At 41.0% G+C, this 57,671-nt stretch carries 45 protein-coding genes, 1 rRNA gene and 1 other annotated feature (1 of these 47 only partly in view); of the genes, 6 read left to right on the top strand and 40 right to left on the bottom strand.

The window, feature by feature from the left end:
• The 16 genes from CPS94_RS00545 to CPS94_RS00470 all read right to left on the bottom strand — a co-directional run.
• Window positions 1-220: ribosomal RNA gene (locus CPS94_RS00545) — 16S ribosomal RNA — on the bottom strand; it reaches 1,344 nt to the left of the window's first position.
• A 521-nt stretch (window positions 221-741) separates the two neighbouring features.
• Window positions 742-1,998, bottom strand: coding sequence for a tyrosine--tRNA ligase (gene tyrS / locus CPS94_RS00540; RefSeq protein ID WP_056960279.1), 1,257 nt, complete (start codon window positions 1,996-1,998; stop codon window positions 742-744).
• Between the two features lie 43 nt (window positions 1,999-2,041).
• Window positions 2,042-2,233: a binding site (T-box leader), on the bottom strand.
• A 52-nt stretch (window positions 2,234-2,285) separates the two neighbouring features.
• Entirely contained in the window at window positions 2,286-2,732 is a 447-nt protein-coding gene (locus tag CPS94_RS00535) for a Fur family transcriptional regulator (protein ID WP_112195836.1), read from the bottom strand.
• Window positions 2,733-2,848: 116 nt separating this feature from the next.
• Window positions 2,849-3,436, bottom strand: a complete 588-nt coding sequence (locus tag CPS94_RS00530; protein WP_112195838.1) for a metal-dependent hydrolase — start codon at window positions 3,434-3,436, stop codon at window positions 2,849-2,851.
• A gap of 19 nt (window positions 3,437-3,455) precedes the next feature.
• Entirely contained in the window at window positions 3,456-6,551 is a 3,096-nt protein-coding gene (locus CPS94_RS00525; protein ID WP_112195840.1) for an SbcC/MukB-like Walker B domain-containing protein, read from the bottom strand.
• A 2-nt stretch (window positions 6,552-6,553) separates the two neighbouring features.
• A complete protein-coding gene (locus tag CPS94_RS00520) occupies window positions 6,554-7,666 on the bottom strand; it encodes an exonuclease SbcCD subunit D (RefSeq protein WP_112195842.1) in 1,113 nt (370 codons plus the stop codon).
• Window positions 7,667-7,788: 122 nt separating this feature from the next.
• The gene (locus tag CPS94_RS00515) at window positions 7,789-8,430 is read right to left on the bottom strand and encodes a sugar O-acetyltransferase (protein ID WP_112195844.1); all 642 of its coding nucleotides are present in this window, start codon (window positions 8,428-8,430) and stop codon (window positions 7,789-7,791) included.
• Window positions 8,431-8,531: 101 nt separating this feature from the next.
• Window positions 8,532-8,948, bottom strand: a complete 417-nt coding sequence (locus tag CPS94_RS00510) for a type II toxin-antitoxin system PemK/MazF family toxin (RefSeq protein WP_112286310.1) — start codon at window positions 8,946-8,948, stop codon at window positions 8,532-8,534.
• A gap of 25 nt (window positions 8,949-8,973) precedes the next feature.
• Complete coding sequence (locus tag CPS94_RS00505) at window positions 8,974-9,225, bottom strand: hypothetical protein (protein ID WP_112195846.1); 252 nt, start codon at window positions 9,223-9,225, stop codon at window positions 8,974-8,976.
• A gap of 62 nt (window positions 9,226-9,287) precedes the next feature.
• The gene (alr, locus tag CPS94_RS00500) at window positions 9,288-10,403 is read right to left on the bottom strand and encodes an alanine racemase (protein WP_112195848.1); all 1,116 of its coding nucleotides are present in this window, start codon (window positions 10,401-10,403) and stop codon (window positions 9,288-9,290) included.
• 17 nt (window positions 10,404-10,420) lie between these two features.
• The gene (gene acpS / locus CPS94_RS00495; protein ID WP_056960261.1) at window positions 10,421-10,786 is read right to left on the bottom strand and encodes a holo-ACP synthase; all 366 of its coding nucleotides are present in this window, start codon (window positions 10,784-10,786) and stop codon (window positions 10,421-10,423) included.
• Between the two features lie 141 nt (window positions 10,787-10,927).
• Entirely contained in the window at window positions 10,928-11,659 is a 732-nt protein-coding gene (locus CPS94_RS00490; protein WP_112195850.1) for a LutC/YkgG family protein, read from the bottom strand.
• Complete coding sequence (locus CPS94_RS00485; protein WP_112195852.1) at window positions 11,652-13,142, bottom strand: LutB/LldF family L-lactate oxidation iron-sulfur protein; 1,491 nt, start codon at window positions 13,140-13,142, stop codon at window positions 11,652-11,654. The genes CPS94_RS00490 and CPS94_RS00485 overlap by 8 nt, the downstream gene beginning before the upstream one ends.
• On the bottom strand, window positions 13,143-13,940 hold the full coding sequence (locus CPS94_RS00480) for a (Fe-S)-binding protein (RefSeq protein ID WP_164978890.1): 798 nt from the start codon (window positions 13,938-13,940) through the stop codon (window positions 13,143-13,145). It lies immediately after the preceding gene.
• 204 nt (window positions 13,941-14,144) lie between these two features.
• The gene (locus CPS94_RS00475; protein WP_112195854.1) at window positions 14,145-15,353 is read right to left on the bottom strand and encodes an NAD(P)/FAD-dependent oxidoreductase; all 1,209 of its coding nucleotides are present in this window, start codon (window positions 15,351-15,353) and stop codon (window positions 14,145-14,147) included.
• Window positions 15,354-15,368: 15 nt separating this feature from the next.
• Window positions 15,369-16,283: a prenyltransferase gene (locus tag CPS94_RS00470; RefSeq protein WP_112195856.1), complete on the bottom strand. Its 915-nt coding sequence runs from the start codon at window positions 16,281-16,283 to the stop codon at window positions 15,369-15,371.
• A gap of 87 nt (window positions 16,284-16,370) precedes the next feature.
• Here CPS94_RS00470 and CPS94_RS00465 point away from each other — a divergent pair, with 87 nt between their 5' ends.
• Entirely contained in the window at window positions 16,371-17,348 is a 978-nt protein-coding gene (locus CPS94_RS00465; protein ID WP_056960249.1) for a polyprenyl synthetase family protein, read from the top strand.
• On the opposite strand, the gene cydC is transcribed toward CPS94_RS00465, so the two are convergent.
• From cydC to CPS94_RS00395, 14 genes are all read right to left on the bottom strand, one after another.
• On the bottom strand, window positions 17,349-19,091 hold the full coding sequence (gene cydC / locus CPS94_RS00460) for a thiol reductant ABC exporter subunit CydC (protein WP_112195858.1): 1,743 nt from the start codon (window positions 19,089-19,091) through the stop codon (window positions 17,349-17,351).
• Window positions 19,081-20,805: a thiol reductant ABC exporter subunit CydD gene (gene cydD / locus CPS94_RS00455; protein WP_112195860.1), complete on the bottom strand. Its 1,725-nt coding sequence runs from the start codon at window positions 20,803-20,805 to the stop codon at window positions 19,081-19,083. The genes cydC and cydD overlap by 11 nt, the downstream gene beginning before the upstream one ends.
• Window positions 20,805-21,830, bottom strand: a complete 1,026-nt coding sequence (cydB, locus tag CPS94_RS00450) for a cytochrome d ubiquinol oxidase subunit II (RefSeq protein ID WP_004051125.1) — start codon at window positions 21,828-21,830, stop codon at window positions 20,805-20,807. The genes cydD and cydB overlap by 1 nt, the downstream gene beginning before the upstream one ends.
• On the bottom strand, window positions 21,831-23,261 hold the full coding sequence (locus CPS94_RS00445; protein ID WP_089135682.1) for a cytochrome ubiquinol oxidase subunit I: 1,431 nt from the start codon (window positions 23,259-23,261) through the stop codon (window positions 21,831-21,833). It lies immediately after the preceding gene.
• Window positions 23,262-23,516: 255 nt separating this feature from the next.
• Window positions 23,517-32,168 carry a Rib/alpha-like domain-containing protein gene (locus CPS94_RS00440; protein ID WP_112286309.1) on the bottom strand — a complete coding sequence of 2,884 codons (8,652 nt, stop codon included), beginning with the start codon at window positions 32,166-32,168 and terminating at the stop codon, window positions 23,517-23,519.
• Window positions 32,169-32,199: 31 nt separating this feature from the next.
• Window positions 32,200-33,075 carry an IS3 family transposase gene (locus CPS94_RS00435; RefSeq protein WP_331250499.1) on the bottom strand — a complete coding sequence of 292 codons (876 nt, stop codon included), beginning with the start codon at window positions 33,073-33,075 and terminating at the stop codon, window positions 32,200-32,202.
• A complete protein-coding gene (locus tag CPS94_RS00430; RefSeq protein ID WP_112194688.1) occupies window positions 33,060-33,587 on the bottom strand; it encodes a helix-turn-helix domain-containing protein in 528 nt (175 codons plus the stop codon). Before CPS94_RS00430 ends, CPS94_RS00435 begins: the two co-directional genes overlap by 16 nt.
• A 49-nt stretch (window positions 33,588-33,636) precedes the next feature.
• Entirely contained in the window at window positions 33,637-35,949 is a 2,313-nt protein-coding gene (locus CPS94_RS00425; RefSeq protein ID WP_162626385.1) for a YSIRK-type signal peptide-containing protein, read from the bottom strand.
• Window positions 35,950-36,185: 236 nt separating this feature from the next.
• Window positions 36,186-36,377 carry a hypothetical protein gene (locus CPS94_RS00420; RefSeq protein WP_191981815.1) on the bottom strand — a complete coding sequence of 64 codons (192 nt, stop codon included), beginning with the start codon at window positions 36,375-36,377 and terminating at the stop codon, window positions 36,186-36,188.
• A gap of 104 nt (window positions 36,378-36,481) precedes the next feature.
• Window positions 36,482-37,978, bottom strand: a complete 1,497-nt coding sequence (locus CPS94_RS00415) for a DEAD/DEAH box helicase (protein ID WP_112195866.1) — start codon at window positions 37,976-37,978, stop codon at window positions 36,482-36,484.
• 142 nt (window positions 37,979-38,120) lie between these two features.
• On the bottom strand, window positions 38,121-39,497 hold the full coding sequence (locus CPS94_RS00410; RefSeq protein ID WP_112195868.1) for a UDP-N-acetylmuramoyl-tripeptide--D-alanyl-D-alanine ligase: 1,377 nt from the start codon (window positions 39,495-39,497) through the stop codon (window positions 38,121-38,123).
• A gap of 126 nt (window positions 39,498-39,623) precedes the next feature.
• A complete protein-coding gene (htpX, locus tag CPS94_RS00405; RefSeq protein WP_004051136.1) occupies window positions 39,624-40,520 on the bottom strand; it encodes a zinc metalloprotease HtpX in 897 nt (298 codons plus the stop codon).
• Window positions 40,521-40,531: 11 nt separating this feature from the next.
• Window positions 40,532-41,089: a LemA family protein gene (locus CPS94_RS00400; protein ID WP_112195871.1), complete on the bottom strand. Its 558-nt coding sequence runs from the start codon at window positions 41,087-41,089 to the stop codon at window positions 40,532-40,534.
• Between the two features lie 269 nt (window positions 41,090-41,358).
• Window positions 41,359-41,793: a GNAT family N-acetyltransferase gene (locus CPS94_RS00395; RefSeq protein WP_004051143.1), complete on the bottom strand. Its 435-nt coding sequence runs from the start codon at window positions 41,791-41,793 to the stop codon at window positions 41,359-41,361.
• A 159-nt stretch (window positions 41,794-41,952) separates the two neighbouring features.
• On the opposite strand from CPS94_RS00395, the gene CPS94_RS11405 reads away from it, so the two are divergent.
• The 4 genes from CPS94_RS11405 to CPS94_RS00380 all read left to right on the top strand — a co-directional run bounded on the left by CPS94_RS11405 (window position 41,953) and on the right by CPS94_RS00380 (window position 45,325).
• Window positions 41,953-42,090: a hypothetical protein gene (locus tag CPS94_RS11405; RefSeq protein WP_004051144.1), complete on the top strand. Its 138-nt coding sequence runs from the start codon at window positions 41,953-41,955 to the stop codon at window positions 42,088-42,090.
• Between the two features lie 291 nt (window positions 42,091-42,381).
• A complete protein-coding gene (locus CPS94_RS00390; protein WP_004051145.1) occupies window positions 42,382-43,575 on the top strand; it encodes a quaternary amine ABC transporter ATP-binding protein in 1,194 nt (397 codons plus the stop codon).
• Window positions 43,575-44,426, top strand: coding sequence for an ABC transporter permease (locus CPS94_RS00385; protein WP_004051146.1), 852 nt, complete (start codon window positions 43,575-43,577; stop codon window positions 44,424-44,426). The genes CPS94_RS00390 and CPS94_RS00385 overlap by 1 nt, the downstream gene beginning before the upstream one ends.
• On the top strand, window positions 44,423-45,325 hold the full coding sequence (locus CPS94_RS00380) for a glycine betaine ABC transporter substrate-binding protein (RefSeq protein ID WP_004051147.1): 903 nt from the start codon (window positions 44,423-44,425) through the stop codon (window positions 45,323-45,325). Before CPS94_RS00385 ends, CPS94_RS00380 begins: the two co-directional genes overlap by 4 nt.
• A 189-nt stretch (window positions 45,326-45,514) precedes the next feature.
• On the opposite strand, the gene CPS94_RS00375 is transcribed toward CPS94_RS00380, so the two are convergent.
• From CPS94_RS00375 to CPS94_RS00330, 10 genes are all read right to left on the bottom strand, one after another.
• Window positions 45,515-47,356: an ABC transporter ATP-binding protein gene (locus CPS94_RS00375; protein WP_004051150.1), complete on the bottom strand. Its 1,842-nt coding sequence runs from the start codon at window positions 47,354-47,356 to the stop codon at window positions 45,515-45,517.
• Window positions 47,356-49,089 carry an ABC transporter ATP-binding protein gene (locus tag CPS94_RS00370; protein ID WP_004051152.1) on the bottom strand — a complete coding sequence of 578 codons (1,734 nt, stop codon included), beginning with the start codon at window positions 49,087-49,089 and terminating at the stop codon, window positions 47,356-47,358. The genes CPS94_RS00375 and CPS94_RS00370 overlap by 1 nt, the downstream gene beginning before the upstream one ends.
• 236 nt (window positions 49,090-49,325) lie before the next feature.
• A complete protein-coding gene (locus tag CPS94_RS00365; RefSeq protein WP_004051159.1) occupies window positions 49,326-50,099 on the bottom strand; it encodes a TIGR02452 family protein in 774 nt (257 codons plus the stop codon).
• Between the two features lie 22 nt (window positions 50,100-50,121).
• A complete protein-coding gene (locus CPS94_RS00360; protein WP_004051161.1) occupies window positions 50,122-50,646 on the bottom strand; it encodes a dihydrofolate reductase family protein in 525 nt (174 codons plus the stop codon).
• Complete coding sequence (locus CPS94_RS00355) at window positions 50,612-52,351, bottom strand: hypothetical protein (protein ID WP_191992468.1); 1,740 nt, start codon at window positions 52,349-52,351, stop codon at window positions 50,612-50,614. Before CPS94_RS00355 ends, CPS94_RS00360 begins: the two co-directional genes overlap by 35 nt.
• Before the next feature lie 156 nt (window positions 52,352-52,507).
• Complete coding sequence (locus tag CPS94_RS00350) at window positions 52,508-53,899, bottom strand: flavocytochrome c (RefSeq protein WP_004051165.1); 1,392 nt, start codon at window positions 53,897-53,899, stop codon at window positions 52,508-52,510.
• A gap of 257 nt (window positions 53,900-54,156) precedes the next feature.
• A complete protein-coding gene (locus tag CPS94_RS00345) occupies window positions 54,157-54,600 on the bottom strand; it encodes a MarR family winged helix-turn-helix transcriptional regulator (protein ID WP_004051167.1) in 444 nt (147 codons plus the stop codon).
• Window positions 54,601-54,816: 216 nt separating this feature from the next.
• A complete protein-coding gene (locus CPS94_RS00340; protein WP_112195879.1) occupies window positions 54,817-55,341 on the bottom strand; it encodes a TetR/AcrR family transcriptional regulator in 525 nt (174 codons plus the stop codon).
• A 169-nt stretch (window positions 55,342-55,510) separates the two neighbouring features.
• Complete coding sequence (locus tag CPS94_RS00335) at window positions 55,511-55,954, bottom strand: universal stress protein (RefSeq protein ID WP_004051170.1); 444 nt, start codon at window positions 55,952-55,954, stop codon at window positions 55,511-55,513.
• A 98-nt stretch (window positions 55,955-56,052) separates the two neighbouring features.
• Window positions 56,053-56,499 (bottom strand): CopY/TcrY family copper transport repressor, encoded by a 447-nt coding sequence (locus tag CPS94_RS00330; RefSeq protein ID WP_004051171.1) that lies wholly within the window; start codon window positions 56,497-56,499, stop codon window positions 56,053-56,055.
• A 164-nt stretch (window positions 56,500-56,663) separates the two neighbouring features.
• Between CPS94_RS00330 and CPS94_RS00325 the strand changes: the two genes are divergently transcribed.
• Window positions 56,664-57,512 carry an undecaprenyl-diphosphate phosphatase gene (locus CPS94_RS00325; RefSeq protein ID WP_004051173.1) on the top strand — a complete coding sequence of 283 codons (849 nt, stop codon included), beginning with the start codon at window positions 56,664-56,666 and terminating at the stop codon, window positions 57,510-57,512.
• Window positions 57,513-57,671: the final 159 nt, after the last annotated feature.

Here is a 57,671-nt window from a genome sequence, read left to right as displayed (position 1 = left end):
ATAGTTACCATGCGGTAACTATGGTTATGCGGTATTAGCACCTGTTTCCAAGTGTTATCCCCCTCTTTTGGGCAGGTTGCCCACGTGTTACTCACCCGTTCGCCACTCAACTCTTTATCGGTGAGTGCAAGCACTCGGTGATAAAGAAGTTTCGTTCGACTTGCATGTATTAGGCACGCCGCCAGCGTTCATCCTGAGCCAGGATCAAACTCTCAATTTAAAGTTTGTGACTCTTTATTTTTACTAGCGAATTGACTTCGCAAAATGTTTATTGCTCTTATCACTTAGATAAGAGACCCTGCACATTTGCTTATCGAAACTTTGTTCAGTTTTCAAAGATCTACTCAATTTTTATTCATTATCTTGAATAAAAATTCATTATCATGTCTCATCGACTTAATTATTATATCCAAACTTGCATCTCAATGTCAACAAGTTTTTTGAATTAATTTTTAAGCGATTTGAAATGTTTGATCACATCTCAATGACAAGAACTACTATACTCACTTTTAGCTTAAACGTCAACCCTACTTTTAAATTTTTTTGCATAAAATTTCACTTCCCCCTATTTAAAAAACGAACATAAATCACACTTAAATATTATCGTTCGTTTTTTACTCGATAAATCAGCGTCTCTTTGACCAAAAAACAGCTTTTTACTCAGTAAAACACTTACATTTCCCGCAGAAAATTTTTTTCAAAAAAAATCTGCAGACACAAAATCTGCAGATTTTTTAAAAATTATTTAGTTACACGGGCTAAGAAATAACGCTTCTTACCACGACGGGCGATCACAAATTTTCCATCAAAGTTTGCTGCTGGATCGATCATTGCATCCAGATCTTGAATTCGATCACCATTGATATAGATCGCTCCATTAGTTACATCTTCACGAGCTTGCCGTTTAGATTTTTCGATCCCTGTGTTAACGAGCCATTCAACGATGTTTTCCGGTTCAGAACTGATCTCAACTGTCGGCATATTCTTAAAGCCTTGCTCGATCTCAGCAGCAGTTAAAGCTTTCACTTCACCTGAGAAGAGTGCCTTAGAAATGTGTTCAGCTTGCACGACCGCTTCTTTTCCGTGAACAAATTCGGTCACTTCTTTTGCTAAGCATCTTTGAGCTTCACGCAATTCTGGATGTTCTTCAAGTTTCTTTTCTAATTCGGCGATCTGAGCTTCATCCAAGAAAGTAAAGTACTTCAAGTATTTAACAACATCGCGATCGTCTTGATTCAACCAGAATTGGTAGAATTCATACGGTGTTGTTTTTTCTGCGTCAAGCCACACTGCACCACCGGCTGTTTTACCAAATTTTGTCCCGTCAGCTTTCAACATCAATGGGATCGTCAAGGCAAATGCTTGCGTATCTGAACCTTCCATTTTGTGGATCAGATCGATCCCAGCTGTGATATTGCCCCATTGATCAGCCCCACCGATCTGAAGTTGCACATCTTTTGTCTTTAGCAAATGATGAAAATCGATCGCTTGCAAGATCTGGTACGTAAATTCAGTATAAGAGATCCCTACTTCTAAACGGCTAGCAACAACTTCTTTATTCAACATCGTATTAACGTTGAACAATTTACCATAATCGCGCAAGAAATCTAATAAACTGATCTCTTTTAACCAATCATAGTTATTAACGATCGTGATATTATCTTTGCCAAAGAGAGCCTTCATTTGTCCTGTCAAAGCTTCTTCATTGTGACGAACTTGTTCCATTGTTTGCAAAGTCCGTTCTGACTTCTTACCCGATGGATCACCGATCGAACCAGTACCACCACCGATCAAGATATGCGCACGATGGCCAGCCATTTGGAATCGTTTCAACATCATAAATGGGATCAAGTGTCCAATATGCAAACTATCACCAGTTGGATCGACGCCACAGTAAACACCGATCGATTTTTTAGCCAATAACTCTTCTAAACCAGCTTCATCTGAAACTTGGTTGACAGCGCCCCGCCATTTTAATTCTTCTAAAATATTTTCCATTTAAGATCCTCCTTTTAATAAAAAAAATCCCCGATGAAAAATCATCAGGGACGAATTAATTTCCGCGTTACCACCCAGATTGCTACATAAATGTAACCAACTCTGTCATCGATATCGGAATGACCCGTTGTTGCTCCATAGTGTACTTCGCAAAAAACATATATGCCACCTTCCAGCACTAGTGGCTCTCTGTGATAGGGATGAGCTCTGCTACTTTCTACTTCATCGCAAATGATAAAATATCTTGATTGATTATAGCACAAAACCGGCTACTTACTCCAGAAAATTTATGTGTTAGCTTTCTTTTGCTGACATTCTGGACAAATACCATACACATCATAGCGACTATTGACGATCTCATAGTCACTTTGAGCCTGAACCAGTTTTTCTAATTCTAAGTAAGTGTCATCAAAAATATCCTCGATCTTACCACACTCTAAGCAGATCAAATGATAGTGGGGTTTAGCAAAATAATCATATCTCACATGCCCCGCACTATCCAAAGCCACTTCAGATACTAGATCAGACTTTGCTAACAATTCGAGGGTATTATACACAGTCGCCAAACTCACCTTGATATCTTGCTTTTGCAGATATTGATGGATCATCGTGATCGACGGATGTTCATCTGAACACATCAGATATGCTAAGATCGCTTGGCGTTGTGGTGTTGATTTTATTCCGTGTTGCTTTAACTTTTGTGCTGAAGATACTAATAATGATTGATCTTTCATTGGCTCCACCCGCGCTATTATATAGCCTGTCCTTTCTTGTTGACTTCTCACTTAGATGATACGCTATTTTAAAAAAAAAATCATCAACTACTTTTTCATGTCAAGTATTTAGTATTTCAACGTGGTAAAAGAAGAAGCTGTAACTTAGCTATCAACAGCTTAAGTGAAGCTGCAAAACCATGATCAAATAAACTTGTTAGATGTCCTGACCATAGTAAATTCAACTCGATCAGTAAAAGGCATAGCGCAAAGCCCAAGATCAAATACTCACTCACATGCCCTGTTCGATAATAAAATAATCGTTTACGCGTACTTCGCTTGAATTTAGAAAAAGGCCAAAACCAATGGATACTATTTTTGGAGAAACTGTCTTCGACTAAATGTAAAAGGTAGCCGATCAGTAGCCAAAAAGGTAAATGCATCGCTGCGCTCGCTAAATATGCTTTAGCAATAAATAAAGCCAGTAAGTAGACTCCAGCTGCCACAACTAACGAATGTGTCGCTCCACGATGACCTAATGTTTTATTGGCCACTTTACTAACAACTTGACTCCGCTTACCGATAAATGACCTTGGATGATCGATATCTGGCAAAACGCTACCACAGACTAAGGCGACAGTATTGATAAATGTCACTTGATCGACTGCAGCTAGCATTGGCAAGCCTACAGCCAGTGAGACTGTTATATGTGTACGATATTGCATCGTTTTTCCTCAAATCTAACTAAATTGTCGTCACATACCGCAATGTACTTCGCTCACCTTTAGTAACAACTTGTAACTGATATGGTAATTGCGCCTGTAATTCGGTAACGTGACTGATTATCCCGACCATGCGATTTTTCCCCTCGATCGTTTGCAAAGTTTCTAAGGCAACTCGTAAAGCTTCTTGATCGAGCGAACCAAAACCTTCATCGACAAATAACGCTTCGATCTCGATCCCACCGCTCTTCTTTTGGATGACCTCTCCTAGTGCCAAAGCTAAGGCTAAAGCAGCTAGGAAACTCTCGCCCCCTGAAAGCGTATGGACGCTACGTCTTTTACCCGCGTTATCATCATAAATATCTAGCTCTAACCCCGTACTCGAAGCACCACGTCCAGTATCTTCATTTAAGCATAATTCATAGCGACCATTAGTCAAATGAGCTAGCCGCACATTAGCTGTTAGCAAAACTTCCTTGAGATAGGTCTGCAAAATATAACGCTCAAACCCCAATTTTTGTTCACCTTTCCCCGTAACAACATCGACTAGTTCCTTTAACTGCCCTAACTGTGTAAATTCAGCTTGTTGTTGTTCAAAAAGCGATTTTACTTGTTGATAGCATTTGGTATTGGTACTATATTTATGCTCTAGCTCAGCGACCAGCTGCTGTAACTTAGCTTCTGCTTGTTTTGCCTGTAATAATTTCTTATTAGTTTGCTCTAAGTCAGGCTGTTTTTGACCAGCAACTTGTTTTGAAAGGATCTCCACTTGTCCATTGATAGAATCTAGCTCTTTTTGCTGATCAGCTAAAGCTTTTTCTAACTGTTCAAGTTGGACGCTTTGGGCTAGCAAGTCTTTTAATTCCGCTAATGTCACTTTTTTGACTGCACAGACCGCTTCTAAGTCAGCCTGTCTTTGGCTGATCACTTGCTGTAGTTCTTTTGCTTGTTGTTTTGCTTCATTTAACTTAGTCTCAGTTGCCACTAGTGACTGCTCAGTTTGTTTTATATGTGCATTCAAGTCGGCTAAATGCGTTTCAAACTCGGCTATCTTTTGTTGCCAAATTCTTAGTTGGGCCTTAGCTTGTTTTTCCGTCTGATACTTTGCTGGCAACTGAGCTTTTTTTTCGGCTAATTGTGTTATCAAGGTTTGCTTATCAAGTTGAGCTGCTTGTGCTTGTTCATTTAACTCAGTCAGCTTTGAGCGTGCTTGTTCGCTTTTTTGCTCCAGTGTTTCCTGTTGTTTTTGCAAGCTTGCTGCTTCTTTTTCTTTATCTGTAAGTATCGTTATCTCTTGGATCAATTCATATTTAGTTTGTGCCAGTTTATCCTCTAAAGAAGTTAACTCGCTTTTTTCTAAAGCGGGATATTTTTCAAAAAAGGCCTGCATTTTCGTTTCAAATTCTTTTTGCCGTTCAACAGTCTCAGCGTCAAACTCATTTATTCGGGCTTGCAAAGCGGTAGCTGTATCTTCCAGTTTACGGGCCTGTTGTTTAGCTTGCTCGACTTGTTCTTCATCGACCCTCGCCACTTCACTGACTTTAGCCGGAGATGGATGCTCTAAACTCCCACAGACCGGACACGGTTTACCTGCTTGAAGCTTTTTGACTGCCACAAAAATATAGTGATCTGCTAATTGATTGGCTAGATCACGAGCCTTAGCCCGGGCCTTTTTGCTGATAGTTGTTGCATCAGCTAATTCATTTTGCAAATTTTTAATATTAGTTTGGCGCTTGTCCAAGTCCACTTGCTTTTGCAAAAGCTCGGTCAGTGCTGCTTGTTGATACTTTAGCTTGTCTAATTTTGTTTCCAACGAGCCTTTTTCCTGGATCCGTTCTGTGAGCGCATGTTGTTTTGCTTTGATAGTAGCTAGCTTTGCTTGCTTTTTATCCAAGCTCGTCGTTGTTTTTTGAATTTCAGCTACCAAAACGCTCTGTCTGGCTTCAACCTCTTTTCGAGCGGTCAAAAGCTCACTGACAACTTTGTATAGTGGCAAGTTAGTCTCCAATTGTTTGTATTGGTACTGATAGTCAGCTATCTCTTTACGCTTAGCTTCGTGTTTTGCTAATTTAGTAGCTAAACTTAGCTGTTCGTTTTTTAGCTCTGCATAGCTTTGTTCAGTTTTTTGGATATCGTGTTTAATTTTAACAAGAGTGGTCTTATTATTTTCCAATAACTCAAAGTTTGTTCGGTGTTTTAACGCCCATTTCAAAGTAGCTATTTGCTGACGTAATGCTTCACGTTTAGGGGCTTTGGCTAGTAGATCAGCCTGCTTAGCTTGTAATTTTTCCAATAGATCGAAACTTTTTTGAAGCTCTTCTTGTTTACTCAAAACATGTTGCAAGCGTTCGTTTTCTTTTTTAGCTTGCTGCCAGTCCTTAGCTTGCTCTGCCAATTGGGCGTTGACTTGTTCGAGCCAGCTTTTGATCTGTTTGAGCCATAATTCAGGGAGCTGTGTTTCGCTGGTAAAATCAGCTTGTTGCATGCTCAGCATTAGTTGCTGCTCTTTTTGCTGATATTTTGCATTTTGCTCTTTAAATTTTACCTTGAGTTGTTCAGTCCAGCGTTCAAACAGTTCACTGCCAAATAAATTGCGCAAGACCTCTTCTTTTTCCTTACTATCAGCTGCTAAGAAATTGCGAAATTCACCTTGAGGCAACAAAATGACTTTGGTAAATTGTTCTGCCGTCAAATGTAACAGCTCATCAATAAAGCGTCTAGCTTCGGGGATCTTTTGGATAGCTAACTTTTCTTCAGCAGGTCCTGGATAGATCAGTTCGACTTTTGCCTTTTTTTCAACAGGCTTGCCACCACGTCCCGCTAAAACTTGTTTTGGCTGGCGCTTGATATAATAGATCTTCCCTTGATGCTCAAAGGTAAATTCAACACTGGTCTCTTTTTTGTCACTAGCAAAATCAGAACGCATTTGGAAGGCTTGACGTTTCTTACCCGAAGTTTCATTGAAAAGCGCGTAACACATCGCATCAAAGATCGTGGTTTTACCGCTCCCTGTCTTACCCGTGATCAAAAACAACGGTGCCTGCTCAAAGCGAGTAAAATCAACGATCTCATCCACATAAGGTCCAAAATTTTTGAGTTTTAATTCTAATGGTCGCATTCCTACTCACCTTCCTTTTCTAGCTCTAGTAGACTTTCTTTAGCCCATTTGTGCTGGAGTTGCGTTGGTTTTCGACCAGTAGCTTGAACAAAGAAATCAGTAAATAGCTCCAGTGGGCTCTTGCTTTCGATCTTTTCTGCTTGCTTAGTGTGGACCAGACGTTTCTTGCGCTTCAATTCAACTATCCGTGGATAATACTTGCGCAATTTATTCATCACATCAATGATCTCATGTTCATCAGTCAATTCAATAGCCACGTAGTCATCTTGGGCCACAGTTTGATAAAGTTTTGTCGTCAATTCTGCATACGAAGCTTCCAAACAACAGATATCATTGAGTGGAGCTAATGAGACCCATTTACACGAAAAAGGTTCTGTTTCCACGATCCAAACGCCTTTTTGACTATTAGCTTCAGCCACCGAATATTTCAGTAAGCTCCCACTATATTTGATCGTTGGCAGATCCAATGCTCGCTTATCATGCAGATGGCCTAATGCCACATGATCAAAATCACTAAAGAGCTTTGTTGGCACTGAATCCAGTCCGCCCACTTCGATCTTAGTCTCTGAATCTGACCGTAAACTGCCAGCTGCAAAAAAATGGGCAACTAAGACCTGCTTTTTAGCCGGATCAAATTTAGTTTTTAGCTTTGCTACGACTAATTTCATCGCTGAAGTCAGATCACTTATGCTTTCATCTGCAAAATAGTTACGCGCTTCTTGAAGTTCAAAATACGGTAATAGGAAAAATTGCGTATCCTCAAATTCGATCGGGGTAAACGCCTCGGATAACTTAGTATGCAGGTATAGTTTGGTTTGCTTGAACCACTCTTGACCTGTCGCTAAACGTACTGCTGAATCATGGTTACCGCTGATCACTAACAAGGGAAGATCTGCTGTTAGATTCAAATCCCTTAGGGCTTGATTCACTAACGTCACTGCCTCTTCACTCGGTAAAGAGCGGTCATAGAGATCACCAGCAACGACTATTGCATCGACTTGCTCTTTTTGAGCGATCTGAGCGATCTGGGCTAAAGCATCTTGCTGCTCTTTGACCAATGGATATTCGTGAAGTCGTTTTCCGATATGCCAATCTGCTGTATGTAAAAATTTCATCGTCTACCCCCTAAATCAAACCTTTGTTCGTTATTAAAAATATTATACCACGAAATTCTTGAGCCACTATTACAAAAATAGCAACTGCCGTCTTCATCTCCGAAAACTCAGTTGCTATCAAGCTAATCTAAGCTATTAAATTTTTCTTTAGCAGCTAAATATTTGGCTTTTTGTGCCTGCCAATATTTACGCTCGGCTTCTCCCAGCGTTTTAATGACTTTAGCTGGATTACCAACAGCTACACTATCTGCTGGAATGTCCTTAGTTACCACAGCTCCACTACCAATGACTGCATTTTTTCCGATCGTGACTCCCGGTAAAACAATAGCATTTGCCCCAAGCCATACATTATCTTCGATCACGATCGGAAGACCAAACTCAAGCTGATCTTCATTTCTGATCTGACTATCTAAGGGATGACCAGCAGTATAGAGTCCGACTCGTGGCCCAAGCATTACATTATTACCGATCGTGATCTGGTTAACATCTAAAAAAATGCAATCCATGTTGGCATAAAAGTTCTCACCAATACTTACATGTCTACCATAATCAACGTAGACTGGTGGTGTAACGTAGTAATTTTTACCCGTTTTTCCAAAAAGCTGTTTGACCAGTGCCTTTAATTTAGCTTTATCTGCGATCGGTGTTTGATTGATCTGTTGTGCGATCTTTTTGCCATGGACTGATTTATGCTCAGGCAAGATACCTCCAGCTAGATAAAGCTCACCTGCTAGCATTTGTTGGTATTCAAAGTCTTTTTCCATCAATACTCACCTCACAAATTCATCTAACTATATTGTATCAAACTTTACGCCACTTCTCTTAAACAAAAAGCACCGATCTCCTATTAGACCGGCGCTCTTTATTAGCGATTATATGTTTTTTCTTGCTTTTTATCGCTATTATTTCGTGTATGTATATCGATCAACCCTACACTTACTTTGAGTGCATAGTCGACCGATCTCATAGTCGAATCATCTAAGTGGGATATCTTATCCCGGAGACGTTGTTTGTCCAAAGTGCGTAATTGTTCTAGTAGTACGACCGAATCTTTCTCTAAGCCTTTTTTACCCTTGGGTGCCGCTTTTAAAGCCACATGGGTCAACATCTTAGGTTTCGAGATCTTTGACGTGATCGCTGCTACGATCACTGTTGGACTAAATTTATTTCCAATGTTGTTTTGGATGACCAGAACAGGTCGCATTCCACCTTGTTCAGAACCTACTACAGGCGACAAGTCGGCATAGAAGATATCTACTCTTTTAACCAGTTCTTTTGCCATAGGATCACTCTCTCTAATTTATTTATTAGCTCACCGATCCATAATCGGCATCGCAATCACAACTGCCGAAAATACCACAAATTTCTTGATTCAAACCACCCATTTGACCGTAACCATCGATCAATTCTTCCAAAGCTGTATGATACTTTTCGATCCGTTCAGCGTATTCGGGATGGTCGTTTATCTCTTCCACCTCAATAGTATAGAATTCACAAAATTCCTTAATATTTTGATATTGCAACACGGTCATTTTCTTTCTCAAATCATCTTCCACCATGACTAGCCCTCCGTGACCATTAGTTATCGCAATCTTAACATAAACGCGTTTAAAAGTATACTTTATTTGTAATAGCGCGGCAACCGCTCGGATAGTGCACAGACTATCTCATAATTGATCGTTTGCGCATACTCAGCTGCATCTTGTGCCGTGATCTTTTGCTCACCATCTTGACCGATCAACGTTACCTTTGTTCCTAGTGGTAATTTATGGGGTAAACGTACCATAAACTGATCCATGCACACTCGCCCAACGATCTCACATGGTTGACCTGCGACCAATACATGATAACCTTGCATTCGACGCAACCAACCATCAGCATAACCGAGTGGCACAGTACCTAACCATTCTGGCTTAGAGGCAGTATAGGTTTTCCCATATCCGACTCCATCGCCTGGTTGCAGCTGCTTGACCGCAACTAATTCACTTTCTAAACTCAACGCTGGCTTGAAAGTATCTGGCAGTTTTAATTCTGCTCCCGAAGGATTTAAGCCATACATCGTGACACCGTAACGAACAACATTTCCCCCACAATCTGTATGCCACATCGCAGCTGCTGAATTAGCCACATGGACATAACGCGGTCTAGTCGTTACGACTTTCATCAACTCATTGAATTTTTTCACCTGGTAATTGTAGTGTTCTTGGTCTTTAGCATCGGCAGTCGCAAAGTGCGTAAAGATCCCTTCAAATTCAAATTGTGCTGTGTGTTCGTGCAAAAAATCGATCGCTTGACTCAATTTAGCTTGATCTCTAAAACCGATCCGTCCCATACCAGTATCTAAAGCCAAGTGAACTTTGAGCTTAGCACCAGCTTGAGCCAATTTTTTTTGTGCCTGGATCAGAAATTCTAGATCCCCAACAGCAGTTGAAAGATCATATTTAGCCATCAAAGTAGCCTCTCTAGCAGGCGTAACACCCAAGATCAAGATCGTTTCAGCGATACCAGCTTCACGTAAAGCCAGCCCCTCATCGATCAGAGCAACACAAAAGCCAGTTGCTCCCGCTTGTCTTGCAGCTTTAGCAACGGGGACGATCCCATGCCCATAAGCGTTGGCCTTCACGACAGCAAAAAGTTCTTGTTGTTCATCCATGCGAGCTAATTCAACTGCGATATTATGTTTGATCGCAGCTAGATCAACATTTACATGGGCGTTGCGGTGCAAACCTACAACCATTTTGATCATCTTCTCTCTTACTTGATTTTTTCTAAAACAACCATAGTGGCAACATGTTCTTTGGTATGTGATATCGAAATAAATGCATTACATTCATCTTCTAGGGGATGATGCGAAAAATACGGCCGGCCCAAAGTATCATTTAAGATCTCAATATCTAAAAAACTGACAGTTTGACCGATCCCAGTTCCCACAGCCTTACTGTATGCTTCTTTAGCGGAAAAACGTCCCGCCAAAAACTCTCCCTGACGTTTAGGAGATAGCTCTAAAAAAACAGTTAATTCTGCTGGAGTCAAGATCTTAGTTGCTGTTTTGGGCAACTTGACTAACATCTGCTTGACCCGATCAATACATTCTAAATCATTTCCGATCCCCAAGATCACCCGATTTCACCCTAACATCATCACAATTTTTTTACATATCAATCATACTTTTTCTCTCAAGCTTAATCAAGCCAAAAATCTGCTAGTAGCCTAATACTTGAACTCAAGAGAAAAGAGGCCTAAACAGCCTCTTTTGCGTAATTACAGATCTTCTACAACAACATAAGTCATATCAAGTGGACCGTGGACGCCCACGATCAATACCATTTCAATATCTCCCGAATTAGACGGACCTGAGATGAAATTGATATTTGAAGTCTTGAGTTTACCAGTTTTCATTGCTTCGTCATAGCGGTCGATCGCTTGGCGCATCCGCGGTAAAATCTTACTTTTGGGAATGATCGCCAAATAATGCGTCGGTAAGAAATGGAAGCCTCGACCTTGTTCTTTAACTGTTGCCGCTGTGATCGTCCCCGATTCAGCTAAGAGATAATCAGCAAAACCGATCGCTGCATCACTTTGATCAGCATCAACTAAGTTATCTCGTCCGCGTTTGGCATCCCAAAAATATACTTTATCTAGGTCTAACGCATTACGCCAATCTAAAATACCGTATTTCTGCCACTTTTCATCCGCAAAAGTCGGCAACAACAAACTGTGTATCTGCTTTTCAGTTAAGAAGTTTTCCAGTGTCTCACTCAGCTTAGCTACCGGTACTGTCTTAAAATCAACATGGATCGCCTCACTATTGGTCTTGGCTAAGGCTAATAATTCATCTTGATCAAGACCTGATAGCGTCGTCTCTGGTAGATCATTGATAAATACTAGCGGATCATTTGCTAGCTCATGGCGGGGACGATCAGCCTTTTTGGCGATAAGCTCTAGAAATTCTTCGCGATTTTTAGGATCATTTGCTTTGATCGTTTCAGTCATTTTGTTCGCCTCGCTTCCGTTCTTTTTCATGTCGATCGTACCAATGCCGGAAATTTTCTCTTAGCTTCGGTGGCTCAGCCAGATCTCTGACATCGACCCAACCATGGATCAACTTCGGTGCGATCTTTGGAACTTTATCGATCTTGCCTTCTGGATAAAGGTTCTCAACACTATTTTCTTTTTTATTAGAAAATGGCTTCATTGCCAAATGTTCACCCATCAAAGCTCCCTTAAAAAGGATCGGAGTCTTAGTTCCGACACTGATCGTCTTAAAAATAACATTATTCAAGCTATGATCTAAATGAAGTTTATTCATCTCAACTTTGCGGTGTTCCAAGATCAGATCATGCAATGGGATCTTGACTGGACATGTTTCTGTACAGGCTCCACATAAACTGCAGGCATACGGCAACTCCCCAAAGTTTTCATAACCATCTAAAATCGGGGATAAAACTTCCCCCATCGGTCCAGGATAGATCGAACCATAGCCTTGTCCCCCGATCTGACGGTAAACAGGACAAACATTCAAGCAAGCTCCGCAACGAATACATTGTAGGATCGGTTCAAAAACTGTATTCAATGCATTGGAACGGCCATTATCAACAATGACTACATGGAAATCTTCTGGACCATCAAGCTCGTCGGCTAGCTTTCCTGCACTAAAAGTACAGTAACTTGTCAATTTCTGACCGACCGCACTGCGACAAAGTAAGTTATCCAACACCTCGGCTTCCTTTAGCCCGGGAACGATCCGCTCCATTCCCATGACAACGATCTGTGTCTTTGGTAAGGCCATCGTGAGATCGGCATTACCTTCGTTAGTGACCAAATTGATCATCCCATTGTCGGCGATCGCAAAGTTACAACCAGTGATCCCCAAATCGGCTTCCATAAAATATTTGCGTAAATAGCTCCGAGCAAAACGCCCCATGCTTTCAGGATCATTATCGCCCTCATAGCCGATCTTTTGAAAAACTTCTCGCACTTGATCACGATTTTTGTGTAAGGTCGGGAAAACGATATGCGTCGGTTCATCCCAATCATCTTCTTGTAAGATAAATTCCGCTAAATCAGTTTCCATCACTGAAACTCCGGGGATCTTCAACAATTCCTTGTCTAGATCGATCTCAGTCGTGACCATTGATTTAGATTTAACGACCTTTTTGATATTTTTCTCACGTACAACTTGTTTGATATAAGCGGTTGCATCAACATCTGTCTTGGCAAAATAAACGTGTCCGCCATTTTTTTGGACATTTTCACTAAATTCTTCAAGGTAATCTGGTAAATGTTTAACAGCATGCTGACGGATCTGCTCACCTAACTCTCGCCACTCGTTCCAATGACCTAATTGTTCTCGTGCACGCGTCCGCTTCTCAAATTGCGCATCTTGTGCTTTAGCCACTGATGCACGCATAAACTTATCTTTTTTAGCATTTTTTACACGTTCGTCAAATGAAAGTTCACTTGTTTTTAAGCCCATCTAAAACACCCCGCTTCCATTAGCTGGTACCATCTGATGATCTGTATCCTTGACGTATTTGACTCGGGAAAGATCAACGTTATGATTCAAAACCTCTGCAATATGCATCACTTTGATCTTTTCACCCCGACGGTTCATTCGTCCACCAATATTCATCAAACACGCTTGATCTGCTCCGATCAAGATCTGAGCATTCGTAGCCACGATATTATTGACCTTATCGTCGACCATTGCTTCGGAGATCTCAGGTTCTTTAGCCGAGAAAGTTCCACCAAAGCCACAACATAACTGCACATTATGCAATGGGATCATTTCAAGATCTTTAACATGGTCGAGCAAGACAAACGGCGCCGTCCGCTCACCTAATAACCGTGTCATGTGACAAGAGCGGTGGAAAGTGGCAGTTGCATCTAGTTGAGCCCCACAGTCTAAGATCCCCAACACACGATAGATAAATTGTGAGAATTCATAAGTTTTATCATGTAAGATCTGAGCCTTTTTGGCATAATTAGGATCATCTTTTAAGATATCTTTATATTCCTTTAACATCCCAACACACGAACCCGAAGGCCCAACAATGTAATCAGCATCCACACTCAATAAAGCATCGATCTCATTGTAAAATGTCTTGATCGTTTCTTTACTGTAACCGCTATTATACGTTGGTTGACCGCAACAGACCTGTCCCTTAGGAAAGACAGTTTCACAGCCAAAACGCTCTAAAACCTCGACCATCGCTTGACCTACATTGGGAAAAAGCAGATCAACGATACAGGTTGAAAAAATACATACTTTCATTGATAAGTGCATTTAAAATGCACCTCCACCTCCTTTAATAAGGCTTGGGCAACATATATAAATCAAAAAATACCAACAATCATTGCTATACCATAATTATACTCCAAAGTACGTAAAACGCTTGCATGTTTTGCTTTTAATTATTGAATATTTGCACAAAAAAAGAACGCAGCCAATTGATTCTACGTTCTTTTACTTAAAAAATTAGTGGTATAAGTCGAAGCGACCTTTAGCAATAAATTCTTTGAAGCCACCGATCTCAAAGAGTGACTTGTTCATGATCATTTTCTTCATCATCGAAGCTGGATAACCCTTAATCTCCAATTTTCCGATCACACCAAAACCATGGGTATTACCAACTGAAGCGACTGTTCCTTTACTCTTATAAACAAATGGAACACTCAAATGCCCATTCCCGTTGATCTGTGATTCGAGATCTTTAGCCGCATAGACTGCCATCTCAGTAGCGATCTGAGCCGTTGTTGGATATGGACGTCCACTTTCTTTATCCATCACGGCCGCTACGTCACCTAAGATATATAGATCATCAAAGTTTGGATCAGTCAAATTATCTGTGACTACGACCCGACCACGACGTTCTTGTAAGTTAGATTCACCAACAACGGGACTACCTGAAACACCTGTTGTCCAAATGATCGTTTCAGCTTTTAAGGAATTGGTTTGATCATCTTTTTCGTAGACCACTTCACCAGGTGCCACTTCACTGATCTTAGCACCGCAAAGTAGTTCAACATCCAAGCTTTCAACTAGTTTGACACCATAGTCAGCTAATTTTTCACTAAACATTGGTAAAAGACGCGTTGCTGCTTCAACAACTGTGATCTTAACTTCTGATGGTGCTACCCCAGCAACTTTAGCATATTCTGGGCGTCCTTCAGCTAAAGCACCAGCTAATTCGATCCCAGTAAAACCAGCGCCACAGACAACAAGTTGTAAGTAACGCTTATCTTTTGTTTCTTTGTATTTTTTCATCGAAGCTAAAATATGGTCATAGATCGCCAATGATTGCTTGATGTTTGTCATCTCAAGCGCATTTTCTTTAGCTCCTTTGATCCCAAAGGTTTCAGAAACAAAGCCTAATGCTAAGACACAGTAATCATAGTCGAGTATACCATGTTGTTTTAGTTGCACTTGTTTTTTGGTAGCATCTAGCTTTACTACTTCATCTTGGATAAATTTCGTCACTGCTGGATCAATGATATCAGCGATCGGATAAGTGATCTTCAAAGCCGGTTGGGTCCCAGAAGCAACTTCATGTAATTCCGTTGTTTCATAATGATAATCATCTTTGTCGACTAAGATGATCTCAGCTTTCCCCTTGACTTTCTTTTGTAACTTATGCACCGTTTGTAAGCCTGCATATCCAGCACCTAAAACAACTACTTTTTTCATAAAAAAATCTCCTCGTTAAAAAATAAGATTAAATAAGATACCTAATAAATATAAAATAACTTGTAAAAACGAACCTACAGCTAAAGTTTTGACTGCTGTAATAAAAGTTTCAGCTTTTACTTGTTTTTCCCATAGCAATTTATTTTGCCGGTAGAAAAATGGGAGTGCTAAAACGATCAATAAGACCGTATAGGGGGCTAAGCCAATAAATGGTGTTAAGCACAAACTGACCAACGCCAAAATATTTTTTGCAGTATAGACCTGCAAAGCCCGTTTTTTTCCTAAATAGTGCACGATCGTATACCGATGATTGCGCTCATCTTCAGCTAGATCACAAATATTATTAGCTAACATCAAATTTGAGATCCACAACATATTTGGCAATGCTAATAAAGCGATCCGCCAAAGATCAGAGAGATCAAACGTAAATTCCTGATAAGTATTGATATAAATACTTATCAGCATGATCATTCCACCCATGGTAAAGCCAGAAAAGAACTCGCCGACCGGTAAACTCGATAGTGGACGTGGCCCAGCGGAATATAAGATCCCGACCGCAAAACAAAACATCCCCATCAATAATAACGGCCACCCTGTGCGTACGACCAATACTAGTCCTAAAACAGTCGCGATCCCAGCCATTCCAAGTAACATCCATAAAACTTCTCCTGGTGATAAGTTTTCACGACCAATAATATTGGTCTTTTGTTTATACTCCTCTTTATCAAGAGCATTATGATAGTCATTGTAATTATCCCACGCATCGACTGACATGTTAAATAAAAACATTGCGATAAAAAAGAGCAAAAGATTCGCCCAATTAAGTGAATGATAATAATAATAACTAAAACATACTCCGAGCAAGAAAGGTAAAACACTGGCTGTTTTGGCCTTGATCTCAACAAGTTCAAGGAAAACCTTAAGTGACATTCAAATTACCTCGCTTTGTACTGGTTTAGTCTTCACAGTATAGTGTACAATAAAACTAGATAAATATGTCGGAAGGAAACCTAAATAATGAAATTAAATTTTTGGCAACAGTATCCGTTGGTCAAAGATGATCTGCAGATCGTCAATCAATTGATCGCAAAAAAGATCGAAGTCAACGATCCTAAACTTAAAAGCGCTCTCTTACAGATGGCAAATAACGGCGGAAAATATCTCCGCCCCGCCTTGCTATTGCTCTTTTCCAAGGAAAATTCGACTACGATCGCTGATGAACGTCTCCTTAAACTCGCAGCTTCGATCGAAGTTTTACACACTGCAACTTTGATCCATGATGATATCATTGACGATTCACCTAAACGACGTGGTCAAGTCAGCATTCAATCTGCTTTTGGAAAAGATGTCGCCGTGTATGCTGGGGATCTGTTATTTACTGTCTTTTTTGATCTGATCGCTGATGCTTTATATGCCTCGCCTTATCTCAAAGTCAACGCACAAATGATGCGTCAGATCTTAAATGGTGAGATCGGCCAAATGAATGCCCGTTTTGATACAGAACAGAGCTTTTTGACTTATCTTCGCAATATCAACGGTAAGACCGCTGCGATCTTTAGTCTCGCCTGTCAAGAAGGGGCTTATTTCAGTGAAGCTGACCGGCGCCAAGTCGCTTTAGCTAAACGGATCGGGCAAAATATCGGCTTGAGTTTTCAAATGTTAGACGATATCCTTGACTACTCTGATGGCAAAAATTTAAATAAACCAGTCATGGAAGACCTTGCAACTGGCGTCTATTCTTTACCCTTATTAATGGTCCTACAAGAACATAAAGCCGAATTGATGCCTTATCTAGCTAAAAAAGAGCAGATGACTGCTGCCGATATGGAAGCTGTCAAACAACTCGTCTTAAAATACGGCGGCGTCACTAAAGCCAAAGCCCTAGCTGAAAAATTCATACAAAAAGCGCTCGATCAGACTTCGCAGCTTCCAGCCTCGCAAAAACGCGACTTGCTCGAAAAGTTGATCAAACGCCTTTTGAAGAAAACTAACTGATCAATAGCCTTCATCAACTTGTTTAAGTTTTTGATAACGCTTATTGTCAGCCAGCTGTTTAGGAGCTCCTTGTAGTTTGATCTGGCCATCTTCGATAAAGACGATCTGATCTACATGCTCGACTCCTTGGAGATGGTGTGTGATCCAGATCAAAGTCTTACCCTGTAAGACATCCATGAATGTCTTGACCAAGGCACGTTCGGTGATCGGGTCAAGTCCGACTGTCGGTTCATCCAAAATGATGATCGGCGCATCTTTTAGTAAGATCCGCGCTAAAGCCAAACGGTGTCTTTCACCACCCGAAAATCTCAATCCTGCCTCATCGACCATCGTTTCCAGTCCTTGAGGCAGTTTTTTTATCAATTTTTTTAAGCCTACTCGCTCTAAAACATCCCAAACTTCTTCATCACTAGCACCTTCATTACCGATCCGAACATTATTGACTACAGTCGTATTGAAAAGATATGGCGTTTGGTGGATAACACCGATATATTTAGCGATCTTATCGCCAAATTCTGTCGTTTTGATCGCATTTAAGGTCACTGATCCTGCTGTTGGAGTTAGATCTCCCCGTAATAAACTAGCTAGGGTACTTTTTCCCGAGCCACTTCGACCTAAAATTGCCAGCTTTTCCCCTGGACTTATCTTTAAGTTGACCCCATTCAACACATTATGGTGACCATCAGCATAAGCATATACCAGATCTTTAACTTGCAGTTCATAAGGAGCTGTAACTTCTGGTGCTTTTTGGCGTTTTTCTGGGTTCGGCAAAGCATTTAAACGCTTGATCGAATCTAAATACACGTTAGTCTCTTGGGCAGCTGTTGGCAGTGGCATAAAGGCATCCGCCAACGGAAAGACACAGAGCACAAATGCTGCGATCCAGTTGATCGAATCAGTCTCAGTGCCACCAAAACGACTTGATGCCCAAATGATCAAACTAACAACGATCGCCAAAAAGATAAACTGTCCCACTAGGTCACGGCGCCGTTCAAATTTGCGCATCTTTTCTTGTGTCATAAGCAATTTAGCTTCATTTTCTTCGTGTCGTTTAAGATAATCATTGGCACGTTCTGAAAAGATCCAATCCGAGACTCCTAAGACATTATCGGTAAGATCAAGGTACAACGCATTTTTGAGCTGTTTTTCGTACTCTTGGCGTGCTCCATTGACAACAACCGACCAAAGGGGAAGCGCAAAGATCAAAAGTCCATATAATACAAGCATCCACAAAGCAAACAGCGGTGAGATCACGCCTAAACCAACAATGATAAAGACGTAAAGCCCACAAACTGTAAAATATGGGAAAAGGGTCCGCAGATATAGATTTTGGATATGGGCAACATCTTCTGATAACAAACCTAAGATATCTCCCAAGCGATATTTGTTATTGAAAAAGACCGCATCTCGTTCCAAAGCATCATACATCTTACGCCGAAACTCTGAGGTCATCTTAAAGACCCAGTTATGACTAGTCAACCGTTCTAAATAGTGCAATAAGGGGCGAAAGATCCCAAAAGCTCTCGTCAAAACGATCGGAACATAGACTAATAAGATATTTTCCGGTGGTGTCGCTGATTTTGTGATCAGATAGCCACTGGTAAACATTAAGCCCCCTGCACAGATAAAAGTTAAAATGCCGAGGAAGATCGCCAGCCAAAGTGTTTTTTTATAATGCTTCAAAAACGGCTTGACCCAGCTATCATGTTGCAAAGCTTTAAAAAATGATAACTTATTTAGCATCTGTATCCCCCCTCATTTCACTTAACAACTTACAGAAGTAGCCATTTTTAGCTAAAAGTTCCGCATAAGTACCACTTTCAACTAATTTTCCTTCATCCATGACCAAGATATAGTCCATTTGATGCATCCAATGTAGCCGATGGGTAGCAAAGAAAACTAAACGATCTTGCATCAGTGGCATCATTTTTTCTTTTAATTCCAATTCAGTCTCGATATCTAAGTGTGCAGTCGGCTCATCAAAGATCATGACCTTGCGTTTTTTATCCAAAAATGCACGGGCTAAAGCGATCCGTTGGGCTTGTCCACCTGAAAGTGCACGTTTTCCGCTCCCGATCTTAGTATCTAGACCCTCAGGCAACTCAGCAACTAAACGCTCAAGGCCGACCACTTTGATCGCTTCATAGATCTCTTCATCTGAAACATCAGGCGTATAAAACGCAATGTTGTTTCGTAAAGTATCTGAGAAAACATAAGGCGATTGTGGGATATAGAGGACTTGTTTACGCCAGTCAGCTAGATCCAAGTTAGGTAGCTCATGTCCTTGGACAGTAAATCCACCTGTATTAGGCGTATAAAACCCACTTAACAAATTGATCAAAGTCGTTTTTCCTGAACCACTCATGCCAATGATCCCAACTTTTTGATAGCCTTTGACCGCAAAGCTCACAGGTGCGATCCCATTTTGTTCATCGTAGCTAAAACCCACTTGCTTTACTTTGAAACTATCTTTGACTTGCCACGAAGTCAACTTGACTTCAGAAGCTTTAGGTAGAGGCGCATGGATGATCTTTGCGATCGCATGAAATGAGTTCTTACCATTTAAGGTCGCATGATAGTCATTAGCAAAATTTCTGATCGGCAAGAAATATTCGGGCGCTAAGATCAAGATCGATAGGCCATAGAAAAGTGACATTTGCTGATCGATCAATCTTAGTCCTAAAAAGACAGCCAAAACAGCGATCGATAAAGTCGTAAAGAAATCGAGCGCAAAAGTTGATAACATAGCTACACGTAAGGTCTGCATCGTAGTCTTGCGAAAGTTTTCGCTTGAACGATAAACACTCTTAGAATATCGTTTACTCAAACCAAAATACTTTAAGGTATCAATGCCCCGAAGCGAATCGATAAAGTGATTGGATAGACGTTGAAACGTCGAAAATTGACGGTCAGCTTTAGCTTTAGCTGCAAAGCCCAAAATGACCATAAATAAAACGATCAAGGGGTACACCAACAACATAATGATCCCAGAAGTAATATCCATCCAAAATGTTACTAACAAGATCAAGACTGGCACGATCGCCATACTCATCATTTTACTCAATAATAATTTGATGTAATTTTCTACCTGAAAGATCCCATCCAAAGTCAAAGTCACCAGATTACCTGTTCCTTGAGTTTGGACCACTCCAGGCCCTAGAATAAAGATCTTCTCCAACAATCGTTTTCGCATTTCTTTAGCACTTTTTCGCGCATAATCATCTAATAATTTGGCATCGATCAGATCTATTCCTTGACGCAGGATAAAACAGACCGAAAAAGCACCAATATTGAATACTTGACTCTTTAGTGGCTTTCCCAACCACAGATCAGTCAAAGTAGCACTTAAAAATAAAGCTTGCCCTATGATAAGTAAAGCTTGCAGGAACGAGAGTCCTGCAAGCTTTACCATGATCTGTCTTATTCCTGCTAGTTTAAACAGCAGTTTATCGATCATTATTTAACTACCTCCGCTGTGTGCACAACTGGAAGTGCGATCCGTTTTCTAAAGATCCAGTATGACCAGATCGTGTATGCCAAAACAAATGGCAACAAGCAGATCGTTGCGATCGTCATCACAGTCAGTGTATATGAGGTCGACGAAGCATTTTGGATCAAGAGGTCATACTTATCACTGATGCTAGAGATCATTACCCGTGGGAACATACCTACAAAGATCATTGCGACCAATGAGACCATTGTCAAACCACTAGAAATGAAAGCTAACATTTCGTTGCCCTTGAAAGTTGCAATATGCCCTAAAACAGCAAAGCAAACGATCAAAGCCACTGTGATCAAAGTTCCGAGCGGACGGACTTGGAAGAAGTCTGTCTGGAAGAATAACAAGACTGCAAAGACTACTAGGCCAGCATATAAGATCCAGTAGAGAAAAGCAGCATAGTTACGTGCACGTTCACGAATATCACCGAGTGTCTTTAATGCAATGTAGTTAAGGCCATGTAAATAAGTCAATAAGACTAAAGCCACACCACCAACAACTGACATAACATTGAAGTAATCAAAGAAACCAGCACTCATATTACCATTGGCGTCGATCGGCATACCTTGGATCATTGAAACAAACATCACACCCAAGAAAAATGGTACTATCAAACTACCTAATGCCAAAGCTGAGCTCCAAATATGTTGTTTCTTTGGATCACTCGCTGTTCTAAACTCAAAAGAGACCCCACGGATGATCAAGCCAAACAAGATCATCAACAAGATCAAATAGTAGCCACTAAATAACGTTGCATACCAGTATGGGAACGAAGCAAACATCGCTCCGCCTGCAGTGATCAACCAAACTTCATTACCATCCCAAACGGGTCCGATCGTTTCAATAATTTGTGAGCGTTCATCTTCATTGTGAGCTAATGACCGCGTTGCCATCCCGACCCCAAAGTCAAAACCATCAAGGAAGAAGAATCCTGCAAATAGGACGCCGATCAAAATAAACCATAAAATTTGTAAGAAACTCATTTAAAACGCCCCCTTATCGAATGGATCCAAAATCTTATCTGCATAGCCGTGGCCTTGCATTTGAGTTGGATCATTTTGCAATTGACGTTTTACTAAACCGATCATCACGATGGCAAGCGTCGTAAAGAGCGTGAAGTAAACAATATTTGAGATCAACAAGGAAGTTACAGAAACATTTGGCGAAACACTTTGTTGGATCGTGAATAGACCATAAACAGTCCATGGGTAACGACCAAATTCAGTGATAAACCAACCGGCTGTATTAGCGATAAACGGTACAAATGTCGTTAGTGCTAAAGCCCACAACATCCAGCGCCGTTTATACAATGTTTCTTTCTTCTTACGTGTCATCAATAAACCGACAAAAGAAACTAGAATGATCCAAGCACCAAAGCCAGCCATCACTCTAAAACTCCAGAAAAGTGTATTTACTGGTGGAATGTAATCCATCTTGGTCCCATCGATCGTGGTTCCATATTTTTCCTTCATTTCAGCATTGATCTCATCCATCCCTTTAACTGAACCAGATGGCTTATTATATGATAATAAACTTAAAAGAACTGGAATATCGACCTTATACTTGACCGTATGATTCTTAGTATCAGCGATCCCCACAGCCGTCCACGGTGCAGGATCTCCTGTGGTTTCATAGATCGCTTCAGTTGCAGCGAATTTCATCGGTTGCTCAGTAACAAGATATTTCATTTGGAAGTCACCGACTAGGATCGTCCCAACTGAAAAGATCATTGCCATCCACAAGCCTAAACGCATTGATTTCTTGTAGAGACCCTTAGCTTCTTTGGTAGTATCTTTCTTTAGCATTTGGAAAGCTGTCAAACCAGCGAGTACTACTCCCCCCATAGTTAACGCAGCTAAGATAACATGCCCGTATTCAAACCAAAGTTGTGGGTTTTTCAATAAGGCAAAGAAGTCGACCATTTCAGCACGGCCACCCTTGATCGCATACCCAACTGGATGTTGCATAAATGAGTTAGCTGCCAGGATCCATAACGCAGACGTTAAAGTCCCAAAACAGACCATCCACATAAAGAATAAATGCGTGCCCTTCTTTACTCGATCCCAAGTAAACATCCAAAGACCGATAAATGTAGACTCAATGAAAAATGACAATAAAGCTTCTAGGGCTAAAGGTGCCCCAAAAATATCCCCCATAAAACGTGAGTAATCAGACCAGTTCATCCCAAATTGGAATTCTTGGATCAAACCAGTAACAACACCGACTGCAAAGCTCAGTAAGAAGATATTTCCCCAGAATTTAGCCAACTTTTTATAAGCTTCATTCTTGGTACGTACGTAGAACGTTTCTAAAATTGCAACTACGAAGGCCGTTCCGATCGAAAATGGTACAAAGAAGAAGTGAAAGACCGTTGTCATCGCAAATTGGAAACGCGCTAGATCTACAATATCCATTTCTATCCCTCCATTCTAAAAATTGTTCCATAGTAAATCCTATACACTCTAAGTTTACTCTTGAAACTAAGCGTTTTCAACGATTTAACTCTTTAAATACAGAATAATTTGATTTTTTTGGTATATTTACGTTATTTTTCTTAAAAAATTCTAGCAACTAAAATACCCCCTAAGCATTTAGACGGATATTTCCATCCATTTACTTAAGGGGTATAAAATGCGCTATACAAAAATCTACACTCTTATTTTAAAGTTTTAGTGTTTCTTTTTATAACCAAACTTGAATGTTCCTAATAGCATCAACAACATCATCCCTAAAAGAGTGGTCGACTCGTGTTCGTGTTCACCTGTCTGTGGTAAAACTTCTTTATGTTTTTTTGCACCGGCGGTATGTTGTTTACCTGTAACTTTTTTCCAATTATTTACAGCGGAACCTTCTTTAGGACCATTCACATGAAAAACATCTGTCAAACGTTGTGCTTGATCAGCCTCTACTACATCAACCACGACATTTAACATATCTTTAGATCCATCACGATAACTTACTTCTAGTTTACCGGTTTGAGTCCCAACCCTATTCGTATCGACTAAAACGAGCCATTTTACTTGGGCATCAGTTGGCAATCCTTCATCAAATAAGTCATCTAAAGCCAAGGACGTACCTTTTGTCACTTTAAGAGCAGCACGCATTTTAGGAGTGAAGAGGTCAGCCTCGGAATATACTTTAACACTAACAACTACTTCATCATAGGAACCATCTGGATATACGACTTTAAGCATATTTTTTTGTTCACCTGAGTTTGTAGTATCAAAGTCTTTTTCAAAAGTAAATTGAGTATCCTTCGGGAAGCGATCCGTATCTAAAAATTGTTGTGGGGCAACCTTAGCATTTAAGCTGACCATAACTCCTAATTTTCCGACCGGTGTATACATATCGGCATCAGTCCCTACTTTTACTAATACCTTGACTAAGTCTTTACTTCCATCTGGATATGTCACTTCTAATTCTCCGGCTTGATATCCTGCTTTGGTCGTATCTACTGGTGTCTTCCAGCTTAATCGGGTACCAGTTGGTAAAGTCTTGCCATCTAGCACTTTCGTTGGTTCTAACGTTTCTCCTAATCCTACTTGTAAGTTCTCTTTAGCTTGGGGATCAACGCTTTCAGAGACTGGCTTAGTTACAGGTGTTTCTTTTGGTGGCTCAACTACTTCAACTGTTACTTTCACCACATCTTTGGAACCATCTGGATATGTCACTTCTAATTCTCCGGCTTGATATCCTGCTTTGGTCGTATCTACTGGTGTCTTCCAGCTTAATCGGGTACCAGTTGGTAAAGTCTTGCCATCTAGCACTTTCGTTGGTTCTAACGTTTCTCCTAATCCTACTTGTAAGTTCTCTTTAGCTTGGGGATCAACGCTTTCAGAGACTGGCTTAGTTACAGGTGTTTCTTTTGGTGGCTCAACTACTTCAACTGTTACTTTCACCACATCTTTGGAACCATCTGGATATGTTACTTCTAGTTCACCTGTTTGATGGCCAGCTTTTGTTGTATCTACTGGTGTCTTCCAGCTTAATCGGGTGCCAGTTGGTAAAGTCTTGCCATCTAGCACTTTCGTTGGTTCTAACGTTTCTCCTAATCCTACTTGCAAATTATTTTTAACTTGAGGATCAACGCTTTCAGAGACTGGCTTAGTTACAGGTGTTTCTTTTGGTGGCTCAACTACTTCAACTGTTACTTTTACCATATCTTTGGAACCATCTGAATATGTTACTTCTAGTTCTCCGGTTTGGTGGCCGGCCTTGGTCGTATCTACTGGTGTCTTCCAGCTTAATTGAGTATCTTTTGGTAACTCTGAGTTCAACACATCAGTTGGAGCCAATTCGCCATTCAACGCTACTTCTAGGCCTGAGCGAACTGTTGGCGTCAGTGCTTCAGCGTCCGTACCTACTTTCACTGGAACTTCGACTACTTCTTTGGAACCGTCTGGATATGTTACTTCTAACTCTCCAGTTTGATGCCCGGCTTTAGATGTGTCTACTGGCATCTTCCAGCTTAATTGCGTTTTTTTTGGTAAATCTGAACTCAACACATCGGTTGGTGCCAGTTCTCCATTTAATTCCACTTCTAGACCTAGACGAACTGTTGGTGTTAACGCTTCGGCATCCGTTCCAACCTTCACTGGAACTTCCACTACATCCTTGGAACCATCTGGATATGTTACTTCTAACTCTCCAGTTTGGTGGCCGGCCTTTGTCGTATTCACTGGTGTCTTCCAACTTAATTGGGTATCCTTTGGTAGATCTGAACTCAACACATCAGTTGGAGCCAATTCGCCATTCATCGCTACTCCAAGGTCTGGACGAACTGTTGGTGTCATGGCTTCAGCGTCCGTACCTACTTTCACTGGGACTTTCACTACGTCTTTGGATCCATCTGGGTATGTTACTTCTAGTTCACCCGTTTGGTGGCCGGCCTTTGTCGTATCCACTGAGGTCTTCCAACTTAAGCGGGTTTCTTTTGGTAGATCTGAACTCAACACATCGGTTGGGTTCAGTTCGCCGTTCAAAGCTACTTCAACTGTTGGACGAACTGTTGGCGTCAGCGCTTCGGCATCCATTCCCACTTTCACTGGGACTTCCACTACATCTTTGGAACCATCTGGGTACGTTACTTCTAGCTCTCCAGTTTGATGCCCGGCTTTTGTCGTATCTACTGGCGTCTTCCAGCTTAACTCAGTATTTTTTGGCAACTCTGAACTCAATACTTGTTCTGGTGTCAACTGACCATTCAATGCCACTTCTAGGTCTGGACGAACTGTCGGTGTTAACGCTTCGGCATCCGTACCTACCTTCACTGGAACTTCAACTACTTCCTTGGAACCATCTGGATATGTTACTTCTAGCTCTCCAGTTTGGTGACCGGCCTTTGTTGTATCTACTGGTGTCTTCCAATTTAATTGAGTATCTTTTGGTAAATCTGAACTCAACACATCGGTTGGATTTAGTTCACCATTCAACGCTACTTCAACCGCTGGACGAACTGTTGGTGTCATGGCTTCGGCGTCTGTACCTACTTTCACTGGAACTTCCACTACGTCTTTGGAGCCATCTGGGTACGTTACTTCTAGCTCTCCAGTTTGATGCCCGGCTTTAGATGTGTCTACTGGCGTCTTCCAGCTTAATTGCGTTTCTTTTGGTAAATCTGAACTCAACACATCAGCTGGCTTCAATTTTCCATTTAAAGCTACTTCAACTGCTGGACGAACCGTTGGCGTCAGCGCTTCGGCATCCGTTCCCACTTTCACTGGGACTTCCACTACATCCTTGGAACCATCTGGATATGTTACTTCTAACTCGCCCGTTTGATGGCCGGCTTTTGTTGTATCTACTGGTGTCTTCCAACTTAACTCGGTATCCTTTGGTAGATCTGAACTCAACACATCGGTTGGATTTAGTTCACCATTCAACGCTACTTCAACCGCTGGACGAACTGTTGGTGTCATGGCTTCAGCATCTGTACCTACTTTCACTGGAACTTCAACTACATCTTTGGAACCATCTGGATATGTTACTTCTAACTCACCCATTTGATGTCCAGCTTTTGTCGTATCCACTGGTGTCTTCCAACTTAATTGAGTATCTTTTGGTAGATCTGAATTCAACACATCGGTTGGAGCCAATTCACCGTTCAAGGCTACTCCAAAGTCTGGACGAACTGCTGGCGTCATTGCTTCGGCATCCGTTCCCACCTTCACCGGAACTTCCACTACGTCTTTGGAACCATCTGGATATGTTACTTCTAATTCACCCGTTTGACGGCCAGCTTTTGTCGTATCCACTGGCGTCTTCCAACTTAACTCGGTATCCTTTGGTAACTTTGAATTCAACACATCAGTCGGCTTCAATTCACCATTCAAAGCTACGCCAAGGTCTGGACGAACTGTTGGTGTCAGCGCTTCGGCGTCTGTTCCCACTTTCACTGGAACTTCCACTACGTCTTTTGAGCCGTCTGGATATGTTACTTCTAACTCACCTGTTTGGTGGCCAGCTTTTGTTGTATCCACTGGCGTCTTCCAACTTAACTCGGTATCCTTTGGTAGATCTGAACTCAACACATCGGTTGGTGCCAGTTCTCCATTTAATTCCACTTCTAGACCTAGACGAACTGTTGGTGTTAACGCTTCGGCATCCGTTCCAACCTTCACTGGAACTTCCACTACATCCTTGGAACCATCTGGATATGTTACTTCTAACTCTCCAGTTTGGTGGCCGGCCTTTGTCGTATTCACTGGTGTCTTCCAACTTAATTGAGTATCCTTTGGTAACTCTGAATTTAACACATCGGTTAGGGTCAATTCGCCATTCATCGCTACTCCAAGGTCTGGACGAACTGTTGGTGTCATGGCTTCAGCGTCCGTACCTACTTTCACTGGAACTTCCACTACGTCTTTGGAACCATCTGGATATGTTACTTCTAATTCACCCGTTTGATGAACGGCTTTAGATGTGTCTACTGGCATCTTCCAGCTTAATTGCGTTTCTTTTGGTAAATCTGAACTCAACACATCGGTTGGATTTAGTTCACCATTTAAAGCTACTTCAACCGCTGGACGAACTGTTGGTGTCATGGCTTCAGCGTCCGTACCTACTTTCACTGGGACTTTCACTACGTCTTTGGAGCCATCTGGATATGTTACTTCTAATTCACCCGTTTGGTGGCCGGCCTTTGTCGTATCCACTGGTGTCTTCCAACTTAATTGAGTATCCTTTGGTAACTCTGAATTTAACACATCGGTTAGGGTCAATTCGCCATTCATCGCTACTCCAAGGTCTGGACGAACTGTTGGTGTCATGGCTTCAGCGTCCGTACCTACTTTCACTGGAACTTCCACTACGTCTTTGGAACCATCTGGATATGTTACTTCTAATTCACCCGTTTGATGACCGGCTTTAGATGTGTCTACTGGCATCTTCCAGCTTAATTGCGTTTCTTTTGGTAAATCTGAATTCAACACATCCGTTGGGGTCAATTCGCCATTCATCGCTACTCCAAGGCCTGGACGAACTGTTGGTGTCAGCGCTTCGGCGTCTGTTCCCACTTTCACTGGAACTTCAACTACATCCTTGGAACCATCTGGATACGTTACTTCTAACTCTCCGGTTTGATGCCCGGCTTTTGTCGTATCCACCGGGGTCTTCCAACTTAATTGAGTATCTTTTGGTAGATCTGAACTCAACACATCAGCTGGCTTCAATTCGCCATTCAAAGCTACTTCAACCGCTGGACGAACTGTCGGTGTCATGGCTTCAGCATCTGTACCTACTTTCACTGGAACTTCCACTACGTCTTTTGAGCCGTCTGGATATGTTACTTCTAATTCACCCATTTGATGTCCAGCTTTTGTCGTATCCACCGGGGTCTTCCAACTTAATTGAGTATCTTTTGGTAGATCTGAACTCAACACATCAGCTGGCTTCAATTCGCCATTCAAGGCTACTTCAACCGCTGGACGAACTGTCGGTGTCATGGCTTCAGCATCTGTACCTACTTTCACTGGAACTTCCACTACGTCTTTTGAGCCGTCTGGATATGTTACTTCTAATTCACCCGTTTGGTGGCCGGCCTTTGTCGTATCCACTGGTGTCTTCCAACTTAATTGAGTATCTTTTGGTAGATCTGAATTCAACACATCGGTTGGTACCAATTCGCCATTCAACGCTACTCCAAGGTCTGGACGAACTGTTGGTGTCATGGCTTCAGCGTCCGTACCTACTTTCACTGGAACTTCCACTACGTCTTTTGAGCCGTCTGGATATGTTACTTCTAACTCACCCATTTGATGTCCAGCTTTTGTCGTATCTACTGGTGTCTTCCAGCTTAGTTGGGTATCTTTTGGTAAAACTACAGCTGGAGTCAATACATCGGTTGGCGCTAGCGTCTCGCCTAATGAAACATTTAATCCTTCCTTAGCAACTGGAGCTAAATTCTCTGCTTGAGAAACTATTTTAACCTGTACTGGTAGTTTAGCTGTTGATCCATCCGCAAACGTCAACGTGGCTTCATAACTTTTCACGCCTACTTCATTTGTCTCAACTGGATGATCAAAAAGTGCTTGCGTGACTGAATAAACTTGTCTATCTTGCTCAGTCAGACCTTTTAATGCATCAGTTGCTGGGACCGAAGCCTTCAGATCTTCTACTACTAGTTGCATTTGCAGATCTTTAGCAGCTTCAGCCATTGATGGAGCCACATCCAATTCAACAGGTACTGTTTGAGTCGCTCCATCAGCAAATTCAACTTGCAATGTTCCTTGAACATGATGATCTTGATCAGGTAATGGTGTAGTCACTGGTTGAACTTTCCATGTATATTTAGGATCAAATTTAGCTAATTCGGTCAGATCAGTTACAACGGTACTTGGATCTGGTACTTTTCCCCAAGCCGTTTTGCGTGTTGGATCGACTTGTGCCCCAACTACTTTAACTGGCAATTCGACTGCTAAAGTAGATCCATCCGCAAATGTCAACGTAACTGGATGAGCATTCATCCCCAATTCAGTCGTTTCGACCGCCCCAGCAAATTTTGCTGTTGTTAATTTGGTCTTATTTTTTATTTCAGTTGAATAAGCTGTTAACGCCTGAGTTGGATCAACCTTAGCTCCATAGTTTACTGTAAATGCTACATTACTATTCTTTAGCCCATTAGTTGCTTTTTCTGCATCGGAAGGTTCAACTGTAAAGCTTACCGGTAACTGTTGTGTTGCACCATCCCCATAAGTTACCGTAACTGTTCCAGTGACAGTATGTGTTTGCTCTGGTTCAGGAGTCACGTCAGGATCTGTCACCCACTGATATGTTACTGGGTGTTCTTGCGTTCCAAATCGATCTAGTTCAGACGTATTAGCTACTAGATCTTTAGCTGCAACATTTCTTCCCCAAGGCGTTGTCAGTGCCTGCTTAGCTACTGCTCCCACAACTTTAACTAAGACCTGTGAATCTAGTTTTGAACCATCATTAAAACTCAACTGGACTGGATATAACTTTTCACCAGCAGTCAAAGTATCGACATCTTGTTTAAATACTAGAGCAGTTACTTTAGAATTAGTTTTTTCCTCTGTTGTCAAAGCATTATCAGCAGGAACTTTGGCTCCATAATTGACGCTCACCTCGTTAAGATGCACATCTTGATCATTTGCAAATCGTTCACCTTTTGAAGGTTTGACTGTCAATGAGACTGGAAGCGTCTGCGTTGCTCCGTTATGATAGGTAACTAAAAGTGTCCCGGTTACTTGATGATCCTCCCCTGCACCTGGAGTTACGACAGGTGCATTTTTCCAGCTATAACTTGCACCAAATTGTTCCAACTCATCAGCATTTGTTACCATATCTTTAGCTGTTGGAAGTTTCCCCCAAGCTGTCTCAACCTTTGAAGCTACATTAGCACCTAAAACTTCGACTTGAACTGGTAAAGTTGTCGTCGACGTGTCAGCAAATGTCAATGTAGCAGGAACTTCTTTTGTACCAACTGTTGCTGTGTCTACCGGTGTGGTAAATGTCGCTTGTGTCACGCTAAAGTCAGTCTTTGTTTCTGGCTCTAATGCATGCATCGCATCAAGCTCTGTAGCTCCATAAGCAACTACGACTGGTAATACTTGTTTATCAGTTGCGTTATCAAATCTCTCAGCTTGCGAAGCTAACACAGTCAAAGTTGCGGGTAAATGTTGAACTACTTTATCAGGGTAAGTTACATCAACAACACCTGAAACTACATGTGATTCTTCTTTAGTCGGCGATACATTTGGTCTTTTGTTCCAAGTATAAGTCGGTGTATATTTAGCTAAAGAAGATACATTACTTACTAAAGTTTGTGGAGTCGGCAAAACATTCCAAGCTGTTGTAACATCATTTTTAGCTGTTGCACCTACGACTACAACTGGGACTTCTACTGAAGCTGTCGAACCATCTTTAAAGACTACTTGCCCGTTAGCATTTACTTGACCTAATTTAGTCGTAACTACTGGTTGCTCTAAGGTAACTTGACTTACATTGAAATGCGTTTTTTGTTCTGGCGTCAAACTAGCCCCTGGATCTACCGTTTGCCCATAATGGACCTCGACTTTTGCTGGGGCTACCGTGAACTTACTTGCTTGTGAAGGACCAACTGACACTGAAACCGGAACTTCTTGAGTCGTCTTATCCCCATAAGTTACTACGACTGCATTATGCATTACATGATCAGCAGTTGCTGTCGGGGTCACATTTAATGGTTCTTTCCACTTGTATGTTACTGGTGAATCGGCTTTATCAAATTGTGCTAAAGCTGTAGTATCAGCTACAGCATCTTTAGCTAAAAGCTCGGTGCCCCAAGGTGTTTTCAGATCTGCTCTAGCTGTTGCGCCTACAATGTTTACTGGTACATTTGCTAGCATCGTTTTATCATCTTTGGTAGTGACCGTTACGACTCCACGAGCTTGACCAGCTTTCTTTGTCGAAGGACTCTGACTCCAAGTTACACTCTTGACTAAAGATCTTAACGATTGCCCATTAAGAGTCTTGGTCCCATCTGTTTCATGCCAACTTTCTAATTCTTCAACAGGTAACGGTCTAAGGTCGTCATTTACCTCATTAACGTGCATTACCAATGGCTTGAGCGTAAATTCACCATCTTTTAAATTAACACCTTCGACCTTAACTGGCACTTGGACTTCGATCTCGTGATTATAATTTTTATCATATTGGTCTAGAAAACTTACTTTAACGACCGCATTTTTAGTTCCATTCGTACTTAGATCTGGCTTTTTGATCAAAGCATAAGTCGCATCAGCCGGTAGCTCAGCAGTATTTGCGATCAAGGCCTTAGGTTCTTGCAAAAAGACCGCATTTAGTGGATAAGTTAAGCCCTTCACTGAAGTGAACCCATAAAGTTGGACACTCTATTTAGACTATATTTCTTAAGGCAAGATGTCGGTATTCTACCGGTGTCTTGCCTTTTAGTTTGACCTTTATCCGTTCGTTATTGTAATAGCTGATCCAGCTGATCATTGCTTTGACCAACTCTTCTTGTGTTGTATATTCTTTATTGTGATATAGCTCTACTTTCATTGTGTGGAAAAAACTTTCCATGGGTGCATTATCTAAGCACGTTGCCCTACGAGACATGCTTTGAAAGATCCTATTTTCCTTTAGCTTCTTTCGCCATTGGACACTCTGATATTGGACACCTTGATCGCTATGGAGAGTCATACGATAGTTTAATTTAGGTCTAAGTTTTATCAATGCATCCAACGGTTTTACCACGAAGGCTGTTGTTGGATGCTTACTGATACTATAGCTTACTATTTCATCTGTACATAGATCCTTGATAGGTGAAAGATAGACACGTTCTTCTTGTGTCTTATTTCCATACCTAAATTCACTTACGTCGGTCACCATTTTTTGAAATGGTAAATGTGTATCAAAACGTCGATGTAATAAGTTCTTAGCTTTCTTACCTTGTGGTCCAAGGGCAGAATTATATTTTCGCCTTTGTTTATTATACATATGCGCTGATAGATCATTTTCTCGCATGATGCGACTAACACGCTTATGATTTACTTTTATGCCTTGAGATCGTAATTTCAGTGTTACTGTACGATAACCAAAACACGGGTGCTTTGATTTGACCTCCTTTATAAGCTTTAATAGCTCCTCATCTTTATTTTTTCGCCTGTTTATTCGTTGGGCTTGATAGTAAAATGTACTACGTTTAAGACTAGTGTAATGTAGTATTTCATCCAATGTATATTTAAATTTTTGCCTTAATTCTTGGATGATTTGATATTTTTCTTGCGATGTCCGCGCTTCTGAACCAAGGCATCGAGTTTTTTTAAGTATTCATTTTCAACCCGTAAAGCACGATTCTCAGCTCGTAAACGTTCTAATTCAGATAATTCTGATTTTTCTGCTTGTTTATTATTGTTGGTCGTCATGTGTTTAGCCCGTCCTCTTCTAGTAAATAAGGCATCAACACCTTTAGTATCCAATTTACGTTGCCAAGTCGCGATCGTCCCAGGATTACTTATATCAAACTGAAGTGCTGTTTCCGGATAGGAAGCCTTATGTCTTTTTCTCCAGTTTAAAACGTTGAGCTTAAAATTTCCATCGTAATCGTATTTAGGGCAGCGAACTTTTAACCCATCAATACCATATTTTTGATATCGTTTGACCCACATAAGGATATTTGAGTGATTCTTCACTTTATAAACTTTAGCTACTGTGTTACTTCCATAGCCTCTTAGATACATATTTACAGCCTGCAACTTATCCTCAAAAGAAAATTTAGTCATAGTAAAACCCCCTAAGTTAGATTCCTTTGTCCAACTTAGGGGGTTCACTTCACACCGCTTGAGGACCTTTTTTGATTTGGACAACGGTTCTTTGGGGAACTGCATTTTCAACTGTATCTTCACTGTGATTTAATTTACTTGAAACTTGTACAGTCACTTTTTTACCAGCTATCAAAGTTGGTTGCTTTAAAGTCACTTCAAAGGGTACTGCTTTAGCTAACGTCGTAAAAGTTTCTGGTCTGACTTCAGTGTCTCCCAAAACGTTTCCGCTATCATCAACGACTTTCACAACTTGAGGATTTCTTTCAACATTACTAAAGACTAACTGTCCGTGGACTTTTTTATCGGAAACATAAGTGTCAGACACATTAGGCATTGATACATATGGATTAGTAGAATCTGATTCTTCTTTCAAATTCGGTAAAGTATCGCCATCTGAATCATTAAAACTAAGTACACTGGTTGCTAAAGACTGGTTTTGCATTTTTCCAGTCGAATCTGAATAATAGTGACTAAATAACAGATTATTACCCGTCATGCCATTTTTGAGCATCTCAGCATAGATGTCATTTAGTTTTTTATTCAAACGGTAGACTAGTCGAACCATTACTGGTCGTCCATGAACAAAAAAACCATCATTGAATTCAACAAAATCTTTAAGATTTGAAGGATTCAAAGTTCCTGTCCCATCTAAATTCAAAGGTAGATCAGCAACTTTTTTCATCAATTTTGATCTATAACTTAGCGGTTTATACAAATTATTGAGAAAATTATTTGTGATCGCTTCAAATCCATAAGAACCATCATCTAACCCCATAACTGAAACAGCTTTATCCAACTCGACTGTGTAAGCACCATTTTTCTTCTCTAAATATGGTAATAAAACAGGGTCGATCGCATAATGTAATTGGAATTGCCAGTCATTTTGATACGCCCACATACTACTTTTTTGTGCTTGATAATAGACAACTAAAGCACCATTTTCTCCGACCGTTGGATCATAATTGACGTTTGAATGAGCCCCGATAAATTTACTTCTCAAAGCACTTGTAACTGGAATTTTAACTAACGGATCATTAGGTCCGACTACATAGCCTTCATTGTTAGTTGCCAATAATGCGGTCCGACTTGAGGCATCATAAATATATCCGTTGTAACCAAGTGGTTCATTCGTGATGTCTGGCAATTTAGGATAAATATTTTCAAGCGTGTCTTTTAATGTGATCTTCCCATTTTTAGCCAACAAAGGCTTGCCTGAATCTAATGGAGTCCCACCATAAAGTCCACCTTGGGCATACACAACATTGGATTCCCAAATATTTGAAGGCTGACCATCACTACCAAGAACTCGCTTGAAATAAACAACCTCATTTTCATTACTTGCTGGACTAAGCGATACTGAAGAGACCTTGTCAGCCAAACGAGCATCTAATTGTAGGCGTAACTTATAATCAGATGATACGATCATCGTTCCTGTACTCTGATGCATAGTTGCTGTAAAGGGAATAACATTTCCCTTCATGACCTCTGATGTCAACATAGCTGGATCTACTGTCATCGAATACCATTTACGGTTATAACTCAATTGCGGAGTATATAAACCACTTTTATTTGCAAGTGCCTTAGAAGCATTTGCTTGCCATTGTGGTGATGTTGGTGTTTCATCTGGATCTACAGTCGCACTCGGCACTAAACTTTGTGTATTCTGTTTTTCATCAGAATTTACTTCCTTTGATCGGGAAACCAGATCATTCATTGGCTTAGCGGTCGGCTCTTCACCAACAGCTGTTGTTAAAGCACTAGAACTTCCTACTGTGCTAGTGGCATTATCTACTTTAGCTGGTCCAACCGCAGATTCTGCCTTGTCGGTCGACGCTGTTGTTAAAGCACTAGAACTTCCCACTGTGGTAGTGACATTATCTGCTTTAGCTGGTCCAACTGCAGACTCTGCCTTGTCGGTCGACGCTGTTGTTAAAGCACTAGAACTTCCCACTGTGGTAGTGACATTATCTGCTTTAGCTGGTCCAACTGCAGACTCTGCCTTGTTGGTCGATGTTGTTGTTAAGGCACTAGAACTTCCCACTGTGGCAGTTTGGGTATTACCCTCACTTGGTGTAGTAGCCTTCAAAACAACTTTTGGTTTAGCGGTCTCATTTTCAGTGGCCGTGGTCTCACTTGCTGTATTGGCTGCTTGTGGTCGAGTCGTCTCGTCTGCCATCGCAGTATGTAAACCAGCATACATTGCAAATGTTGAACTGATCAAAACTGAAGCTACACCTACTGTTAATTTCTTGATCGCAAAATGCTGTTGTTTTGCTTCGAGCTTTTGTGCTTGAAGCTGATGATTTTTTTTCGAAAGCATACGCTCACCCTCCATTGATTATTTGAGATCAAGCATCTAATTTAGAGACACTTGATGACTTGTACATACTTTAGCGCTTAAATAAGTAATAATCAATAGATTCAATCATTTTTATTTAATTATATTCAATAAAAACTTATTAATTCATTAAAAAAATTATATAAATAATGTTAATGAAACCCCCTTGTTGCTGGCACTGGGTTCTGTCAAGTCTACAGTTTAAATCGAAAAACAGTTTATGCGGTTTGAAGGCAAAATTTTTCTGCAGTCAGGTCGTTTTTTGATGCATATGCACGTTGCGTGTTGAAATATTCAATAGTTTTCTTGCCAACTGCATACTTTTTAGCTACCTCACTGATACTATTACAGGTCAGTTCATTTAGTATAGCTAATTTTTGTTCTGCACTGTATTTTGATTTCCTAAACATATAAAATACCCTCCAAGTATAAGATGAATTTTCTATTTCATCTGTATACTTGGAGGGCATTATACCCACTTTAATTCACTACAAGGGACCTCTAACCTTATTTATTAATCTTTTGTTCTGATCGTAAAGGTACGTTCGCTCTTTTTCTTTGTAAAGCGTTCCCGCGACTCATTACGCCGTTTCTTTTTATTGTCCCGATAGTTTTTGGAACGATCACGCTTGTTATTGTTTCGGCGACTACCATAGCGTTTATACTTGCCAGTACTGCTATTCTTGCGTCTTGGCAATGGACGTTCAGGTGTGATCTTCACTGGAACTGAACTAGCATCATCTTTAGTCATATTATTGAGTAAAGCTGCGACTAGATCGACTGCATCATATTCTGCCAATAATTCTTTAGCTTGGGTTTCATATTTATCAGTTTGGGTCTTAGCAACTAGTTCTTTGATATCGTCTAAAGCTGAAGAAACTTGACCAACAAAAGCTTCTTCTTCTGTTGGCGGACGCAATGGATCCATTCGCTTCTTGGTCAAGCGCTCGATAACACGTAAATAATCCATTTCATTAGGTGTTACAAAAGTCACCGAAACACCGTGACGTCCAGCACGTCCTGTACGTCCGATCCGATGCACATAACTTTCTGGATCTTGTGGGATATCATAATTATAAACATGTGTAACCCCTGAAATATCTAATCCACGAGCCGCCACATCAGTTGCAACTAAGATATCCAACTTGCCTTCCTTGAAGCGCTTGAGGATACTCATTCGACGTTGTTGTGAAAGGTCACCGTGGATCCCAGCAGCGTTATAACCACGGGCTTCCAACCCCTTAGATAATTCATCGACCCGCCGTTTCGTCCGCCCAAAGACGATCGTTAATTCTGGGGCTTGAACATCTAAAATGCGGGTCATGATATCAAATTTTTCGTAATCACGTGCTTTAACAAAGTATTGGTCGACCAGATCAGTTGTCAATTCTTTAGCTTTGATCTTGACGATCTCTGGTTCGGTCATGAATTTTTCGCCGATCCTTAAGATAGCTTTTGGCATAGTTGCTGAGAATAGCAACGTTTGCCGTTGACCTGGTACGTTAGAAATGATCTTTTCGATATCATCTAAAAAGCCCATATCTAACATTTCATCGGCTTCATCAAGTACTAACAACTTAACTTTGCTCAAATCAACGGTTTTACGGTTGATATGGTCCAATAAGCGCCCTGGGGTACCCACTAAAATTTGTGGTGGATTCTTCAAGAGCTTGATCTGACGACGAATATCAGCACCACCATAGACAACTTGAACACGTGCGCGCTTGTCTTTTCCTAAGCGATAAAGTTCTTCTTGCGTTTGGATCGCCAATTCACGGGTCGGTGAAATGATGATCGCTTGAATAGCATGTTCCTTAGGATCAACATGCTCTAAGATAGGCAAACCAAAAGCGGCTGTTTTACCAGTCCCTGTTTGAGCTTGACCGATCACATCTTTACCCAAAAGAACCAGCGGGATCGTTGCCTCTTGAATTGGAGTAGCTTCTTCAAAGCCACTGCGCTTAACAGCTTTCAACAGATTTTCTGAAAGACCGAGTTCATCAAATTTCAAAAATTATTTCCTCCTAGTTTCGGTGGTCAATGCCACCTGTCTGCACAAAATAACAGACCACTAAACTTCGCCAAAGCCCGCCAGCCCGCAAAGTTCATCTCATACTTATTCATTTTGTACGTATCATAATAGCATATCACTATTATTCACTCTTAGCAATCTTAGTTAGAACTTCTTCTAAATGGATCCCATGACTAGCCTTTAATAAAACGGCATCATCAGGTGTTAATTTAGTCAATAGATCTGTAGCTAACTGTTCTTTTTGCTCTGGTGAATAGCAGTGGATCTGGTCCACATCAAATTTAGCTTGTAAAGCTGTAGCCAAACTTTCCATCAATGGACCACAAAGATAGACCTCACTGATCTTATTTGGATCGATCACCTCAGCTAAACTAGCATGCATTTGACGTTCATTTTCCCCTAATTCCAACATATCTCCCAAAACAGCGATCCGTTTTCCCGCAACTTTGACCTCAGCAAAGGCTTGTAAGACCTCTTTAGCTGCTGTTGGATTAGAATTGTAGACATCACTTAAGATCATAAAATCGTTTGTCCCTGTGCGCCATTCCGTGCGGTTTTTGGTAAGATCGAAGTTTTCTAACGCTTTAGCCATTTGAGCTACATCGATCATGAATTCCTTACCGACACTTAAAGCAGCCAAAGCATTTTTGACATTATAAGCCCCGATCATCGGGATAGTAAAGTTTTCATCGGGCCATAAAGTCACTCTAAAGCTTGATTTTGTAGCGTCACTTACGACATTTATCCCTTGAAGATCATCTTTAGGTTCATTCCCAAACGTGAAGGTCGCTTGTTCGATCTTAGCTGCCCGTTCGACTAAAAGTGGTTCATCACCGTTATAGATCAAGATCCCATCTTCTTTCAAGCCATTAACGATCTCCATCTTAGCGTCAGCGATCTTGTCACGCGTACCGAAAAATTCGATATGGGCTTCCCCGATCATCGTGATCACAGCCACGTCTGGTTGGGCCAACCGACTCAACTCATCGAGCTGCCCAAAGCGATCCATTCCCATTTCGACGACCAAGATCTCAGTATTTGGTTCCATTGATAAGATCGTCATTGGGACCCCGATCTCATTATTAAAATTAGCAAAAGTCTTTTGGACGTTGAATTGAGTACTCAAGACCGCAGCGATCATGTCCTTAGTAGTCGTCTTACCATTGCTCCCCGTTACAGCTACGACTTTGGGATTTATTTTTTGCAAATAATAACGCCCCAATGCTTGTAAAGCGACCAACGTATCCTCGACCACCAAAGCTGGGATAGCAGTTGGTGTCTCAGGATGATCAGCTTGCCATAAGACTGCACTGGCTCCATTATCTAACGCTGCTTGTACATAGCGGTGCCCGTCTTGTTCGCCGATAAGTGGCACAAATAAAGCCCCCGGTTCTAGCTGGCGGCTATCAAAACTAACGCTAGTAATGGTGATATCTTCCCAAGTTTCCTTTGCTTCTATCTCTAAAGCACGAGCAATTTCGGATAATTGCATCTTCATGCGGATGTTCTTCCTTTCTGTCGACCTAATAATGATCAACATAACTTTTTTGTCAGTTCCTATCCATTGTATCACAAACAATAATGAGCTACAAAAAAGGCACTGCTTACACAGTACCCTCCACTATTACATTTTTTGCAAACGTGCGATCCGTTCTTCGATCGGGGGATGGGTATCAAATAAATGTGCCCAGGTTTTACCCTTGAATGGATCGGCAATATACATCGAAGCGCTACTTGCATCAGCTGCTTGCATCGGTTCACTATTTGAGATCTTAGCTAAGGCATTGATCAAGCCCAATGGATTTCGGGTCAATTCAACCGCCGAAGCATCAGCCAAATATTCTCGATTACGTGAAAGCGCCATTTGAGCCATTGAAGCTGCTAATGGGCCCAAAACGATGGCTAATAAAGCCAAGACCAACATAATGATCTCAAAGATCCCATTACCGCCTTCACGATCATCGCGGCGTCTAGCTCCACCCCAAAAAAGTGAATGTGAGCCAAAATTAGCCAATATTGAAACAACTGCAGCTAAGGCCAAGGCTGTTGTTTGCAATTTGATATCATAGTTACGAATATGTGAGACTTCATGTGCCATCACACCCTCGATCTCTTCTCGATTCAATCGTGCCAACAACCCTGTCGTAGCCGCTACGGCAGCATGATTTGGATCACTACCTGTGGCAAAAGCATTTGGACTTGGATCATCGATGATAAAGACCCGTGGCATTGGGACCTTACCAACTAAAGCCATGTCTTCTACAATATGCCACAATTCTGGCGCTTGACTTGGATCAGTGATCTCATGTGCATTATTCATATTCATGACCACATCAGTTGACTGGCCTAACATGACAAACATGTAGACAAAGCCCAAGACGATCGCAAAAACTACACCCATCGTCGCACTCCCAGCAAAAGTATAACCGATCGCTGCTCCGATCATACCTACCAATAATAAGAAACCGAGTACTACCAAAACGGTTTTTCGTTTATTTGAGGCGATCTGTTGATATAACATTGTACATCCCTCTAATCAAATGAAACTTTTGGCACTTCCTTTTGTTCTTCTGGAACAGAAAGATAGTCGACTTTCGTAAAATGATGGATCTTAGCGATCAAATTAGATGGGAAAGTCAATAACTTTTGGTTGAACGCAGCTGCCGAAGAGTTGAACAATTGGCGTGAATAAGCGATCTTATTTTCAGTATTTGTCAATTCTTCCATCAATTTAGTAAATTCTTGATTTGCTTTTAGATCTGGATAGCTCTCAGATAATGCAAAAATAGAACGTAAAGTATCTGATAATTGATTAGATACTTCCATCTTAGCTTGGTGATCACCATCTGGGAGCGCAACTAATTGATTCCGCAACTTAACAACTTCAGCTAAAGTTTCTTTTTCATGCTTAGCATATCCCTTTGTTGTCTCGACCAAATTAGGGATCAAGTCATTACGCCGTTTCAATTGAACATCGATCTGACTCCAAGATTCTTCTGTATAAACTTTTGCCTTTTGCAAGCCGTTATAAAGTGTGATATAGACAACAGCTAACAATAAGACGATCACGACTAAAACGATCAAAGCCATAAAATCTCCTCCTTAAATCTCTTTACAAAAAAAGCCAAGGGTGAAACCAATCACTCTCGGCTAGCGCAGTATTCATCACTGAATAGAACAGCCACACTCCACAATGTAGACCATTCAAGCACGCTACATCCGGTAGCTAAATGTGCCCTGCTATCGACACTGACCACTAGTCGCCGCAACGAAACAACAAAATGTTGCCTGGTCTATCTCGACTCATCGCATACTGTGATTTTACCTTATATCAAGGAGCAATTCAAGTTAAGAGTTTGTTAAGATAACAGTTCCTTATCCATCCGATGATGTGCGATCCCCGCATCCATAAAGCCTTCTCCGACTACTTGATAACCTAATTTTTTATAGAAAGTTTGCGCCTGGTCCTGGGCCCCTAATGTCAAAGTATTTATCTTATGCTCACGTGCGCTCGCTTCGATACTAGTCAACAACTCCCTAGCTAAGCCTTGACCACGATGAGCTTTTTTTACAGCGACACGTTGAACATGCCAAACACCTGGCGCTTCTTCAAAAACTCGTGCCGTAGCGACAGGTATCTCAGCTAAATAACCTGTAAAATATAACGGTCCTTTTTCACCTACGATTTCAAGTTCTAAACTCACACCTTGCTCCATGACGAATACTTCTTTTCTAAGGGCTAATGCATCTTTATAGACTGAACTTTCAAGTGAATTACTGCTCCTGATCTCCATATTATCCACTCCATCTGTAATTTTGCCTTATTTTAGCTAAATTTATCCTATTATTCAAGTAGTTGCTTTTGCTTGAACTAATTTAAAATAGAACTATAATGTAGTTGTGAAATGATTTCACCGCTTTGTGGAACATTTTACGGAAAGAGGCGAAGGATTATGGCTAAGAAACTAAGTAAAGAAGAACGCAAGGCTATGGCACGTAAAGCAATGGAAGCTCGTGCTAAACAACCTAAGCCAGCTGCTGGCTCAGGCTTTGCAAAACTTGATTCTGATGCTGAACACCTACGCGGCTAATTACCGTTAGATATTCACAGCGCTAGCACCTGGTTTAGCAGGTGCTATTTTTTATGAAATTTTTTTGAGTTTTATATTCCTGTAAAATTCCTTTTTTTACCACTCATTTTATCCCAAAATTAAATCATTATTCATTTTTTTGGAAAAATTTCAGATTTTTCTAGCTCCCACTGTTAAGCTCAAGAAAGCGGTTGTTAAAGTATTTTACAACTTGCATGTTTTTTACGTATATGCTAAGGTTTTTATATCGCTTTTCTGCGTAAATGCTTAAAAAACAGAAAGGAAGATCATATGACAGTCGAAATCGACGTAAGAAATGTCAGCAAAATATTTGGGCGTCAAGTTGAGAAAGCTGAAAAATTAGCTGCCCAAGGTTTAAGTAAAGAAGAAATTTTAAAGAAAACAGGAGCTACGGTCGGGGTCGACCGTGTCTCTTTCCAAATTGAAAAAGGTGAGATCTTTGTGATCATGGGACTCTCTGGGAGTGGTAAATCAACTGTTTTACGGATGTTAAACCAGTTGATCCCAACTACCTCAGGCCAGATCATCGTTGATGGTCAAGATCTCACTAAATTGACCAAAAAAGAACTGCTTGATTTTAGACGTAATAAAATGAGTATGGTCTTTCAAGACTTTGCTCTTTTCCCACACTATACAGTTCTTGAAAATGTTGCTTATGGACTTGAAATCAAAAATGTATCTAAAGAAGAGCGACTAAAAAAAGCACAGCATGCCCTTGAATTAGTCGGTCTTAAGGGCTATGGCGAACAGTATCCTGACCAATTATCAGGTGGGATGCAACAACGTGTCGGCCTTGCTCGGGCACTTGCTAGTGATGCCCAAGTCTTATTGATGGACGAATCTTTCTCGGCCCTTGATCCTTTGAACCGTAAGGAAATGCAAGATGAGCTTTTACGGATCCAAGCCGAGTTAAATAAAACCATCATCTTTATCAGTCATGATCTGAATGAAGCCTTAAAACTAGGCAATCATATCATGATCATGCGTAACGCTAAACTCGTTCAAGTCGGTACCCCAGAAGAGATCTTGACTTCACCTGCCGATGATTATGTTGAAAAATTTATTGAAGATGTTGACCGCAGTCGGATCTTAACCGCTGAAAATGTGATGATCAGCCCCGCAATGGTCAACATCCAAAAAGCTGGTCCACGCACAGCTCTTCGCGAAATGCGCGAAAATCACACTTCTTCGATCTATCTCGTCGATAGTAAATACCGTTTCAAAGGTATCGCTTCTGCACAAGATGTTTCTCAATGCCTTAAAGAGGGCAAAACTGACCTTTATGATGTCGTTCAGACCGATGTCCCAACAACTACACTTGACACAGTCTTGACTGATCTTTTAGCCGATATTTCAACAACTACGATCCCATTTGCTGTTTTAGATGAGCACCAGCGCCTTCGCGGTATCATCATTCGTGGCGCTGTCTTGGCTGCACTTTCAGGAAACGAGGTTGATGCTTAATGTTTAATATTCCAAAATTACCACTTGAAGATTGGGTCAACTCAGGAGTTGACTACTTAGCCAAATTTACTGGATTTTTTGATGCGATCTCAAACTTTATTTCGATGATCGCAAATGCTTTCCAATGGTTCTTTGACCTTTTCCCCGTTTGGCTCTTTATCCTATTACTATTACTAGTAACTTATTACTTACGCCGTGGCCAAAAGAAATGGGGCTTACTAAGTCTTGAATTAGTTGGTCTACTATTTATTTGGAACATGGGATACTGGCGTGATATGACACAAACTTTGACTTTAGTTTTAACTTCATGTGTGATCGTCTATTTCTTTGGGATCCCACTTGGAATTTGGATGGCTAAAAATAAAACAGTCAAAGCGATCGTCCAACCGATCTTAGACTTTATGCAGACAATGCCTGCTTTTGTCTACTTGATCCCTGCAGTTGCTTTCTTTGGGATCGGGACTGTTCCTGGGGTCATTGCCTCAGTTATCTTTGCGATGCCACCGACAGTTCGGATGACTGATCTAGGTATTCGCCAAGTTCCAGCCGATTTGATCGAGGCCGCTGATTCTTACGGTTCAACTGCTTGGCAAAAATTATTCAAACTACAATTGCCTTTAGCCAAAAATACGATCATGTCTGGGGTAACTCAATCCTTGATGTTATCCCTATCAATGGTCGTGATCGCCTCAATGATCGGGGCTTTAGGCTTAGGGACCAAAGTATACTTTGCTGTTGGGCGTAATAATGCCGGGGCTGGTTTTACTGCTGGGTTAGCGATCGTTATCTTAGCGATCATCTTAGATCGTTTGAGCCAATCTCTCCAAAATAAGCAAGGAGATCTAAAATGAAATATTTGAAAAAACTACTATTACCTATACTTTTACTTGGTTTTACCCTGAGTGGCTGTAGTAGCTCGACGCAAGCTAAATATGATGCCACTAAAGCCCTCGGTCCCCAAGTAAACTATACGATCACCGGGATCGATGCTGGGGCCGGGGTGATGGGTAACACTCAGACCGCTTTAGAAAAATATGGACTAACGCAAAAAAACTGGCAGTTGCAAACAAGTTCAACAGCTGCCATGACTAGTGTTTTAGACAAAGCGCTCAAAAACAAGCAACCGATCGTGATCACTGGTTGGGTCCCACACTGGATGTTTACCAAGTATGACCTAAAATTTTTAGATGATCCTAAAAAAGTTTATGGTGAAAGCGAAGGGATCCACACGATCGCTCGCTTGGGTCTTAAAAAAGATCAACCTGGTTTTTATCAATTTTTAGAAAACTTCAACTGGACTTCAGATCAATTAGCCCAAGTCATGTTGCAAATAAATGACGGGGGCGATCCCGCAAAAGCAGCTAAAAACTATCTCAAAAAGCATCCCGAGCAATTAAACACTTGGCTCAAAAACGTCCCTGAAGGTAAAGGTAAAACTGTGACCGTAGCCTATGTTGCCTGGGACTCTGAGATCGCAAGTGCTAATGTTGCTAAGGCTGCCTTAGAAAGCCGTGGCTATAAAGTCAACATTCGCTCAATGGATGCTCAACCGATGTGGACTGCTGTAGCTACAGGTGCTGCTGATGCTTCTTTAAGCGCTTGGCTTCCTGTGACCCATGATGCCTATGCCAAGCATTTTAAGGGTAAATACGTTGATGTCAGAACTAACTTGGATGGTGCTAAAACTGGTTTAGCCGTTCCAACTTACATGACAAATATCAACTCTATCTCTGATCTAAAGAATAAATAACAAAGAGCCCAGCCATGATGTCTTGTATCCTGTGGGCTCTTTAGTGTTTATTGGCAACATGTTCCAGATGTGTATTTTAATGATCCTAGTGTTTTGAAAGACAAAATATAGCCTTGCAACTCAGCCCCTTACTATCAAAATAACGCCTAGTGGCTATGCTCATCACTAGACGTTATCAATTATTTCTTTTTAACCTTGGGCTGCGATCTCATCAGCAAATTGGCTGTTATACAGATCTGCGTAGAACCCACCTTTAGCCATCAACGCTTGATGATCACCAGTTTCAACGATCGAACCGTGATCCATCACGATGATGTTATCGGCATCTTTGATCGTGGATAAGCGGTGTGCAACTACAAAGCTCGTACGTGCTTGTAGCAGACGTTCCATTGCTTGTTGGATCAACACTTCAGTCCGGGTATCGACCGAACTTGTAGCCTCATCTAAGATCAAGATCTCAGGATCAGCCAAAAAGGCACGGGCGATCGTGATCAATTGCCTTTGTCCTTGAGAAATATTGGATGCTTCTTCATTTAAGACTGTATCATAGCCATCAGGGAGCTGGCGCACAAAGGCATCAACGTGCGCTGCCTTGGCTGCTCGAATAACATCTTCTTTAGTAGCATTCTCACGCCCATACTTGATGTTATCATAGATCGTCCCAGTAAAGAGCCACGTATCTTGGAGCACCATCGAAAAATGTCCCCGTAGATCTTCTCGGGTAAATTTTCGTGTATCTTTTCCATCCAAACGGATCGCACCAGCATTGATATCATAAAACCGCTCAAGTAAATTGATCAAAGTCGTTTTCCCCGCCCCAGTCGGACCAACGATCGCGATCTTTTGTCCAGGCATGGCCTTGAAGCTAAAATCATCCATCAAGATCTTATCGTCGGTATAACCAAACTTAACATGATCAAATTCAAGCTTAGCATCAGTTTGGATATCTGGCTTTGTTTCAGTAGCGGGATGCATCTCAGGTTCATCCAAAACTTCAAAGATCCGTTCAGCCGAAACGATCGTCGCTTGGATCGTATTGGCTAAGTTAGCTAATTGCGTGATCGGTTGGGTGAATTGGTTGACGTATTGTAAGAAAGCTTGCACGTTACCTAATGTGATCGTGCCATTTGAGACCTGGATCCCCCCAACAACGGCAACTAGCACATAACCGATATTTTTAACAAGGTTCATCAGTGGCATGATCAGCCCTGAAATAAATTGTGCTTTCCATGAAGCCTTGTAGTAGCGTTCATTTTCCGCTTCAAATTCAGCGATCATATCATCAGCCTTGTTAAAAGTCTTAACGACTGTATGGCCCGCATAATCTTCTTCGACAAAGTTATTCAACTGTCCCAAACTCTTTTGTTGAGCGGCAAAATGTTTTTGTGAACGTGGGGCAACGACTGCGACAGTAACTAATCCCAGTGGGATCGTGATACAAGCGATCAAGGTCAATTTCCAACTGATCGAAAGCATCATGATCAACACAGCGATAAAAGTCACCGAACTAGTCACTAATTGTGTCAAACTCTGTTGGAGCGTCCCCCCGATATTATCCATATCATTGACCGCCCGTGACATGATATCCCCATTAGAGTGGGTATCATAGTATGAGATCGGGAGACGTTGCATTTTTTCTTTAAGATCTTTACGTAAACGGTAAACGATCTTTTGAGAAATATTGGCCATGATCAGCTGTTGGGCAAAACTCAAAACAGCTGCGAGCGCATAAAAGCTCCCGACGATCAATAGTATGTGTTTGATCGCATCAAGATCGATCGGCAAATGTGTCAAATGTTGTCCAGCTTTCATCTGCTTATAGCCCAATAAAACACCATTGAAGATCTCTGTTGTAGCTTGACCTAAGATCTTTGGCGTAACTGTTTGGAAAATGACCGAACTGATCGCAAAGATGATCACTAAAAGTAAGCCCCACTTCCATGGACTCATATACTTGATCAATCTAAAAGTCGTCTTCCAAAAATTTTTAGCTTTCCGATTCAGCGGATCTTTTGTCCCATGTCCGTGCACTAGTGCTCATCTCCCTTCTTTAATTGTGACTCAACGATCTCTTGGTATGTTTCGTTATTTTCTACTAGCTCATCATGTGTTCCTTGACCGACGACTTTACCTTCATCCAAAACAATGATCTCATCGGCAGCAGTAACTGTTGATACACGTTGAGCAACGATCACTAATACACTCTTTTGGATCTCAGGATCGTTTTTCAAGCCTTCACGTAGTTTAGCATCAGTCTTAAAATCCAGTGCTGAAAAAGAATCATCAAACACATAGACTGCGGCCTTTTTCATCAAAGCCCGGGCGATCGCTAACCGTTGCTTTTGACCACCAGAGAAGTTATCGCCTCCCTGTTCTACTTGAGCATCTAAACCATCTGGTAGTTCGGAAACGAATTCTTTTGCTTGAGCTAATTCTAAAGCATGCCACAGCTCTTCATCTGTCGCTGTTTCATTTCCAAACTGCAAATTACTTCGGATCGTCCCTTTAAAGAGCACAGCTTTTTGCTGTACAAATGATACATGCTCATGCAGATCACTTTGAGCCACCTGCGCGATCGGAGTTTCATTTAAAATGATCTGTCCAGCAGTTGGATCGTATAAGCGTGGGATCAAGTTGACCAAGGTCGATTTCCCTGAACCAGTCCCCCCGATCACCGCTAACATCTGACCTGCTTTGGCCGAAAATGAGACGTTCTTTAAAGCAAGATTTTCTGCATTTTCATACCGAAAGCTGACATTATCAAAGACCAAGTGACTTTGTTTATTTTGATCGATCACTTGATCACCCGTTGTTTCAACGATCGAAAGTGGCATCTCCAAAACTTCATTGATCCGTGCAGCCGCGGCTTGACCACGTGGGATAAAAACAAAGACCATCGACAACATCATAAAACTAAATAAGATCATGCTGGCATAGGTCATAAATGAAACTAAATTACCAACACCCATTTCTTGGTCACCGATCAATTTAGCCCCAAACCAAACGATCCCCATGTTCGTTCCACTTAAGATCAAAGTCATGATCGGAAACATCAAGGAGACGATACTAAAAACTTTGATCCCCGTGCTTGTATAGTCTTTATTAGCATCAGCAAAACGTTTTTGTTCAAAATCATCCCGTCGGAAAGCTCGGATGACCCGCACCCCGGTCAAACCTTCTCTAAAAGTCAAGTTGATCCGATCGATCTTTTTTTGCAGCCCTTTGAATAAAGGAACAGCAAAATACATAATGACCGCGATCGCCACTAACAATAGTGGGATCGAAACTAAAAAGACACCTGTCAAACGTTTTTCACTTTGATACGCCATAAAACTAGCACCGATCAACATCAAAGGTGCCATCAACATCATTCTAAGCAACATGATCAACACATTTTGGATCTGCAAAATATCATTGGTCGTCCGGGTGATCAAAGATGAGGTCCCAAATTGATCGATCTCACGCCCACTAAACTGTAGTACCTTGCGAAAAACGGCTTCACGCAACTTAGCCCCAGTTTTTTGCGCCTGAGTCGAAGCAAAATAGACATTACCCACAGCTGCTACTAAACCAACTGCAGCTATCAATAACATTTGCAGACCGATCTTCCAAATATAAGCCGTATCTCCCTTAGCGACCCCATTATTGATCATATCTGAGGTCAAAGCTGGTAAATTCAGATCACAGATGACTTGAATAAATAAAAAGAATACCGCTGCCAAAACTGCCCCTTTTGATAGGCGCTTTTTGACTAACTTAAACATACGATTTTCACTTCCTCTAGATTAAATTTGTATAGTTATCTTACAGCCCTCGCTCCGCAATGTCAACTTTCTTTACAAATATAATCATTTTTATAACAAACATTAAGAAAAATAGTTAAAAAGAGGCCGTGACATAAGGAAAGACATCTTCAAATTCTGAACGTTGGAATTTTGAAGATGTCTTTCTTTAGCGATAGTTTTTATTAATATAGATACTACTTATGTCACAGTTTCTTCTAAGCTGCAAAAGCGCGTTGAAATTCCACTAATGTAGCCGGATCTTGCCAAATATCAAAATATATCTGTTCAAAGACCCCCTTAAATTCCGTCCGCTTTAAACACGAGCAAAAACTTTGCGCGACCAGCTTAGGATCATTTCCCGAAGCACCACACCCAAAAGCACCTAAAATAAGAACGGTCGCTTGAGCTTGTTTAAAAGCGCGAAGTGTTTGCAAGATCTTAGTCTGCATACTCAATTGAAGTTGCTTTTGATCTGGCTTTTTTCCTGACAATTTAGTTATCTGCTGAATATTTGGGAGACTGATCGCAGCCACATCGGCATAACGTGCCTGTGACAAGGTCTTATCTTGCTTGGCATCTCGCAAAAATTTAACATGTTCAACATAGATCAAGGCTTCTGAATAAAAGCCCTTCTTTGGATCTAGTTTATTTCTATAATAAAAGTTACGCCGATACTTACACAACTCAGGATATAAAAAGCTATTCCGACACAATAACTGTTCTTGACTATCAGTTTTCAATAACCGACTTCCGATCGAAATTGGATCAGCAAAGTCCATCACACCAACTTTTCTAGTTGCATTTATCTGTTGTAAGCGTGACAACAGATGCTTATTTTCAACTAAGATCTGCGTAATAAATTTATTTTGCGTACTCGTTTCTGGTAGCAGTTGTGTGATCAACTGTGAGTTTTGATCTAAACTTGCCATCTGGATCTGATAGAGATTCATCACTTTATGCCTAAGCGCATCGCTTGTTGCTCTATCCATCTCATCCACCTCTTTTTTACCGTTATTTAGACCAAATCGAATATGACATTTCGTATTTTGTCTCTAGACTTTGTAAATTGACTTTGGGAGCCTGATGAGTTGTATTGAACAAGGCGATCCCCTTAGTCAAATTGAGAGGCAAGGTGACCAACCTGATCTGATCGACTAAGTCACTACAGACAACTTGGTCGATCAGATCGCCTCCGCCAAAAAGCCATATATTTTTGCCTTCATTGGCCTGCAAGCGTGTGATCAAAGAACTCACCTCGCCTGAAAAGCAACGCATATTAGCTCCCAGTCCTGCTAAGGGAGTATGCGAAAAAACGATCACTTCTTTTTGTGTCATATTCAATAAACTATGATAGTAACACTTGTAGGTATTTTTTCCCACCAAAACGGTATCAAAATCCGGGGGAACTCGCCAATCTACCACCCCTGCAGGTAAGTGATCTCGATAAAAGCGCTCTAAAGCTAAAACACTTCCTTTTTCATCTGCAATATAGCCATCTAGACTAACGAGCACTGAGACAATTAATTTTCGCGTCATCTTTTTTGTTGTATCCTTTACGTTTAATTACGATCCCTAGACACCCCAACCAAACAAAGGCGGGTAACACTAAAAATACGACCGTGGCTTTAGCTGGAACATAGGAGAGCTCTAAGCGATTATGTCCCCGCTTTTGTCTTAATTTTAACGCGCCGATCCGGGTATGTCCAAGTTGAGCATCCGTCAACACCTTTCCGTTGAGCACAACTTTTGTGTTCTTATAGCCGATCGCAGGTACGATGATCTCTTTAGCTTCTGCTGCATCCCACTGATAGACCAAGGCATCCGTAGTCGCTGCTTTAGTAAATTTTTGTTCTTGCATGAGCACTTGTTTGCGATAATGCCGGTAACCATGGATCTCATCTTGAGCGGTCAACTTTGTGTAAAGTGGTAAATAATCCGGCGTAGATTTTTGAACATAGCGCAAACCTAACGCCAGATCTGTGCTAAAAAACGCCTGCTTGATCTTTTGGATATCATCGGTAAAATAGATCGTATTTTTTTGATACATAAATTCTTCAGGTTCATCCCACACCGCTAGATCCTGTTCAAGGGCTTGGATAGTTTGAACAAAAGAACAGGTAACTAATAAGATCAACGCACCGATCATCATCCGACCATCTAGCTTTAGCTCAGTCGCAAACAACCCGATCGACATGAGCAAAAGTACCGTATAGGGAACAAAGAAACGAAATGGAAACTGCAAGACATTGACAAATTCAAAGGTCTGACTCAGCCATTTCCAAGGTAATAACCGTGACGATAAGATCAAAAAAAACATCGCCTCTAACGACACGATCTTATTTAAAGTTGAGATCTTTTTCCAAAATAGGAGCAACAAAATGATTTGAAGCCCACCCAAGATAACGATCCCAAACGGTGAAAGCCAATTTGATAAACGATAAGCATTCAAAGAAACTGCTGTCCCATACATATTTTTATTGATAAATGGTTGTAACACAGTATTTCCAAAATAGACCTCGACTAAACCAGCCCAAATATTAGCTGTCAACAAGAAAAATAGCCCAACTGCTAAGGCCATATGCTGTAACATTTTAATGCGTTCAGGTGTTTTAACGAAAGCATAGATAAAAGCAGGTAGGTAAGCCATGACGACAAATAAACTTGTCAAAAAGTGGATCTGAAACATCAAAGCCGTACACAAAGCCAATTCTAAGACATTGACTTGCTTTTCGATAATAAATGTTACTAATGGCAACAAACATAGCGGTAATAAGGCAGCCGCCCAACCTGAAAATGCTTGTGATAGCGTCCAGTACTGGATCGCATATGTTGTTAAGTAAAAAAGCGCTAAGCCTAAACTATAACTCACCCTGAGTTTGCACTTACGCAAAAGAGCGTACATCGACCCGCCCGCTAATAGATAAACAGCAATATCGGAGAGAATTTGGTAGTTGAACCAAGTTTTGCCCACCAACAACAAAGCCCCATTAAAATAAGCAGCCACTGGGCCATAAAGAGCGTTGATGATCCGCCCCGACTGCTGAAAGCCATACATTGTAATGAAGTAATGGAAATTGCCCTCTTTTAACTGCATTGCCGCTTCATAAAAGCGATTATAGTGGAAGATCGAATCCGACCCCAAAAGCATTTTATGGGCCAACACTTGTGGTAAGACTAAGATGAGCGCACCGATCACAATAACTAACGCGGGAAATAACTTTGAACGCATTAATTTAGACATCTTCACTTGAAGAACCTCTTTCAATAAAATGATAAAAATATCTCTATTTTTTAACTAATTTATTTTTATCATTTATTATACACTCTTTTTGAAATTAAGCGTAAAAAAACAACAGTTTAACTAAACTGTTGCTCAAATTTAAACTTTTATTTGAATTTAGGCCAAATAGACCGCAGCTTGTTGACCAGCTTGTCGCCCAAAGACCACCGTTTCCGCGATCGAGTTGCCACCGATCCGATTATTACCATGCAATCCACCCGTGACCTCACCGGCTGCAAAGAGTCCAGCAATGATATTACCCGCTTGATCTAAAACTTGAGCTTTTTCATTGATGTGTAAGCCCCCCATCGTGTAATGGATCGCTGGGGCAACATGGATCGCATAATAAGGTGCTTTTTCTAGCTTGCGTTGCATCCCCGTCGTTCGCCCAAATTTAACATCTTTTTTGGTTTCGACCGCTGTATTCCATTGTAACAAGGTATCCGCTAAAACAGTTGGATCTAGCTGAAGCTTTTTAGCTAGTTCACTTGGTGTAGCTGCACTGACGACCAAACCTTTGCTAGCGTAAAAATCGATCGCTTTGACTCGTTCTTTGACTCCGTGATCAAATATCAAATATGCCGCTTGTTCAGGTAAAGCCGTGATCTGTTCAGAAACAATTTTCCGAGTTCCTAATTCATTAGTAAATCGAACCCCTTGTTGATCAACTAAGATCGCCCCTTCACCACGCACAGCTTCGCCGATCAAATAGGTATGTGGTGTATCTTGTTGCACGGTCGGATGGATCTGGATCATTTCCATCTGTAACACTTGCGCTCCAATATGCTCTGCTAAAATGATCCCATCTCCAGTCGCGCCAACTTGATTAGTTGTCTTGTAAGCTAAAAGATCGGGACGATAGCGCTTGAGTAGTTGCTTGGAAGCACCAAAACCTCCCGTTGCTAAGATGACTGCTGGGGCAAAGATCGTTTTGGACTCACCAGCAATTTGGACTTTTACCCCCTTGATCTTAGAAGCATCGTCTTTTAACAGTTCTGTGACTGTTGCTTGGGTAAAGATCGGAACTTTGATCTGGTCTAACAACCACAAAAGATTATTGACTAAAAACGATCCGATCGGAGCAGTGCTCTTAGGGCGATGAGCGCGTTTTTTCTTCATTCCACCGGTGATCGTCAAGTCATTTAAGATGATCCCATGTGAACGTAACCAATCGATCGCTTGCCCGCTATGCGTTGTAAAGTAGTTCAATAATTCAGGATCATTTAGACGCCCTCCACCTTGGTACGTTTCTTGATAAAATTCAGCAAAGCTATCCACGATACCTTCGCGCAACTGAATATTTGTTTCAGCTGCATTCATCCCTGAAGATGCTCGCATGGTGTTGCCTCCAACTGTAGGCATCTTTTCTAAAATAACTGGTCTTAGACCTAATTCTCGTGCTTGAAGGGCACTGACCAGTCCAGCTCCACCTGAACCGATGATCACAACATCATACTGTTCCTTTAAGCTGCTTGGTGCACTTGGAGTAAATTTAAATTTTTCAGCCACGCTTTATAATAACTATACAAAATGTGGAATCATGTAGTTCATAACTAGAAAAATATAGTTTTTCCTTTCTAAATCTTGCTTACCAGTAGCACACAATACTTCCCACTAAATATCCACCCCACATTTCTCTTCCTAGTGAATATCAGTTGGCTACTACTGGTTTTTTTGCACTAATTCTATTTTATTGTAAAACACAAAAAAAGTGTAGTTCAAAACTACACTTCATCTTATTTTATTTTTGATCCAAACTTTTCTTTTTAAAAATCATTTAGTGTTGTTTCTTCAGCCAAAACCTCGACTAATTGCCGTAAGATACGCTGAAAAACAGCCAGATCACGAACCGAAACGGTTTCTTCTAAACGGTTTTGTAAAAGTTTCCAAAATTCGGAATTGGATTCCAATGCTTCGTGATATTTATCGGTCACAGAAAGATGTGTTACCCGATGATCTGCATCATCTAGCCTTTTTTGAATCAAACCAAGCTCAAGCAACTTTTTGATGTGATAGTTCGTATTTGGAGTCGATTGTCCCAACAGTTTTGAGATCGTCCCGATCGTTGGATCTTTCAACTGATAGATCGCTTCCAAATAGTAAATATCGATCGCGCCGAGTTTTTCCAACCCCGGCATGTTGCTATTACGATACTCGTGCAAACGTAAAACTTGGCACAAGTTAGTCGTCATTTTTTGTAATGAACTCATTACGTTACCCCCCTCTAAATCAATGAGCACTGAGACTCGTAAGCTTAGCAATTAAATCTAACACGCTAATCTACTGCCATGCGCTCGCTTGCTGTAAAGAAAGGCATGACACACCCCTCGTAGATAGTATAGTTTTCACTATACTAATAGCAATTACATTGTACACTATTCTAAAATTAAAGTAAAAGATTATGATAAATTTATTTCTTCAAAAAATCAATGCAAGTGCTTGATAAAATCACTCAACTCTGTCGAACTCATCTGGTAGTTGCTATCGACCCATTTGAATAACAAGGTTAAAAAGGCACCAGCTATCATATTGGCAGCTAATTTTTGATCAGTTGCATTGAGCACCGTCTCTTCTATCCAAAGAACATTATGCAAACGATCATTTAAACTTGCATCTAGGATCTGTTCAGCAACCATATCGATCATGAGCGCATATAAAGAATTACTGCTATTGTTGACCGAAATATTTCGGAAAATATCCTTATCGCGAATGATCATTTCGATCATTGAATCAACAACATTATTCTCATCAATTTGCTCTAACCAGATCTTTTGAAAAACATAATGCAATAGATCGTATTTATCTTGAAAATAGCGATAAAACGTACTCCGATGTAAATCAGCTTCACGGCAAAGTTGATCGACTGTTATCTTTTCGACTGCCTCATGATGCAAAAGAGTTAATAAAGCTTGCGCAAGGGCGTCTTTTTTTCTCACTTGACTTTTACTCATAGACCTATCCTTTATCCTTACCTTATCATTAACATATCAAAAAGGTAACTTTCCTTTTTGCCTTATTAAATAATATAATGGAGCCTGTAGTAATTCAAGTACACATCCAAGTAAAAAAGGCAACAGCAAAAACCCAGACTGCTTTTAGATCTTTACTGTAGCCTCTTTTTTAGCGCACCACTAATACAGAGATCGGTGCATGTTTTGCCATATAAGCTGCTTGCGATCCAAAGAATTTCTTGACGCCCTTCTTTGAAAGAGCCCCAATGATCAATAGATCTGGTTCAACTTTAGGAATGATACGCTTGATGATCGTTTCACCAGCATCGCCCTCAGCAATTACGACTTCGACCCGCTTGATCCCAGCTTGAAGAGCGATCTTGCGGTAATTTTCAACGTGCTTTTCCAATTCTTTACGTTCACCATGAATGTAATCAGCACTTAAGGCTTGAAAGACGTTCATCTCGTCTGACTCAAGGATCGAAGTGATGCATAACGTAGCATCTAGATCCAAAGCCCGACGCATAGCTACACGAAAAGCAAGCTGTGCATCTTCAGAATCATCGACCCCAACTAGGATCTTCTTGATGTTTTTGATCGGTTCTTTGTCCATATCAACCATCCTAACTATAAATATTTTTTAACGTTCTTAGTATAACACATTTTTTGACATCCGAAAGAATAAATTAGGTATTCCTAAACAGGATAAATTTATTTACATTGTTGGCAACCTGAACGGTGAAATTCTGCTGGAATACAGTCACACTCCAGTTCTTCAGGTGCACTACCTTTTTTATCTTCAAGTTTGGCAGTTATTTTAGCGATATCGCTCTGCGTTAAATTGAGATTTTCTACTAAATAAGCCAAAGTCTTGCCGACATGCATCTGACAAATATTGCTAAAATTTTGCATCAACTGCGCATCGATCGTCGCTTGTTCTTGAACTAAAGGCGAATAGATGAACCCCCGCCCCTCTTTTTTAGTTTCAAGTACGTCTTTAGCAACTAACCGCCCCAAAAGCGTTTTAGTTGTGGCTGGTTTCCAGTTTTGCTTTACTTCCATGATCTCGATCAACTGGCGACTCGTCGCTTGTCCCAATGTCCAGATCACGCGCATCACTTCCCACTCAGCGTTACTGATTTCGATTTGTTCTGTCATTTGATCACCTTGTCACTTTGCTAACTATAATTATACCACGTACGCGTAATATTCCCTTGTTTTAACTCTTAGCTACTCACTAAAAATTACTCTACTTGTCACTTAAAAAAACTTATCTTATAATGAATAGGATTCTTAATATTGAGAAAGGAATTTTCACTATAATGTTATTTGAACTCTTAAAGGCTTTCTTATTCGGGGTCGTTGAAGGAATCACCGAATGGTTGCCGATCAGTAGTACTGGACATATGATCTTACTTGATCAATTCGTCCAACTTGATGTTTCAAAAGATTTTTACAGCATGTTTGAAGTGGTGATCCAACTTGGAGCGATCTTAGCCGTAGTCGTGATCTACTGGCACAAGATCTGGCCGTTCCATCAAGCCGATAAAAATGCACATGCCCAAGGTATCTGGCGTTATGTCGACAAAAACATCATGATCATGTGGCTCAAGATCTTCATTGCTTGCTTACCCGCTGGGCTCATCGGTGTAGCTTTCAATGATACTTTTGAACGTCTCTTTTATAACCCGACCTGTGTCGCTATCGCTCTGATCGTTTTTGGTATTGCTTTTATTTTGATCGAAGACATACATAAAAATAAGCAACCTAAGATCACCTCGATCGCTGAACTTTCATATTATACGGTAGTTTTGATCGGCTTTTTCCAATTGATCGCGGCGGTATTTCCCGGGACATCTCGTTCAGGGGCCACGATCGTAGGGGCTTTGATCTTAGGTGTTTCTCGAACAGTTGCGACTGAATTCACTTTCTTCTTGGCAATTCCTGTCATGTTTGGTGCTGCCCTATTCAAATTAGTTAAATTTGGCTTTAGCTTTACACCTTTAGAAATCTGGATCTTGGTCGTCGGCCTAGTTACCGCCTTTATAACTTCGATCATTGCGATCAAGTTCTTGATGCAATATATCAAAAAGCATACGTTCAAAGCTTTCGGATGGTATCGTATTATCTTAGGACTTTTGGTCATTGCTTATTTCTGGTTTGTAAAATAATTTTATCAGCGTGTGAGACGTTGAATGAATAACGCGGGCTTTCCATGATGCGCTCCTTGCATCGTGAGGGGCCCGCGTTATTTAAGATGTATTGCATAAGCTTTCGTCACTATCTAAGATACACGCTTAAAAAGTAACCGCCACTATTTTTAAGGAATT

It is taken from the genome of Ligilactobacillus murinus (genome assembly GCF_003288115.1).
Classification (GTDB): Bacteria; Bacillota; Bacilli; order Lactobacillales; family Lactobacillaceae; genus Ligilactobacillus; species Ligilactobacillus murinus.
This window is presented reverse-complemented; position numbering and strand designations above follow the sequence as displayed.

What these genes read in the sequence shown, in the direction of transcription:
- tyrS (WP_056960279.1), bottom strand. Translation starts at nt 1,998, where the DNA reads ATGGAAAATATTTTAGAAGAATTAAAATGGCGGGGCGCTGTCAACCAA.
- CPS94_RS00535 (WP_112195836.1), bottom strand. Translation starts at nt 2,732, where the DNA reads ATGAAAGATCAATCATTATTAGTATCTTCAGCACAAAAGTTAAAGCAA.
- CPS94_RS00530 (WP_112195838.1), bottom strand. Translation starts at nt 3,436, where the DNA reads ATGCAATATCGTACACATATAACAGTCTCACTGGCTGTAGGCTTGCCA.
- CPS94_RS00525 (WP_112195840.1), bottom strand. Translation starts at nt 6,551, where the DNA reads ATGCGACCATTAGAATTAAAACTCAAAAATTTTGGACCTTATGTGGAT.
- CPS94_RS00520 (WP_112195842.1), bottom strand. Translation starts at nt 7,666, where the DNA reads ATGAAATTTTTACATACAGCAGATTGGCATATCGGAAAACGACTTCAC.
- CPS94_RS00515 (WP_112195844.1), bottom strand. Translation starts at nt 8,430, where the DNA reads ATGGAAAAAGACTTTGAATACCAACAAATGCTAGCAGGTGAGCTTTAT.
- CPS94_RS00510 (WP_112286310.1), bottom strand. Translation starts at nt 8,948, where the DNA reads ATGGCAAAAGAACTGGTTAAAAGAGTAGATATCTTCTATGCCGACTTG.
- CPS94_RS00505 (WP_112195846.1), bottom strand. Translation starts at nt 9,225, where the DNA reads ATGGTGGAAGATGATTTGAGAAAGAAAATGACCGTGTTGCAATATCAA.
- alr (WP_112195848.1), bottom strand. Translation starts at nt 10,403, where the DNA reads ATGGTTGTAGGTTTGCACCGCAACGCCCATGTAAATGTTGATCTAGCT.
- CPS94_RS00490 (WP_112195850.1), bottom strand. Translation starts at nt 11,659, where the DNA reads ATGACTGAAACGATCAAAGCAAATGATCCTAAAAATCGCGAAGAATTT.
- CPS94_RS00485 (WP_112195852.1), bottom strand. Translation starts at nt 13,142, where the DNA reads ATGGGCTTAAAAACAAGTGAACTTTCATTTGACGAACGTGTAAAAAAT.
- CPS94_RS00480 (WP_164978890.1), bottom strand. Translation starts at nt 13,940, where the DNA reads ATGAAAGTATGTATTTTTTCAACCTGTATCGTTGATCTGCTTTTTCCC.
- CPS94_RS00475 (WP_112195854.1), bottom strand. Translation starts at nt 15,353, where the DNA reads ATGAAAAAAGTAGTTGTTTTAGGTGCTGGATATGCAGGCTTACAAACG.
- CPS94_RS00470 (WP_112195856.1), bottom strand. Translation starts at nt 16,283, where the DNA reads ATGTCACTTAAGGTTTTCCTTGAACTTGTTGAGATCAAGGCCAAAACA.
- CPS94_RS00465 (WP_056960249.1), top strand. Translation starts at nt 16,371, where the DNA reads ATGAAATTAAATTTTTGGCAACAGTATCCGTTGGTCAAAGATGATCTG.
- cydC (WP_112195858.1), bottom strand. Translation starts at nt 19,091, where the DNA reads ATGCTAAATAAGTTATCATTTTTTAAAGCTTTGCAACATGATAGCTGG.
- cydD (WP_112195860.1), bottom strand. Translation starts at nt 20,805, where the DNA reads ATGATCGATAAACTGCTGTTTAAACTAGCAGGAATAAGACAGATCATG.
- cydB (WP_004051125.1), bottom strand. Translation starts at nt 21,830, where the DNA reads ATGAGTTTCTTACAAATTTTATGGTTTATTTTGATCGGCGTCCTATTT.
- CPS94_RS00445 (WP_089135682.1), bottom strand. Translation starts at nt 23,261, where the DNA reads ATGGATATTGTAGATCTAGCGCGTTTCCAATTTGCGATGACAACGGTC.
- CPS94_RS00430 (WP_112194688.1), bottom strand. Translation starts at nt 33,587, where the DNA reads ATGACTAAATTTTCTTTTGAGGATAAGTTGCAGGCTGTAAATATGTAT.
- CPS94_RS00425 (WP_162626385.1), bottom strand. Translation starts at nt 35,949, where the DNA reads ATGCTTTCGAAAAAAAATCATCAGCTTCAAGCACAAAAGCTCGAAGCA.
- CPS94_RS00420 (WP_191981815.1), bottom strand. Translation starts at nt 36,377, where the DNA reads ATGTTTAGGAAATCAAAATACAGTGCAGAACAAAAATTAGCTATACTA.
- CPS94_RS00410 (WP_112195868.1), bottom strand. Translation starts at nt 39,497, where the DNA reads ATGAAGATGCAATTATCCGAAATTGCTCGTGCTTTAGAGATAGAAGCA.
- htpX (WP_004051136.1), bottom strand. Translation starts at nt 40,520, where the DNA reads ATGTTATATCAACAGATCGCCTCAAATAAACGAAAAACCGTTTTGGTA.
- CPS94_RS00400 (WP_112195871.1), bottom strand. Translation starts at nt 41,089, where the DNA reads ATGGCTTTGATCGTTTTAGTCGTGATCGTCTTATTGTTAGCTGTTGTC.
- CPS94_RS00395 (WP_004051143.1), bottom strand. Translation starts at nt 41,793, where the DNA reads ATGGAGATCAGGAGCAGTAATTCACTTGAAAGTTCAGTCTATAAAGAT.
- CPS94_RS11405 (WP_004051144.1), top strand. Translation starts at nt 41,953, where the DNA reads ATGGCTAAGAAACTAAGTAAAGAAGAACGCAAGGCTATGGCACGTAAA.
- CPS94_RS00390 (WP_004051145.1), top strand. Translation starts at nt 42,382, where the DNA reads ATGACAGTCGAAATCGACGTAAGAAATGTCAGCAAAATATTTGGGCGT.
- CPS94_RS00385 (WP_004051146.1), top strand. Translation starts at nt 43,575, where the DNA reads ATGTTTAATATTCCAAAATTACCACTTGAAGATTGGGTCAACTCAGGA.
- CPS94_RS00380 (WP_004051147.1), top strand. Translation starts at nt 44,423, where the DNA reads ATGAAATATTTGAAAAAACTACTATTACCTATACTTTTACTTGGTTTT.
- CPS94_RS00370 (WP_004051152.1), bottom strand. Translation starts at nt 49,089, where the DNA reads ATGTTTAAGTTAGTCAAAAAGCGCCTATCAAAAGGGGCAGTTTTGGCA.
- CPS94_RS00365 (WP_004051159.1), bottom strand. Translation starts at nt 50,099, where the DNA reads ATGGATAGAGCAACAAGCGATGCGCTTAGGCATAAAGTGATGAATCTC.
- CPS94_RS00360 (WP_004051161.1), bottom strand. Translation starts at nt 50,646, where the DNA reads ATGACGCGAAAATTAATTGTCTCAGTGCTCGTTAGTCTAGATGGCTAT.
- CPS94_RS00355 (WP_191992468.1), bottom strand. Translation starts at nt 52,351, where the DNA reads ATGTCTAAATTAATGCGTTCAAAGTTATTTCCCGCGTTAGTTATTGTG.
- CPS94_RS00345 (WP_004051167.1), bottom strand. Translation starts at nt 54,600, where the DNA reads ATGAGTTCATTACAAAAAATGACGACTAACTTGTGCCAAGTTTTACGT.
- CPS94_RS00340 (WP_112195879.1), bottom strand. Translation starts at nt 55,341, where the DNA reads ATGAGTAAAAGTCAAGTGAGAAAAAAAGACGCCCTTGCGCAAGCTTTA.
- CPS94_RS00335 (WP_004051170.1), bottom strand. Translation starts at nt 55,954, where the DNA reads ATGGACAAAGAACCGATCAAAAACATCAAGAAGATCCTAGTTGGGGTC.
- CPS94_RS00330 (WP_004051171.1), bottom strand. Translation starts at nt 56,499, where the DNA reads ATGACAGAACAAATCGAAATCAGTAACGCTGAGTGGGAAGTGATGCGC.
- CPS94_RS00325 (WP_004051173.1), top strand. Translation starts at nt 56,664, where the DNA reads ATGTTATTTGAACTCTTAAAGGCTTTCTTATTCGGGGTCGTTGAAGGA.